43 protein-coding genes, 2 tRNA genes and 3 rRNA genes (2 of these 48 cut by a window edge) are annotated in these 57,671 nt (G+C 64.7%); 16 read left to right on the top strand and 32 right to left on the bottom strand.

Annotated features, from left to right (window positions below; translation table 11 throughout):
* The 3 genes from AC3WJB_RS04520 to AC3WJB_RS04510 all read right to left on the bottom strand — a co-directional run.
* Positions 1 to 829, bottom strand: partial view of a M20 family metallopeptidase gene (locus tag AC3WJB_RS04520; RefSeq protein ID WP_492679133.1) — the 5' portion only. It extends 383 nt beyond the left edge of the window; 829 of the gene's 1,212 nt are visible here — the first part of the coding sequence; it begins with the start codon at positions 827 to 829; the stop codon falls past the left edge of the window.
* 241 nt (positions 830 to 1,070) lie between these two features.
* Positions 1,071 to 1,817, bottom strand: coding sequence for a TSCPD domain-containing protein (locus tag AC3WJB_RS04515; protein WP_492679131.1), 747 nt, complete (start codon positions 1,815 to 1,817; stop codon positions 1,071 to 1,073).
* A 292-nt stretch (positions 1,818 to 2,109) separates the two neighbouring features.
* Entirely contained in the window at positions 2,110 to 4,284 is a 2,175-nt protein-coding gene (locus AC3WJB_RS04510) for an adenosylcobalamin-dependent ribonucleoside-diphosphate reductase (RefSeq protein ID WP_492679129.1), read from the bottom strand.
* Between the two features lie 533 nt (positions 4,285 to 4,817).
* Here AC3WJB_RS04510 and AC3WJB_RS04505 point away from each other — a divergent pair.
* Both AC3WJB_RS04505 and AC3WJB_RS04500 read left to right on the top strand, forming a co-directional pair.
* The gene (locus tag AC3WJB_RS04505) at positions 4,818 to 6,098 is read left to right on the top strand and encodes a Do family serine endopeptidase (RefSeq protein ID WP_492683066.1); all 1,281 of its coding nucleotides are present in this window, start codon (positions 4,818 to 4,820) and stop codon (positions 6,096 to 6,098) included.
* A 140-nt stretch (positions 6,099 to 6,238) separates the two neighbouring features.
* Positions 6,239 to 7,426, top strand: a complete 1,188-nt coding sequence (locus tag AC3WJB_RS04500) for a LysM peptidoglycan-binding domain-containing protein (protein ID WP_492679127.1) — start codon at positions 6,239 to 6,241, stop codon at positions 7,424 to 7,426.
* 172 nt (positions 7,427 to 7,598) lie between these two features.
* On the opposite strand, the gene AC3WJB_RS04495 is transcribed toward AC3WJB_RS04500, so the two are convergent.
* From AC3WJB_RS04495 to AC3WJB_RS04445, 11 genes are all read right to left on the bottom strand, one after another.
* Positions 7,599 to 9,851 carry a carboxy terminal-processing peptidase gene (locus AC3WJB_RS04495; protein ID WP_492679125.1) on the bottom strand — a complete coding sequence of 751 codons (2,253 nt, stop codon included), beginning with the start codon at positions 9,849 to 9,851 and terminating at the stop codon, positions 7,599 to 7,601.
* 228 nt (positions 9,852 to 10,079) lie between these two features.
* Positions 10,080 to 10,784 (bottom strand): lipoyl(octanoyl) transferase LipB, encoded by a 705-nt coding sequence (gene lipB, locus AC3WJB_RS04490; RefSeq protein ID WP_492679123.1) that lies wholly within the window; start codon positions 10,782 to 10,784, stop codon positions 10,080 to 10,082.
* An 8-nt stretch (positions 10,785 to 10,792) separates the two neighbouring features.
* A complete protein-coding gene (locus tag AC3WJB_RS04485) occupies positions 10,793 to 11,086 on the bottom strand; it encodes a DUF493 family protein (RefSeq protein WP_492679121.1) in 294 nt (97 codons plus the stop codon).
* Entirely contained in the window at positions 11,083 to 12,324 is a 1,242-nt protein-coding gene (locus AC3WJB_RS04480; RefSeq protein ID WP_492679119.1) for a D-alanyl-D-alanine carboxypeptidase family protein, read from the bottom strand. The genes AC3WJB_RS04485 and AC3WJB_RS04480 overlap by 4 nt, the downstream gene beginning before the upstream one ends.
* Before the next feature lie 78 nt (positions 12,325 to 12,402).
* Positions 12,403 to 13,296: a septal ring lytic transglycosylase RlpA family protein gene (locus tag AC3WJB_RS04475; RefSeq protein ID WP_492679117.1), complete on the bottom strand. Its 894-nt coding sequence runs from the start codon at positions 13,294 to 13,296 to the stop codon at positions 12,403 to 12,405.
* On the bottom strand, positions 13,293 to 14,249 hold the full coding sequence (mltB, locus tag AC3WJB_RS04470; protein WP_492679115.1) for a lytic murein transglycosylase B: 957 nt from the start codon (positions 14,247 to 14,249) through the stop codon (positions 13,293 to 13,295). Before mltB ends, AC3WJB_RS04475 begins: the two co-directional genes overlap by 4 nt.
* A 130-nt stretch (positions 14,250 to 14,379) precedes the next feature.
* Positions 14,380 to 15,495: a rod shape-determining protein RodA gene (rodA, locus tag AC3WJB_RS04465; RefSeq protein WP_492679113.1), complete on the bottom strand. Its 1,116-nt coding sequence runs from the start codon at positions 15,493 to 15,495 to the stop codon at positions 14,380 to 14,382.
* Positions 15,492 to 17,489: a penicillin-binding protein 2 gene (mrdA, locus tag AC3WJB_RS04460; RefSeq protein ID WP_492679111.1), complete on the bottom strand. Its 1,998-nt coding sequence runs from the start codon at positions 17,487 to 17,489 to the stop codon at positions 15,492 to 15,494. Before mrdA ends, rodA begins: the two co-directional genes overlap by 4 nt.
* Positions 17,486 to 17,971 (bottom strand): rod shape-determining protein MreD, encoded by a 486-nt coding sequence (mreD, locus tag AC3WJB_RS04455; RefSeq protein ID WP_492679109.1) that lies wholly within the window; start codon positions 17,969 to 17,971, stop codon positions 17,486 to 17,488. Before mreD ends, mrdA begins: the two co-directional genes overlap by 4 nt.
* Positions 17,968 to 18,960 carry a rod shape-determining protein MreC gene (mreC, locus tag AC3WJB_RS04450; protein ID WP_492679107.1) on the bottom strand — a complete coding sequence of 331 codons (993 nt, stop codon included), beginning with the start codon at positions 18,958 to 18,960 and terminating at the stop codon, positions 17,968 to 17,970. Before mreC ends, mreD begins: the two co-directional genes overlap by 4 nt.
* 21 nt (positions 18,961 to 18,981) lie before the next feature.
* Positions 18,982 to 20,028 carry a rod shape-determining protein gene (locus AC3WJB_RS04445; protein WP_492679105.1) on the bottom strand — a complete coding sequence of 349 codons (1,047 nt, stop codon included), beginning with the start codon at positions 20,026 to 20,028 and terminating at the stop codon, positions 18,982 to 18,984.
* A 258-nt stretch (positions 20,029 to 20,286) separates the two neighbouring features.
* Here AC3WJB_RS04445 and AC3WJB_RS04440 point away from each other — a divergent pair, with 258 nt between their 5' ends.
* Positions 20,287 to 21,222, top strand: a complete 936-nt coding sequence (locus AC3WJB_RS04440) for a carbohydrate kinase family protein (protein WP_492679103.1) — start codon at positions 20,287 to 20,289, stop codon at positions 21,220 to 21,222.
* Between the two features lie 266 nt (positions 21,223 to 21,488).
* On the opposite strand, the gene rrf is transcribed toward AC3WJB_RS04440, so the two are convergent.
* The 5 genes from rrf to AC3WJB_RS04415 all read right to left on the bottom strand — a co-directional run bounded on the left by rrf (position 21,489) and on the right by AC3WJB_RS04415 (position 26,742).
* Positions 21,489 to 21,602 (bottom strand): 5S ribosomal RNA (rrf, locus tag AC3WJB_RS04435).
* Positions 21,603 to 21,790: 188 nt separating this feature from the next.
* Positions 21,791 to 24,680: ribosomal RNA gene (locus AC3WJB_RS04430) — 23S ribosomal RNA — on the bottom strand.
* A 201-nt stretch (positions 24,681 to 24,881) separates the two neighbouring features.
* A tRNA-Ala gene (locus AC3WJB_RS04425) sits at positions 24,882 to 24,957 on the bottom strand.
* 52 nt (positions 24,958 to 25,009) lie between these two features.
* A tRNA-Ile gene (locus tag AC3WJB_RS04420) sits at positions 25,010 to 25,086 on the bottom strand.
* 110 nt (positions 25,087 to 25,196) lie between these two features.
* A 16S ribosomal RNA gene (locus AC3WJB_RS04415) occupies positions 25,197 to 26,742 on the bottom strand.
* Together the 16S, 23S and 5S rRNA genes with 2 tRNA genes alongside form the textbook arrangement of a ribosomal RNA operon.
* A 454-nt stretch (positions 26,743 to 27,196) precedes the next feature.
* Here AC3WJB_RS04415 and AC3WJB_RS04410 point away from each other — a divergent pair.
* Complete coding sequence (locus AC3WJB_RS04410) at positions 27,197 to 27,655, top strand: DUF192 domain-containing protein (protein ID WP_492679101.1); 459 nt, start codon at positions 27,197 to 27,199, stop codon at positions 27,653 to 27,655.
* 41 nt (positions 27,656 to 27,696) lie between these two features.
* Here AC3WJB_RS04410 and AC3WJB_RS04405 read toward each other — a convergent pair whose 3' ends face one another.
* Complete coding sequence (locus tag AC3WJB_RS04405) at positions 27,697 to 27,891, bottom strand: rubredoxin (protein WP_492679099.1); 195 nt, start codon at positions 27,889 to 27,891, stop codon at positions 27,697 to 27,699.
* Between the two features lie 179 nt (positions 27,892 to 28,070).
* Here AC3WJB_RS04405 and hemL point away from each other — a divergent pair, with 179 nt between their 5' ends.
* Positions 28,071 to 29,354 carry a glutamate-1-semialdehyde 2,1-aminomutase gene (gene hemL, locus AC3WJB_RS04400; protein ID WP_492679097.1) on the top strand — a complete coding sequence of 428 codons (1,284 nt, stop codon included), beginning with the start codon at positions 28,071 to 28,073 and terminating at the stop codon, positions 29,352 to 29,354.
* Positions 29,355 to 29,387: 33 nt separating this feature from the next.
* On the opposite strand, the gene AC3WJB_RS04395 is transcribed toward hemL, so the two are convergent.
* From AC3WJB_RS04395 to AC3WJB_RS04380, 4 genes are all read right to left on the bottom strand, one after another.
* Positions 29,388 to 30,206 carry an SDR family oxidoreductase gene (locus AC3WJB_RS04395; RefSeq protein ID WP_492679095.1) on the bottom strand — a complete coding sequence of 273 codons (819 nt, stop codon included), beginning with the start codon at positions 30,204 to 30,206 and terminating at the stop codon, positions 29,388 to 29,390.
* A 74-nt stretch (positions 30,207 to 30,280) separates the two neighbouring features.
* Positions 30,281 to 30,883, bottom strand: coding sequence for an LON peptidase substrate-binding domain-containing protein (locus tag AC3WJB_RS04390; protein WP_492679093.1), 603 nt, complete (start codon positions 30,881 to 30,883; stop codon positions 30,281 to 30,283).
* A gap of 80 nt (positions 30,884 to 30,963) precedes the next feature.
* Positions 30,964 to 32,337, bottom strand: coding sequence for a UDP-N-acetylmuramate:L-alanyl-gamma-D-glutamyl-meso-diaminopimelate ligase (gene mpl, locus AC3WJB_RS04385; RefSeq protein ID WP_492679091.1), 1,374 nt, complete (start codon positions 32,335 to 32,337; stop codon positions 30,964 to 30,966).
* A 40-nt stretch (positions 32,338 to 32,377) separates the two neighbouring features.
* The gene (locus tag AC3WJB_RS04380; protein WP_492679089.1) at positions 32,378 to 32,959 is read right to left on the bottom strand and encodes an adenylate kinase; all 582 of its coding nucleotides are present in this window, start codon (positions 32,957 to 32,959) and stop codon (positions 32,378 to 32,380) included.
* Positions 32,960 to 33,104: 145 nt separating this feature from the next.
* Between AC3WJB_RS04380 and AC3WJB_RS04375 the strand changes: the two genes are divergently transcribed.
* The 3 genes from AC3WJB_RS04375 (at position 33,105) to ppa (ending at position 37,375) form a co-directional block, all read left to right on the top strand.
* The gene (locus AC3WJB_RS04375; protein ID WP_492679087.1) at positions 33,105 to 34,382 is read left to right on the top strand and encodes a 6-phosphofructokinase; all 1,278 of its coding nucleotides are present in this window, start codon (positions 33,105 to 33,107) and stop codon (positions 34,380 to 34,382) included.
* A 137-nt stretch (positions 34,383 to 34,519) separates the two neighbouring features.
* A complete protein-coding gene (locus AC3WJB_RS04370) occupies positions 34,520 to 36,580 on the top strand; it encodes a sodium-translocating pyrophosphatase (RefSeq protein WP_492679085.1) in 2,061 nt (686 codons plus the stop codon).
* A gap of 246 nt (positions 36,581 to 36,826) precedes the next feature.
* Positions 36,827 to 37,375, top strand: coding sequence for an inorganic diphosphatase (ppa, locus tag AC3WJB_RS04365; RefSeq protein WP_492679083.1), 549 nt, complete (start codon positions 36,827 to 36,829; stop codon positions 37,373 to 37,375).
* 49 nt (positions 37,376 to 37,424) lie between these two features.
* Here the strand turns inward: ppa and AC3WJB_RS04360 are convergent, their stop codons facing one another.
* Together AC3WJB_RS04360 and AC3WJB_RS04355 are read right to left on the bottom strand one after the other, a co-directional pair.
* A complete protein-coding gene (locus AC3WJB_RS04360; RefSeq protein WP_492679081.1) occupies positions 37,425 to 38,033 on the bottom strand; it encodes a ferritin-like domain-containing protein in 609 nt (202 codons plus the stop codon).
* 124 nt (positions 38,034 to 38,157) lie between these two features.
* Entirely contained in the window at positions 38,158 to 38,808 is a 651-nt protein-coding gene (locus AC3WJB_RS04355) for a TetR/AcrR family transcriptional regulator (RefSeq protein ID WP_492679079.1), read from the bottom strand.
* 209 nt (positions 38,809 to 39,017) lie between these two features.
* Here AC3WJB_RS04355 and AC3WJB_RS04350 point away from each other — a divergent pair, with 209 nt between their 5' ends.
* Both AC3WJB_RS04350 and AC3WJB_RS04345 read left to right on the top strand, forming a co-directional pair.
* Positions 39,018 to 39,677, top strand: a complete 660-nt coding sequence (locus AC3WJB_RS04350; protein ID WP_492679077.1) for a protein-L-isoaspartate O-methyltransferase family protein — start codon at positions 39,018 to 39,020, stop codon at positions 39,675 to 39,677.
* A 34-nt stretch (positions 39,678 to 39,711) separates the two neighbouring features.
* Positions 39,712 to 41,055: a TolC family outer membrane protein gene (locus AC3WJB_RS04345; RefSeq protein ID WP_492679075.1), complete on the top strand. Its 1,344-nt coding sequence runs from the start codon at positions 39,712 to 39,714 to the stop codon at positions 41,053 to 41,055.
* A gap of 46 nt (positions 41,056 to 41,101) precedes the next feature.
* Here the strand turns inward: AC3WJB_RS04345 and waaA are convergent, their stop codons facing one another.
* Positions 41,102 to 42,367, bottom strand: coding sequence for a lipid IV(A) 3-deoxy-D-manno-octulosonic acid transferase (gene waaA, locus AC3WJB_RS04340; RefSeq protein ID WP_492679073.1), 1,266 nt, complete (start codon positions 42,365 to 42,367; stop codon positions 41,102 to 41,104).
* A 72-nt stretch (positions 42,368 to 42,439) separates the two neighbouring features.
* Between waaA and lpxL the strand changes: the two genes are divergently transcribed.
* The gene (gene lpxL, locus AC3WJB_RS04335; RefSeq protein ID WP_492683064.1) at positions 42,440 to 43,375 is read left to right on the top strand and encodes an LpxL/LpxP family Kdo(2)-lipid IV(A) lauroyl/palmitoleoyl acyltransferase; all 936 of its coding nucleotides are present in this window, start codon (positions 42,440 to 42,442) and stop codon (positions 43,373 to 43,375) included.
* Here the strand turns inward: lpxL and AC3WJB_RS04330 are convergent.
* From AC3WJB_RS04330 to AC3WJB_RS04315, 4 genes are all read right to left on the bottom strand, one after another.
* Entirely contained in the window at positions 43,369 to 44,130 is a 762-nt protein-coding gene (locus AC3WJB_RS04330) for a glycosyltransferase family 2 protein (RefSeq protein WP_492679071.1), read from the bottom strand. The genes lpxL and AC3WJB_RS04330 overlap by 7 nt on opposite strands.
* Positions 44,120 to 45,385, bottom strand: coding sequence for an O-antigen ligase family protein (locus AC3WJB_RS04325; protein ID WP_492679069.1), 1,266 nt, complete (start codon positions 45,383 to 45,385; stop codon positions 44,120 to 44,122). Before AC3WJB_RS04325 ends, AC3WJB_RS04330 begins: the two co-directional genes overlap by 11 nt.
* An 88-nt stretch (positions 45,386 to 45,473) precedes the next feature.
* Positions 45,474 to 46,601 (bottom strand): glycosyltransferase, encoded by a 1,128-nt coding sequence (locus tag AC3WJB_RS04320; protein WP_492679067.1) that lies wholly within the window; start codon positions 46,599 to 46,601, stop codon positions 45,474 to 45,476.
* A gap of 78 nt (positions 46,602 to 46,679) precedes the next feature.
* A complete protein-coding gene (locus AC3WJB_RS04315) occupies positions 46,680 to 46,889 on the bottom strand; it encodes a zinc-finger domain-containing protein (protein WP_492679065.1) in 210 nt (69 codons plus the stop codon).
* 166 nt (positions 46,890 to 47,055) lie between these two features.
* Between AC3WJB_RS04315 and AC3WJB_RS04310 the strand changes: the two genes are divergently transcribed.
* Together AC3WJB_RS04310 and AC3WJB_RS04305 are read left to right on the top strand one after the other, a co-directional pair.
* Positions 47,056 to 47,787: a Yip1 family protein gene (locus AC3WJB_RS04310; RefSeq protein ID WP_492679063.1), complete on the top strand. Its 732-nt coding sequence runs from the start codon at positions 47,056 to 47,058 to the stop codon at positions 47,785 to 47,787.
* Between the two features lie 75 nt (positions 47,788 to 47,862).
* Positions 47,863 to 48,846 (top strand): mitochondrial fission ELM1 family protein, encoded by a 984-nt coding sequence (locus AC3WJB_RS04305; protein WP_492679061.1) that lies wholly within the window; start codon positions 47,863 to 47,865, stop codon positions 48,844 to 48,846.
* A 79-nt stretch (positions 48,847 to 48,925) separates the two neighbouring features.
* Here the strand turns inward: AC3WJB_RS04305 and glnE are convergent, their stop codons facing one another.
* On the bottom strand, positions 48,926 to 51,802 hold the full coding sequence (gene glnE, locus AC3WJB_RS04300; protein WP_492679059.1) for a bifunctional [glutamate--ammonia ligase]-adenylyl-L-tyrosine phosphorylase/[glutamate--ammonia-ligase] adenylyltransferase: 2,877 nt from the start codon (positions 51,800 to 51,802) through the stop codon (positions 48,926 to 48,928).
* Between the two features lie 191 nt (positions 51,803 to 51,993).
* Here glnE and AC3WJB_RS04295 point away from each other — a divergent pair, with 191 nt between their 5' ends.
* The 3 genes from AC3WJB_RS04295 to AC3WJB_RS04285 form a co-directional block, all read left to right on the top strand.
* Positions 51,994 to 53,901 carry an LTA synthase family protein gene (locus AC3WJB_RS04295; protein ID WP_492679057.1) on the top strand — a complete coding sequence of 636 codons (1,908 nt, stop codon included), beginning with the start codon at positions 51,994 to 51,996 and terminating at the stop codon, positions 53,899 to 53,901.
* A gap of 153 nt (positions 53,902 to 54,054) precedes the next feature.
* The gene (locus tag AC3WJB_RS04290) at positions 54,055 to 56,937 is read left to right on the top strand and encodes a TonB-dependent receptor plug domain-containing protein (protein WP_492679055.1); all 2,883 of its coding nucleotides are present in this window, start codon (positions 54,055 to 54,057) and stop codon (positions 56,935 to 56,937) included.
* Positions 56,938 to 57,045: 108 nt separating this feature from the next.
* Positions 57,046 to 57,671, top strand: the start of a protein-coding gene (locus tag AC3WJB_RS04285) for a tetratricopeptide repeat-containing sulfotransferase family protein (RefSeq protein WP_492679053.1). 1,237 nt of this gene lie beyond the right edge of the window; only the first 626 of its 1,863 coding nucleotides appear in the window; it begins with the start codon at positions 57,046 to 57,048; the stop codon falls past the right edge of the window.

Genomic DNA, 57,671 nt, shown 5'->3' with positions numbered 1-57,671 from the left:
CGTTGACGATACGCGTGATCGCGGCGAGCACGCGCTGACGCACGCCGGCGTCGAACGTGCGCACGTTGAGCTTGATGACGGCCTCGTCCGGGATGACATTTTCCTTGGTGCCGGCCTGGAGCGCACCGACGGTGACCACCGCCGATTCGGTGGGTGCGACTTCGCGGGCCACGACGCCCTGCAGCCGCATGACCGTCGCCGCCGCCATCACCACCGGGTCGATGCTGGTCTGTGGCATCGAGCCATGCGCGCCACGACCGAACAAGCGGATCTGGAAACTGTCCGCGGCCGATGTGATCGTGCCGGTGCGTCCGCCTATGGCCCCGGCAGGTCCGACCATGACGTGCTGGCCGAGAACCACGTCGGGTTTCGGGAAGTGCAGGAATAGTCCATCGTCGATCATCGCCTGCGCGCCGGCCGCGGTTTCCTCTGCAGGCTGGAATACCGCCAGCAGCGTGCCCTTCCAGGTGTTTCGCATTTGCGCCAGCAAGGTCGTCGCACCAACCAGCCAAGCGACGTGCATGTCGTGCCCACAGGCGTGCATGACCGGCACGGTCTTGCCATCCGGGTCGATCGCGGTGGCCTTGCTCGCGTAAGCGACGCCGGTCGCTTCCGCGATCGGCAAGGCGTCCATGTCGGCCCGCAGCATCACGGTTGGCCCGTCGCCGTTCCTCAGCAGGCCGACCACACCCGTCTTGCCGACCCCGGTGGTGACATCGTATCCAGCCGCGCGCAATCGATCGGCCGCGATGCCGGCCGTGCGCGTTTCCTGCATGGACAATTCCGCGTGCGAGTGGATGCCGGTGTAGAGCTTTTCCAGGTCTGGCAAAAGGCCATCGACACCAGATGCAATGGCTCCAGCTGACCGAGCCTGTGCCGTCATGCCCGCTGCCTCCCGTTGACCCGACCGCCCATGCGCCATCTATTGCCGCGGACAACACGATCGTTAAAAGGCAGGAAGAACTACGCCTCTGAGTGTTTTGACCGCGTGAAAAGCCGCGGCGCCCCAGTGCCGAGGCATGACCGCCGGCGGGCCGCAACGATTAACCGGGGTGTCGCGCGGCGTCAGCTCAGCCGCACTTGGAATAACCGCAGTTAAGGCAGGTCTGGCAGTTGTCCATGAGTACCATGGCCAAGGTGTTGCACTTGCCGCACAGTTGCGAACCCGCAGGGAAATTGGATGCGGCGGGAGTGACCATTGCGGCGGCTTCAGCGGCGCGAGGCGTGCCTGCCTCGGTGCTGGTGCCCGCCGCCTCGTAGGCTGCGCGCTTCTCGGCCATCAGCTGGCGCCGCCCTTCGTCGAGCTCCGGGCCCTTCATCATGCCGATGTCCGTCAGGTGCTGCTCCAGCACTGCACCAATCTCGGCCACGATGGACGGCATGTATACGCCACCCGCCTTGAAGTAGCCGCCACGCGGATCGAACACGGCCTTCATCTCCTCGGCGATGAAGGCAATGTCGCCGCCCTTGCGGAATACCGCGGACATGACCCGCGTGAGGGCCACGATCCACTGGAAATGATCCATGTTCTTCGAGTTGATGAAGATCTCGAAGGGTCGGCGCTGCTCGTTCGGCGTGCCGGCGTTGAGCACGATGTCGTTCAAGGTGACGTACAGCGCGTGCTCAAACAGCGGCGACTTGATCTTGAAGGTGACGCCGAGCAAGGTCTCCGGCCGCTCCAGGCTTTCATGCATCTGGATCACTTGGGCTGTCTGCGGCGCCGCCGGCGCGCTGTCCGCCACCGCTGCGGCGGCCGACTTTTCGGCCGGGGTGACTACGCTGTAGCCAGTGATTTTCTGCTTGATCTTGGTCGTCATGGAATTTGTCTTCGACTGTTGCCGCTACCCTTCAATGTGGGGGCACAGCATGGAAAAACGCACCCGGCCCGGTCTTGTGCCGGGCCGGGTGCCAGTACCACCGGTGTTGCCGGCGGCCGGCGATGGCAGCCGTAAGGCTGTCCCGCCAATCCGCCGCCCTGCTGGCAGTGGACCACGAGAACCGCATTGCCTGCGGCTTGCTGCGGGCGGACTTGTGCCGCCTTGGTACACCGGTGGCGGGTGCCCATGGGCGCCCGGACTCCGGTTGAAACTGGTGCGGGCCACGCCGGCATCAGAACTTGCCGTAATAGCCTTCCTTCAAGGCATCGAACAGGTTCGCGGCCGTGTGGGTCTCGCCGTCATATTCCACTTCCTCGTTGCCGGGGACCTCGAGCACGCTGCCGTCGGCCAGTTCGAAGCGGTACAACGTGTTCGCCAGGTCGGATTCCTTGACCAGCACGCCCTGGAACGCGGCCGGATTGAAGCGGAACGTGGTGCAGCCCTTCAGGCCCTGCCTGTACGCGTAGAGATAAATGTCCTTGAAATCCTCATAAGGATAGTCGGTCGGCACGTTCGCAGTCTTGGAAATGGACGAGTCGATCCACTTTTGGGCAGCCGCCTGGATGTCCACGTGTTCCTTGGGGCCAATGTCGTCGGCGGCCACGAAGTAGTCGGGCAACTGGTTTTCGGCGTCGCCGCCGGTCGGCGTCGCGTCGGCGTTGATCAAGGCGCGGTAGGCGAGCAATTCATAGCTCAGCACCTCGACCTTTTCCTTGGTCTTCTTGCCTTCGCGGATCACGTTGCGCGAATAGCTGTGGGCGAAACTTGGCTCGATGCCGTTGCTGGCGTTGTTGGCCAGCGACAGCGAGATCGTGCCGGTCGGGGCGATCGAGCTGTGGTGCGTGAAGCGCGCGCCGGTTTCGGCGAGCGCCTGGACCAGCTCCGGCGCCACCGCGGCGACGCGCTGCATGTAGCGCGAGTACTTTGCATGCAGCACGCGGCCGGGGACGGCATCGCCAATCCGGTAGCCATCGGCGGCCATTTCCGGACGCTTGCGCAGCATCTCGCCAGTCACCGCGAACTCCTGCGCCAGGATCGGCGCCGGGCCCTTTTCCTGCGCCAGCTCCAGCGCCGTCTCCCAGCCGGCCAGCGCCATCTCCCGCGACACCTGCTCGGTGAAGGCGACGGCCTCCGCGCCGCCGTAGCGATGCTTGAGCATGGTCAGGGTCGAGCCCAGGCCGAGGAAGCCCATGCCATGCCGGCGCTTGGAGAGGATCTCGTCGCGCTGCTGCGCCAGCGGCAGCCCGTTGATCTCCACCACGTTGTCCAGCATGCGTGTGAACACCTTCACCACCGCGCGGTATTCGTCCCAGTCGAAACGTGCCTTCGGCCCAAACGGATCGCGCACGAACGTGGTCAGGTTGATCGAGCCCAGCAGGCAGGAGCCGTACGGCGGCAGCGGCTGCTCGCCGCAGGGGTTGGTGGCGCGGATGTGCTCGCACCACCAGTTGTTGTTCATCTCGTTGACGCGGTCGATCAGGATGAAGCCCGGTTCGGCATAGTCATAGGTGGACACCATGATCAGGTCCCACAGGTGCCGCGCGCGCACCGTGCGGTAGATCTTGCAGGCAACCAGGCCGTCCTCGCGGGCAATGTAGTTCTCGTGCGTCGGCCACTCGCGCCAGACCACCTTGGCCGGATCGGCCAGGTCGATCTCGTCGCGCTCCTTGACGTGTACCGGGAACACCAGCGGCCAGTCGGCATCGGCTTCCACCGCCTGCATGAAGCCGTCGGTGATGAGCAGGCTCAGGTTGAACTGGCGCAGTCGGCCGTCCTCGCGCTTGACACGGATGAATTCCTTGACGTCGGGATGGCTGATGTCGAACGTCCCCATCTGCGCGCCGCGCCGGCCGCCAGCCGAGGACACGGTGAAACACATCTTGTCGAAGATGTCCATGAACGAGAGGGGGCCCGAGGTATAGGCCCCGGCGCCCGAGACGTAGGCACCACGCGGGCGCAGCGTGCTGAACTCGTAACCGATGCCGCAACCGGCCTTCAAGGTCAGGCCGGCTTCGTGGACCTTGTCCAGGATGTTGTCCATCGAGTCGCGGATCGTGCCCGAGACCGTGCAGTTGATGGTGGACGTGGCCGGCTTGTGCGCCAGCGCACCCGCGTTTGAGGTGATCCGGCCGGCAGGAATCGCGCCGCGGCGCAGCGCCCAGAAAAAGCGCTGGTACCAGTGCTCGCGCAATTCCGGGGTGGCCTCCACCTCGGACAAGGCGCGCGCCACGCGCTGCCAGGTCTCCTCCACGGTGTGGTCGACCGGAACGCCAGACTTGTCCTTGAGCCGGTACTTCTTGTCCCAGATGTCGTATGACGCGGGCTGCAATGGAATTTCCACTGCCGCACCGCGCCCCGGCAGCGGTGTGACATCCGGATGGGTGATCGGCGCGCGGACTGTACTCATTGGACCTCCGGGTGCTCTGCTGGCCCCGTTGCGGTGACTGGAATGTGGTGATTTGATCTGCGGTGGTCATGGCGGACCGACCTCGCTTCCCCAGGGTCTCGCCACACCACGATCACCAGATTTTGTTGAAGAAAACCGTCACAGGCACAAGATATTGTGTGAAGCGACAGAGGTTCTAGTTAACCCTGGACAGCCGACAATGTAAAGTAGCAGCGCAACAGCCGCCACTGGCGGCCACGGAACCTGTCGCGACCGCTGCAGTCGAAACCCGTGCCCAGCGCTCCAGCAGCCTTCCGCGCGGACGAAACCCGGCACACGAGCGGCGGACGATGCCATGTCCGCGTGGCTTGGCTGTGGCGGCCGCGCACGCAAGCCAACCGTTACATCACCACTGTCATGCGGAGATTGCCATGCCCGACCGAACAGCACGCCTTGCGTTGGGCCTGATCGCAAGCCTGGGCTTGCTCCTGCTCGGCACATGGCCACCCCAATCGGTCGCCGCAGCGTTGCCGGCCGCCGTCGATGGCCAGCCCATGCCGTCCCTGGCGCCGATGCTGGAGCATGTCACTCCCGCGGTGGTGAACATCTCCACCAAGACGCGGGTGCAGGTACCCGAGCGCTATTTCGACGATCCGATGATGCGGCAGTTCTTCGGCTTGCCGCCGGCCCCGCGCGAACGCGTCGAACAAAGCCTGGGCTCGGGCGTGATCGTGGATGCCGCCAAGGGCTACGTGCTGACCAACAACCACGTCGTGGCAGGCGCCGACGACATCAGCGTGACCCTGCAGGACGGACGCAGCTTCAAGGGCAAGCTGGTCGGCACCGACCCAGACACCGACGTGGCCGTGGTGCGGATCCCGGCGGAAAGCCTGCATGCGCTGCCACTGGCCGACTCCTCCAAGCTGCGCGTGGGCGACTACGTGGTGGCCGTGGGCGAGCCGTTTGGCCTGAGCGAGACGGTCACCGCCGGCATCGTCTCGGCGTTGGGGCGTTCTGGCCTGGGGCGCGGTGCGGGAGGCTCGGGCGGCTACCAGAACTTCATCCAGACCGACGCCTCGATCAACCCTGGCAACTCCGGCGGCGCACTCGTCAACCTGCGTGGCGAGCTGGTCGGCATCAACTCGATGATCTTCTCGCCATCCGGCGGCAATGTCGGCATCGGCTTTGCCATCCCCAGCAACCTCGCGGGCGAAGTCATGGCGCAGCTCATCGCCCATGGCAAGGTCCAGCGCGGCAGCCTGGGGCTGCAGGTGCAGGCGATCACGCCACGCATCGCCCAACTGCTCAAGCTGGCCAACCGCAATGGCATCGTGGTCACCGGGGTCAGTGCGGACTCGCCGGCGGCGCGGGCAGGCCTGCAGCCGGGCGACGTGCTGACCACGCTGAACGGCAAGCCGTTGCACGGCGTCGACGAATTGCGCAATGCCGAGGGCCTGCTCCCCGTCGGCAGCACGGTGCAGCTCGGCGTGCTGCGTGACGGCAAGCTGCGCCAGGTCGGCACAAGGCTCGAGGTGGAAAAGCTCGCCACGATCGACGGCGGCCAGCTCGACCCGCGCCTGCAAGGCGTGCGCTTTGCCGAGCTCAGCCAGAGCCAACGCGGCCAAGGCATGTATGGAGTCGCGATCAGCGCCGTGCAAAACGGTAGCCGCGCCGCGAACGCCGGCCTCGCCGCCAATGACGTCCTGATCGGCATCGGGAACCAGCGCATCACCAGTTTGCGCATGCTGCGCGGCCTCGCCGGCACCCACTTGCGCCAGCTGGTGCTGGTGGTGGCCGACGCCGCCGGCAATACGCGCTACGTGTTGCTGCAATGACGACCGGCGCCGGCAGCCACGCCGGCTGCAGATGCCAGATCGGCCACCATGGCCTATCCTAATGGCGCATACCGGCATGGACGTCACGTCAGCTGCGCACGGAGCACCTTTCACTTCTTGATCGCAGGTCCGTGCCCGCCATGTCCGTTCGTTCCGCCAGCTTGATTTGCACCGCTCTCGCCGGGCTCTGCCTCGGCGCGCCGAGTCTCGCCGCCAGCAGCGCCACCAAGGCGAAGTCCCGATCCTCCACCCCGCCCAAGGCCACGCTCATCTGGCGTGGTGACGTGGCGACCGCAACGAGCGTCTTCGACAAGGTCGCCCGCGCCTGGGAACGTGCCGGACACGGCAAGATTGAACTGCAGCCATTCAACACCGCATCGGGCATCGACGCCGTGGCCAGTGGCCAGGCCGACCTCGGCGGCAGCGCACGCGCCAGCAGTGCCAGCCCCGAAGACCAGAACCTTACCTTCACCCCGGTGGCCTGGGACGCCCTGGTGATCGTCACCCAATCCGGCAACCCGGTCAGCAACCTCACGCTGCGGCAGGTGCACGACATCTACTACGGCAAGATCAGCAACTGGAGCGAGGTGGGCGGCAAACCGGCTCCGATCGACGTCTACGCCGTGGCCAGCCCGAAAGACGGCGTCGAATTCAGCTTGCGCAGCCTGCTGTTTGGACGTGGTACGCAGCCGGTGGCGGCGCCCCGCCTGTACGTCAACACGCACATGCTGGAGAAGGGCATCGAACTCAACGCGAACGGACTGGGCGTCGATACACTGGCCGACATCCGGGGCAAGCCAAAGCTGAAAGCCTTGTCGATCAACGGCGTCGCCCCGAGCGCTGAAAGCCTTGCCGACGGCAGCTATCCGTTGTTCACCCCGCTGTATGTGGTCACCAATCCACGCAGCAGCAAGGCCGCGGACGCGCAGGCCTTCATCGACTTCGTCAACTCCGCACCAGGCGCCGCAGCCTTGCGTCAGGGTGCGGTACTGCCGTACGCCGATGGCGCAGCGCTGGCGGCGGCGGACGCTGCGCGCCGCGAGCGCATCCTCGCCGCCATCGACATGCATGCGCCACGTCCCGCGGCCCCAGCCGGCACCACGTCAACACCAGCCATCGCGCCCACAGCCCTGGCGATTGCCAGCGCAGGCAGCACCGCCCAGCCGGCGCCAGTGGCCGTCGCCGCCACGTATACCGTGGGCAAGGGCGATACCTTGTCGACGATCGCCAAGAAACATGCCGTGCGCCCCGAACAGCTGCGCGAATGGAACCACCTCAAGAGTGACCGGTTGCAGCTCGGGCAATCGCTACGCATCAGCATCAAATAGCGCGCCACCGGGTTTGCGCTCGCCAGAAAGCCGGCATCGCGTGGCTGCACCACGGGTAGTAGCACCTCCACGCTGCAGCGCCCGGAGTCAGAAGGCCGCCACCGAACCGGGCATCGATTGACGTGCTCCGCTGCGACGGGCGACGGCAACCCAGGTCGCGCCCGAAACCAGCTCAACGGCCGGCCGGCGGCCTGGCCACGGAGGCGGCCGCCACGGGCCTCGTCGACGGCATGGAGAATCTGCCGCCGTAGGGCAGGGCCGCGGCCGCCAGGGCGGGATCGGCCTTGAGCAGGCCGACCGCGTCAAACAGGATGTGCGCGCTTTCGTCCAGCGGCGCGTCCTTGGCGTTCTTGGCGTCCTTTTCTTCCTTGAGCTCGCTCTTCAAGCTGCGCTCGTTCGCGTTCAGGCCGTCGTCGAGCCCATTGTCCTCGTCGATCAGCGCGGCATCGCTGCCGTCGATGGCCTTGTGCCGGGTGCGGAACTCGGCCTGGATCGCCTCGTCCTGCTTGCGCTCGGCTTCGCGTGTGGCGAAATTGAGCGAGATCGACTTCTTGCCGCGCACGATCTTGTATTGGGCGATCTCGTCCAACATCAGCTTCCACGACGGCGATGCCGCCACCCTTGCCGCGTGCAGCTCCTGCAGGCGCGGCAGGTAGGCCGAGAAATCCGCCACCGGCTGGTACGGCGCTGGCGCGATGTGCGTCCACGGCAACGCATTGTCATAGGTCGACTCGCCGAAGTCCTTGGCGTCGCCGTTCTGCGGGAACTCGATGTCCGGGGTGACGCCGCGCAACTGGGTGGACCCCCCGGTGATGCGGAAAAACTCGGCGATGGTCATCTTCAGCTCGCCAAACTGCGGCTTGCCTTCAGTGTTATGGCTAAAACGATCCAGGTCGACGAGATTCTGCACCGTTCCCTTGCCAAACGTGGGCTCGCCGATGATGAGGCCGCGGTGGTAGTCCTGCATGGCCGCGGCAAAGATCTCCGAGGCCGACGCCGTACCGCGATTGACCAGCACCGCCAGCGGCCCGCTCCAGAGCATGCCCGGCTCGTCGTCGCCCTGCACGTCGACCTGGCCGCGGGCATCGCGCACCTGCACGACCGGCCCGGTGTCGATAAACAGGCCGGCCATGGATTCGGCCTCGGCCAAGGAGCCGCCGCCGTCGTTGCGCAAGTCGACCACCACGCCCTGCACGCCCTCGGCCTTGAGCTCGACCAGCAGTTTGGCGACGTCACGCGTGGCGCTCTTGTAGTCCTTGTCGCCGCGGCTGCGCGCGCTGAAGTCCGAATAGAACGAAGGCAGATCGATGATGCCGATCTTGCGCGTCACCCCGCCATCGGTGATGTCGATGACCTTCTTCTTGGCCGCCTGCTCTTCGATGCTGACTTTCTTGCGCACCAGGGTAATGTTCTCGTGCTTGCCATCGGGACCCGCATCAGCAGGCAGGATCTCCAGCCGCACCGTGGTGTCCTTCTTGCCCCGGATCAGGTTGACCACGTCATCCAGGCGCCAGCCGATCACGTCGACCATGGTTCCATTGGCGCCTTGGCCGACACCGACGATGCGATCGCCAACCTTGATCTGACCGGACTTGACGGCTGGCCCGCCCGGCACCAGCTCGCGAATCTGCGTGTAGTCGTCGCGTGCCTGGAGCACCGCGCCGATGCCTTCCAGCGAGAGCTTCATGGCGATGTCGAAGTTCTCGGCCTGGCGTGGGCCGAGGTAATCGGTGTGCGGATCGGTGGTCTCGGCGTACGCGCTCATGAAGGTCTGGAACGCGTCCTGGCTGTCGAGCTGCTTGATGCGCTCGATGTAGCCGCTGTAGCGCTTTTCCAGCGTCTTGCGGATTTCCGCGTCGCTCTTGCCGGCCAGCTTCAGGCGCAGCCAGTCGTTCATGGTGCGCTTTCGCCACAGCGCGTCCAGCCCGGCCGCATCCTTTTCCCGAGGTGCATCCTTGCGGTTGAAGACGTAGCTTTCATCGCCGGAAAAATCAAAACCCTTCGCCAGCAGGCCGCGCGCATAAGTCATGTGCGCTACTGCGCTCTTCAAGTAGGCGTTGAAAATCGCAAATGGGGCGCTGAGGTCCTGGTTCCAGATGGCGTCGTCAAGCTTGGTCTTGATCGGCGCGAAGCGCGCCATATCGGCCTGGTCGAAAAACACCTTCTCCCCGTCGAGCAACTTGAAATAGGCGTCGTAAATGCGCGCCGACATGGCGTCGTCGAGCGGCTGCGCATCGTAGTGGAAGCGCGTCAGGAAACGCGCCGACAGCTGCGCGGCCTGGGTTTCATTTTGCGTGGGCTGCAACGGCCACACCGAAGCCTTGCGCGTGTTGTCGCCGGCACCAAGCTCGGCTGCCGATTGCGCAAATGCACTCGTCGTTACGGCCAACGCGAGCAACAGCAGCAAGGAAGGGCGAAAAGTCATGGAAATTCTCAGGCGAACCCTGGCGGGGCTGACCGCTACCGGTCAGCCGACATTAGGGAAAATACAGGGGGCACGATGTACAGATTATGGACAGCCTCGGTTTTGCCCAAGTTCCGGCGTCAAGCGACCCAGCCCGGAGCATGCCGCGTGACGCGACCATTGCCAGGTCGTGGGTCCGTGCCCCGCCAGGCGCCGGACTGTCCCAGCGACCGCAAGGCGACGCGGATCTCACCTGGCCATCTGCGCCAAAGACGTCCGCGCCGCACCGGCTTCCTTGGCGGAAAGCCTGGGCAGGCGGGGCTCGGCAAGCCGGGGGTGGAATCCGAATCGGACGCAGAATGCATCGAGCAACACATCTTCGACATCCGCCAGCACCGACGGACCGCCATAGTCTAGCATTTGCGTGACCGCCAAACCCTTGTAGCCGCATGGATCGATGCGCTGGAATGGTTCGAGGTCCATGGCCACGTTGAAGGCCAGGCCGTGCAGCGTACAACCCCGCCGAACGCGCAGGCCGAGGGCACCAATCTTGGCTGCGCCGACGTAGACCCCTGGTGCGCCCGCATGGCGCTCGCCGACGATGTCCCAGTGTGCCAGCGTGTCGATCAGCACCTGCTCGATGCCGTGCACCAGATCGCGCACGCCAAGGCCAGCGCGACGCAGGTCGAGCAAGGGATAGCCGACGATCTGCCCGGGCCCGTGATACGTCACCTGCCCACCGCGGTCCACTGGAATGAGCGGAATCGCACCCGGCGCCAGGACGTGCTCCATCCTGCCCGCCTGGCCGAGGGTGAACACCGGGTCGTGCTCGAGCAGCCAGAGCTCGTCGGGCGTATCCGTGCCGCGCCGGTCAGTGAAGGCGCTCATCGCATGCCACACCGGGACATAAGGCTGCCGCCCCAGGCGTCGCACGTTCAGCGGTCGCGGCACCATTGGCCGCGTCACAGTGTGTAGCGGACGGCCGGATGCGCCCGCAGCGCGGTATGCGCCGCCTCGTATTGAGCCCGGTCGTCGCAACGGATGGTGACCGTGACCGAGACGAAATTGCCGGCGCTGGAAAGCCGTTGGCGCACTTCCGCGCCGGCCAGCCGCACGCCGGCCTGCTCCAGCAACAACGGCAGCTGCGAGGTCAGGTCGGCATCGCTCGCCCCCACGGCCGTGATCTCGAACTGTCCCGGGAACTGGAAGCCGGTGGCGGTGCCCGTTGCCTGGCCCGGCGGCGGTGATACGCTCATTGACCGACCTTCACCGCCGTGTTGCCGGCGGCCCCGCTATGGAACCAGAGCAGGATCGAATCCCACAGGCGCGAGAAGAAACCACCCTGCGGCGCATCGGCCACCGCCACCAGCGGCACGCTCTGCAGCGGCTGGTCACCCAGACTCACGTGCAGGGTGCCGACTTTCTGGCCCTTGTGAAAAGGTGCGATCAGGGTGGCGGGGATGTCCATTGACGCCTTGAGCTTGTCGTATTGGCCGCGCTTGACGGTGATCAGCAGATCCTCGCTCACCCCCAGCGGTAGCGTATCGGCGGCACCTTTCCACAAGCGCGGTGTCGCCAGGGCCTTGCCGGCGGCAAACAGCTTGTGCGTTTCGTAGAAGCGGAAACCGTAATTCAGCAGGGCCATCGCCGAGTCGGCGCGGGCTTTCTCGGAACTGGCACCCATCACGACCGCGATCATGCGCGAGTCGCCTTGCTTGGCCGACGCCGCCAGGCAGTAGCCGGCCTCGGCGGTGTGCCCGGTCTTGATGCCGTCCACGCTGGGATCGCGCCACAGCAAGGTGTTGCGGTTGCCCTGCTTGATCCCGTTCCACTCGAATTCCTTGATGGCCGAGATGGCATAGTCGTCCGGGAATTGCCGGATCAGCGCCCGCGACAGGATGGCGAGGTCGCGCGCCGAGGCAAAGTGATCGTCGGCCGGATAGCCCGAGGCATTGGCGAAATGCGTATTGGTCATGCCCAGCTGCTTGGCGTACGCGTTCATCAGGCCAGCAAAGGCCTGCTCGGAGCCTGCCGTATGCTCGGCCAACGCGATCGCCGCATCGTTGCCGGACTGGATGATCATGCCGTACAGCAAGTCCTTCAGCGGCACCTGGCTGCCGAGCTTGAGGAAGCTGGTCGAGCCGTCGGTGCCGGCACCACCGCCACGCCAGGCATGCTCGCTGATGGCGACCGGGTCGGTCAGGTGGATGTGGCCGTTGGCAATCTCGGCCGAAACCACGTAGTCGGTCATGATCTTGGTGAGCGAGGCTGGTGCGCGGCGCGCGTCTGGGTCCTTCTCGGCGATGATCTGGCCGGAGGCGTAATCCATCAGTACCCAGCTCGCGCCGTCGACGTCCGGGGGCGGCGGTACCGGCACTTCCGGCACTGTCGGACGCGGCACCCGGGGTACCGGCGTGGGCGCTTGCGCCAAGGCCAGCCCGGCGAGGAAGGTGAACGCAGCGAGCGGAAGCAGCGTGGTGCGGAAAAACTTCATCGGATCATCAGTCCAGTTCGTGGTGCGCTGGTCGACACGCACAGGGTGGAAGGAGACGGCACTCGCGGAAAAACCTTTTCAGTTTACCGCGACGCGCGGGCGCGGCAGTCCCAAGTCCACGACCCGTGCGCTGACGGCGTCGGCTTGTGCCGCATCAGGCAATGGCCCAAGACGCACGCGATGCACAGCGCGACCGTCGACGCTCACCGCTGTGACCTGCACCGGCGCCAGGTGGGCTTGCTGCAAACGGGCCGCCACGCGCTGCGCGTTGGCGGCATCGGCAAACGCCCCGACTTGCAGGAAAATGCCAGCGGGCACCTCGGTGCTGACCACCGGCGGCGGCGGCAGTTCCGCGCCACGCCCCGGCGGGTCGATGCCGCGTACCTCGACCATGCCCGAACCCTTGGGCCAAATACCGATCTTCACCGCCGCCACATAGGACAGGTCGATGATGCGGCCTGGATGAAACGGCCCACGGTCATTGACCCGAACCACCACGCTCTTGCCATTTTCCAGGTTGGTCACCCGCGCGTAGCTGGGCAAGGGCAGTGTCTTGCTGGCGGCACTGAACTGGTACATGTCGTAAGGCTCGAGGCTCGAAGTCTTGTAGCCATGGAACTTCTCGCCGTAGTACGAGGCAACCCCGCGCTCGTCATAGCCGCTGGCCGAAGGCAACACGGTATAGGTCTGCCCGTTGACCGTGTACGGCGAACGGTTGCCGTACAGCGAGCGGGGTTCGACCATGGGTATGGGCTCGGGCAGCTTGCTGATGTCCGGCGGCTGGCTCGGCACGCTGTCGCGGCGCTGGCGGTAGCGCTCGGCCTGCGAGCGGCTCAAGTCGTCGCCGGTGGCGCGGTCCACGGATGCCGATCCGCTCGAGGGCGACTGTGCTGCCGGCCGTGCGCGATGGCCGGCGCAAGCACCCAGCAGCAAGGACAGCACACCGGGCAGCAGCAGCGCCGCCAACCTCACGACGGGCGATCCCGGGCCTGCACGCCACCCATGATCGCGTCGGCCAGCTGGCTGACCGCCAGCGCGTACATCGGACTGCGGTTGTAGCGGGTGATGACGTAGAAGTTCTGGAAGGTGAGCCAGCATTCCTCGCCGTGTTCGCCCTGCATGACTCGCAGGCTGCTCGGCAGCGCCGGATCCAGCGCCTGCACCGGTGCATAGCCCCAGGCCTCGAATTGTTCCAGCGGCCAGCGCGGCTGGCTGTCATCCACCTCGACGGCCTTGGCCGAGGGTTGCCGTTGCGCGCGCGCGGCGACCGGAGCGCCGCTGACCCAGCCATGTTGCTTGAAGTAGTTCGCGACGCTGGCGAAGATGTCCGGCAACGAGGCCTTCAGGTCGATGCGCCCGTCATCGTCGGCATCCACCGCAAAGTCGCGGATACTGTCCGGCATGAACTGTGGCCAGCCCTGGGCCCCGGCGTACGAGCCGGTCAGCGTATTCAACGGACCGGCCAGATGGCTGGCTGGCAGCTCCAACAATGCCTTCAGCTCGCCGCGGAAGAATGTCGCCCGCGGCGGGTAATACAGGCCCAGCGTCACCAACGCATCCAGCACCTTGTAGCTGCCGGTGATGCGGCCATAGAACGTCTCCACGCCAAGGATGGCAACGATGTATTGCGGCGCCACGCCATAGCGCAAGCCGATCTGTTCCAGCAACGGACGGTGCCGCTCATAGAAGGCGACGCCCTGGTCGATGCGCTCGCGGGTCAGGAAGATCGGGCGATAGTCCTTCCACGGCTTGGCCTCGGCCGGCCGGCTGATGGCATCGATGATGGCCTGCTTGAACTCCGCCGCGTCCAGCAAGGCGTTGAGCTCAGCCGGATTCTTGCCACTGGCCTGCGCCACCTCGGCCACCAGTTGCGCCTGCCCTGGGTGCTCAGCGAACGCCGGCGCGACGCAGGCAAACGCGGGCATCAGGCCCGCCAAGGCAAGGCAAACCCGCCGGCAGCAGGCCACAGCCACTGGCTCCACGGCGTCTGGACGACTCACTGACTGCATACGCAGAGCCTAACATGCCACCACCATGTGATTCGAAATATCCGGCTCACTCGTGGGCACGGCGATTGGCGTGGATCGACATCAGCATGCCGAAGCCGGTCAGCAGCGAGACAGCCGACGTGCCACCGTAGCTGACCAGCGGCAGGGGTACGCCGACCACCGGCAACATCCCTGCAATCATGCCGCCGTTGACAAATACATAGACAAAGAAGGCCATGCCGATCGCGCCGGCCAGGAGGCGCGAATACGTGCTGCGCGCCTGCATCGCGATCCACAGGCAACGGCCGATGATGAACACGTACAAAGCCAGCAGCAGCGCCACGCCAAGCAGCCCAAATTCCTCGGCAAATACGGCAAAGATGAAATCGGTGGTGTGCTCGGGCAGGAAATCCAATCGCGACTGTGTGCTGTGCAGCCAGCCCTTGCCGAAGATTCCGCCGGACCCGACCGCGATCTGCGATTGGATGATGTGCCAGCCGTTGCCCAACGGGTCGGATTCCGGATTGAGCAGAGTCAGGATGCGGTCGCGCTGATACTGGTGCAGAAAATGCCAGGCCAGTGGCACCGCACCAATCGCGGTCGTCAGCAACAAGCCGATGCGCCACCAGGCCATGCCGGACAGGAACAACGCGAACGCACCAGCCGCCGCCACCAGCAACGCCGTACCCAGATCCGGTTGTTCGGCAATGAGGATCGCCGGCAATGCAATCAGCGCGACGGTCACGGCAATGTCTTTCCATCCAGGCGGAAGGGTCCGGCCGTGCAGATACCAGGCCACCATCATCGGCATGGTGAGCTTGAGCAACTCGGCGGGCTGGAAGCGCAGGATGCCGAGGTCCAGCCAGCGGTCGGCACCGCGTCCTTCGCCAAGCACCGCCACCACCACGAGCAGGCTGCTGCTGAAGAGGTACAACCAAGGGGACCAGGCGCGCAGCACCACCGGCGGGATCCGCGAGACTGCCACCAACAGCAGCAGGCCGAGCACAAGGCGGCCCGCTTGACCGGCCACCATCGGCACATTGCCGTCACTCGCGCTGTACAAGGTCGCCAGGCCCAGCAAGCCCAGCAGCAGCAAGCTGCAGGCCAACGGCAAGTCGATACGCGGGCGGGTGAGGAGGCGTTGCGCGAAGCGCGCACTGCGGACACGCCAGGCCTCGATCACGGCTGCGCCCCGCCGGCGGCCATCTGCGGTTGCACTCTGGCGGTATCCGCGGGACGCGCAACGGGCTGCGCCGGCTGGCCCGCCGGCGCGCGGACCGGCCCACTGAGCGTTGCCGCATCCTGCAGACGCTGGGCCCCAATCAGGCTGCCACCGTGCAGGTTCAACCACACGTCCAGCATGCGCCGCACGATCGGTCCGGCGTCCGCGGCGCCCCAGGCTCCGGCTTCAAGCAGGACGGCAATCGCAATCTGCGGATTGTCCGCCGGGGCATAGGCGACGAACCACGCCCGGTGCCGGGTGGCCAGGTAGGTCGTGTTCTTGTTGGTGTCATAGGCATCGGTAGTCCGCGAATAACGCTCGGCCGTCCCGCTCTTGCCGGCAATTGCGTAGGGGAAGCCGGCGTTCAAGCCGCGGCCGGTGCCGGCCGTCATCACCGCCCGCATGCCCTCGTCGATCACGTTCCAGTCCTTGGGGTCCTTGATCAGCGACGGCCCACTGGGCGGGTTGACCAGCGGCGTGCGCCGCTCCTCCCCGGCGCTACGGGTGGCCATGACCAGTCGCGGCGCGTGAGCGACGCCGTGGTCGGCCAGGGTTGCCAGCGCGTGGGCGAGCTGCAGCGGCGTCACGGCCCAGTAACCCTGGCCGATGCCGGCAATGATGGTTTCTCCTGGAAACCAGGGATTCCTGTCGTGCGCTGCCTTCCATGCCCGCGAGGGCATGATCCCGGCGGATTCGCCCAGGGTGTCGATGCCGGTGTCGGCGCCAAAGCCGAAACGTCCCATCCAGGCGCTCAGCCGGTCGATGCCCAAATCCAGCGCCAACTTGTAGAAATAGGTATTGGTCGACAACTGGATCGCCCGCACCATGTTCACCGTGCCGTCGCCGTCGCGATGGTCGTCGCGGTAACAGCGGGGATTGCCGGGCAGGCAGAACTTGCCAGTCGAGAGCACGGTGTCCTGTGGGGTACGCAGGCCGTACTCCAGGCCACCAAGCGCCAGAAACGGCTTGATCGTGGAGCCGGGCGGGTAGCTGCCGGCGAGCGCCCGATTGAACAAGGGCTTGGCCTGGTCATCGGTGAGCGCGTGGTAATCAGCCTGGCTGATGCCGTTGACGAACAGGTTGGGGTCGAACGTGGGCACGCTGACCATGGCCAGCACCTGCCCGTTGCGCGGATCGATCGCGACGGCGGCACCCGCGCGGCCATCAAAGGCCGCCGCGGTGGCCTTCTGCAGCCGCGCATCGATGCTGAGGTACAGGTTGTTTCCTGGCGTGGGTGCATGGCTCTCGAGCACGCGTTGGGCACGCCCATCGGCGTTCACCTCGACCAGCTCGTAGCCCGGCTTGCCATGCAGGCTGTCTTCGTAGGCGCGCTCCAGGCCGATCCGACCGATGTGGCTGGTGCCCTTGTAGCGGGCCGGATCGAGATGCTTGAGGTCATCGGCATCGATGCGTCCGACGTAACCCAGCACATGCGCGAACTCCTCGCCCAGCGGGTAATGGCGGATCATGTATGGCACCACGTCCACCCCTGGAAAGCGCCAGCGATTGACGGCGAAACGGTCGATTTCATCCTCGGTGAGGTGCATCTTGAGCGGCACGCTGTCGAACCGGCGACTCTGCTTGAGCAGCGCATGAAACGCATCCAGGTCGTCCTTGCCGAGCGGCACCACCGCACCAAGCTCGCGCAGGGTGGCCGCCATATCCTTGACCTGCTCGGGCACCACTTCCAGACGGAATGCCGGCACGTTGTCCGCCAGCAGCACTCCGTTGCGGTCGTAGATCAGGCCCCGCGCGGGCGCCAGCACTACTGGCTTGACCCGGTTGTCCATCGCCCGCGTGGCAAACTCGTCGTAGCGGGCGATCTGCAAATATGCGAAGCGGCTGAGAAGTGCCACCAGGGCCAGCACAATCAGCCCGAAACCGACCAGCGCCCGGCGCCGGAAGGTGGCGCTTTCGTGTTGTGCGTCCTTGATGGAGCTGCGCCCGGTATTCACTGGATCCGCGCCCGCACGCGCAGGTCATCGAGCAGCAGGAACACGAACGGCCAAAGCGCCGCGCCAACCACGGGCGATAGCCACCAGCTCGCGGGCGGGAGCGAGCCACCCGACAACATGCGCACGATCAGCAAGAGCAGGCGGTCATTCAACAACAAGGCCAACACCGCTGCGGTGAGTTGCCACATTGGGAACAAGCGCAAGCGCGCGCGGAAGCGCGTGGCGATGAAGACCAGGGCACACAGGCGCAGTGCCTGCTCGCCAAGTACCACGCCCACCAGCACATCGGCCACGAGCCCTAGCACGAACGCCAAACCCAGCGTGACGCGGCCTTCCGACTCCAGCGTCCAATACAGCAGGACCAGGGCCGGCCAATACGGCTTGGAGGGCTCGAGCACATCGGGCAGCGGCACCAGCATGAGCACCAGCGAAAGCGCCAGCGTTCCGCCAAACCACCAGTTGCCAGCGTGTGGACGGCTCACGGCTGCGCTCCGGAAACCGGCCTCGCCGGCGTGGGTACGGTCCCTGCGCTTCCCGGCCGAACTTGGCGCACCGCGCCACTGCTGGCCGCCGGCGCGAGATCGGCAGGTGGCCCGACCGGCTTCTCCGGCGCCGGTGGCCCCTGGGGATCGGCCAGGTCATGCAGCAACAGCACGTCGTCTGCGCGATCGATGTTGGCCGCCGGCGTGGCATGCGCCAGGAGAAAGGCGCCGCCAGGCGCGGGCTGGACACTGCGGATCGTGCCAACGGGAAACCCCGAGGGGAAACGGCCGCCGATGCCCGAAGTCAACAGGCGGTCACCGGCGTGTACGTTCGCCGCCAAGGGCAGGTCTGGCAACGTCAAGGTGCTGCCATCACGCGAGCCATAGGCAATCGTGCGCACGCCGGTACGTTCCACCACGACCGGCAAGGCATGGGTCGGGTCGGTAATCAGCATGACCACCGAGGTCGTCGGCAACACCTCGCTCACCTGGCCCAGCACCCCACGCGCGTCAATGACCGGCTGGCCTGGAGTAACTCCGTCGCGCGCTCCAAGGCCCAGGGTCAGGCGATAACGGAACGCCCCCAGGTCCACGCCGATCACGTGAGCCAATTGCACCTTGAGCTCCAGGCTGTGTCGGGTATCCAGGAGCTCCTTCAAATGTGCATTCTGTTCGGCCACTGCGGCCATGCGGTTCAACTTCGCATTGGCCAGCAACAGGTCCTCGCGCAGGCGCTGGTTTTGTCCGGTCAGGGATTGACGATCGGCGAAGGCGGTGGTCAGCATGCGAATGCCTGCCGAGGGCAAGCCGGCCAGCCGGTAAACCGGCTCGACGACCAGTGACGCGCCGTAGCGTACGGTCCACAACCAGCCGTTGCGCTGATCGAGCACCATCAGCACCAGGGCCAAGGCCAGGTACAGGATCAAACGCAGCGTCCCGGCGGGGTTGCCGGCAAACAGCGGCGAGGATTCATCCCGGGCGCGTGCCATCACGCCTCCGCGCAGCGCGCACTATTCGGGTGCGAAGAAGTCGCTGCCATGCTTGTCGATCAATTCCAGCGCCTTGCCGCCACCGCGCGCCACGCAGGTCAGGGGATCATCGGCAACCTGCACATGCAGTCCGGTTTCTTCGGAGACCAGTCGATCGAGGTCACGCAACAAGGCGCCACCACCAGTCAGCACGATGCCGCGCTCAGCGACGTCCGAACACAACTCCGGCGGAGTCTGCTCCAGGGCGGACTTGACCGCCGCCACGATGCCGGCGAGCGGCTCGTGCAGCGCTTCGAGGATCTCGTTTGAGTTGATGGTGAACATGCGCGGCACGCCCTCGGCGAGGTTACGCCCCGAGATCTCCATTTCCTTGATCGCATTTTGCGGAAACGCGCAGCCAATCTGTTCCTTGATCCGCTCGGCAGTGGACTCACCGATCAGGGTACCGTGGTTGCGCCGCACGTAATTGATGATCGCTTCATCGAAGCGGTCACCACCCACCCGGGCCGACTGCGAGTAGACGATGCCGTTGAGCGAAATCACGGCCACTTCCGAAGTACCACCGCCGATATCCAGCACCATCGCCCCGCGCGCCTCGTGTACGGGGATGCCGGCGCCGATCGCGGCCGCCATCGGCTCCTCGATCAGGAACACGTCGCGGGCACCGGCGCTTTCCGCCGATTCCTTGATGGCGCGGCGCTCCACCTGGGTCGAGCCGCACGGCACGCAAACCAGCACCCGCGGGCTTGGCCGCAGGAAGCGTGATTTGTGCACCTGCTTGATGAAATGCTGAAGCATCGCCTCGGTCATGGTGAAGTCCGCGATGACCCCGTCCCGCATCGGCCGGATGGTGGCGATATTGCCTGGGGTGCGGCCCAGCATGTGCTTGGCCTCTGAGCCCACCGCCGCAATCGTGCGCGGGCCGCCAGGACCGCGGTCTTGGCGAATCGCCACTACTGACGGCTCGTTGAGCACGATGCCCTGCCCGCGCACGTAGATCAGCGTATTCGCCGTGCCGAGGTCGATGGAGATGTCGTTGGAGAAAATTCCGCGAAATTTCTTGAACATGAGTCGGCCGAGCCCGGCTGAAGGTAGCTGGCCAGTCTAGTCAGAGGCGCCGATGCGCGCAAGGACGAAACGACCAAGAATGTGTTGTACAACACACAGATATGCGCAATTAATCCGGCCAAGATCGACCTTCCGGCGCCGGCGCAGCGACCGGCGACCGGCTCTCCAGCTATGATCAGGAGCTTTGGACCGATGCCCGGCTGCAAAGCAATTCCAGCATCCCTCCCCCCTCACCACACCAGAGGCTACCTGCCAACCATGCCTGCCGTCATCTGCGGATCACTCGCCTACGACACCATCATGGTGTTCCAGGACCAGTTCAAGAACCACATCCTGCCCGATCAGACACACATCCTAAATGTGTCATTCCTGGTACCGCAGATGCGCCGCGAGTTTGGCGGCTGTGCAGGCAACATTGCCTACAACCTGAAGTTGCTCGACAGCGACCCGTTGCCCGTAGCCACCGTCGGCCAGGATTTTGCCCCTTACCGGCAACATCTGGAGCAGTGCGGCGTGCGCCTCGACCACGTGCTGCAACTGGACGACCAGTTCACGCCGCAGGCCTTCATCACCACCGACTTGGACAACAACCAGATCACTGCCTTCCATCCCGGCGCCATGTCCAGCGCACACTTGAACCACGTGAGCGACATCCCCGACGTCGACCTCGCCATCGTGGCCCCTGACGGGCGCGAGGCCATGCTCCAGCACATTGACGAGTTTGCCGCCCGTGGCGTGCCGTTCATCTTCGACCCAGGGCAGGCCATGCCGCTGTTCGACGGTGGGGAATTCCGCGCCATGGTGGACAAGGCAAGCTACGTCATCGTCAACGACTACGAATCCCAGCTGTTGCAGGCCAGGACCGGTTGGACTGCGGCTGAGATCGCCTCCCGCGTGCAGGCCTACATCGTCACCAAGGGTCCAGCTGGATCGGAAATCCACGTCGGGCACGAGCTGGTGCGCATCCCCGCCGCGCGGGAAACTGCGGCCGTCGATCCCACCGGTTGTGGCGATGCCTACCGCGCCGGTGTCATTTTCGGCCTGCTGCGCGGTGAACCCTGGCCGACGATTGGTCGCATCGCCTCGCTCATGGGCGCACTCAAGCTCGCCAGCCCAGGCACCCAGAACCAGCATTTTACCTACGCCGATTTCGCCGCAGAGTTCCACTCCCAGTTCGGCGACCGGCTGGATTGACCGGCTCTAACGCGGAGAGTCCCCCCCAACAGGGACGCCTTCTAGGATAAAGCCCCTGGCGGTGACCTGTTGCGGACCGCGACCTGCGGTCGACTGCAATACCGCGCATACCACATAAAGAAAGGCCTCCCCTGACGGGGAGGCCTTCTAGGATAAAGCCCCTGGCGGTGACCTGTTGCGGACCGCGACCTGCGGTCGACTGCAACACCGCGCACACCACATAAAGAAAGGCCTCCCCCTGACGGGGAGGCCTTCTAGGATAAAGCCCCTGGCGGTGACCTACTCTTGCATGGCAGAGCCACACTACCATCGGCGCATGCGCGTTTCACTTCTGAGTTCGGGATGGAATCAGGTGGTACCACGCCGCTATGGCCGCCAGGGAGAGGGTTGAAGCAGCGCATCGCGCCCGCTTCAATCTGGAATGAAGCCCTATCGAAGAGTCCGCCAAGGATGGCGGTTTTTGCTCTCCGCGAAAAGGACTTCGCGTAAAGTAATTGTAAACGAGTGACAAGCGTCGTGGTGAATTGAATTCAGGAAAGTGCCTGAAAACAAAGCAACTTGGGGTTATATGGTCAAGCCGCACGGCTCATTAGTATCAGTTAGCTCAACGCATTGCTGCGCTTCCACACCTGACCTATCAACCACCTGGTCTTGATGGTGCCTTGAGGAGAGTCAAGCTCTCGGGAGATCTCATCTTGGGGCGTGCTTCCCGCTTAGATGCTTTCAGCGGTTATCACTTCCGTTCATAGCTACCGGGCAATGCCATGGGCATGACAACCCGAACACCAGCGGAACGTCCACTCCGGTCCTCTCGTACTAGGAGCAGCCCCCCTCAAATCTCCAACGCCCACGACAGATAGGGACCGAACTGTCTCACGACGTTCTGAACCCAGCTCGCGTACCACTTTAAATGGCGAACAGCCATACCCTTGGGACCGGCTACAGCCCCAGGATGTGATGAGCCGACATCGAGGTGCCAAACACCGCCGTCGATATGAACTCTTGGGCGGTATCAGCCTGTTATCCCCGGAGTACCTTTTATCCGTTGAGCGATGGCCCTTCCATACAGAACCACCGGATCACTAAGACCTACTTTCGTACCTGCTTGATCCGTCGATCTCGCAGTCAAGCACGCTTATGCCTTTGCACACAGTGCGCGATGTCCGACCGCGCTGAGCGTACCTTCGTGCTCCTCCGTTACTCTTTGGGAGGAGACCGCCCCAGTCAAACTACCCACCATACACGGTCCCTGACCCGGATTACGGGCCGAGGTTAGAACGCCAAGCACTTCAGGGTGGTATTTCAAGGTTGGCTCCATGCAAGCTAGCGCCTGCACTTCAAAGCCTCCCACCTATCCTACACAGAAGAACTCAACGTTCAGTGTAAAGCTATAGTAAAGGTTCACGGGGTCTTTCCGTCTTGTCGCGGGAACGCTGCATCTTCACAGCGATTTCAATTTCACTGAGTCTCGGGTGGAGACAGCGCCGCTGTCGTTACGCCATTCGTGCAGGTCGGAACTTACCCGACAAGGAATTTCGCTACCTTAGGACCGTTATAGTTACGGCCGCCGTTTACTGGGGCTTCGATCAAGGGCTTCGCCTTGCGGCTGACCCCATCAATTAACCTTCCAGCACCGGGCAGGCGTCACACCCTATACGTCCACTTTCGTGTTTGCAGAGTGCTGTGTTTTTGGTAAACAGTCGCAGCGGCCAGGTTACTGCGACCCATCAACGCCCAGTCACGCACGTGACCACGTCGATGGGCGCACCTTCTCCCGAAGTTACGGTGCCATTTTGCCTAGTTCCTTCACCCGAGTTCTCTCAAGCGCCTTGGGATTCTCACCCTGCCCACCAGTGTCGGTTTACGGTACGGTTCTTCTACAGCTGAAGCTTAGTGGCTTTTCCTGGAAGCGGGGTATCAGTCACTTCGTCCAAAAGAGGACTCGTCTCAGTGCTCGGCATAAAGGGCCCCGGATTTGCCAAAGACCCATGCCTACCTCCTTTCCCCGGGACAACCAACGCCCGGTAGACCTAACCTTCTCCGTCCCCACATCGCACTGTAGAAAAGTGCAGGAATATTAACCTGCTTCCCATCGACTACGCATTTCTGCCTCGCCTTAGGGGCCGACTCACCCTGCGCCGATGAACGTTGCGCGAGGAAACCTTGGGCTTTCGGCGTGGGGGCTTTTCACCCCCATTATCGTTACTCATGTCAGCATTCGCACTTCCGATACCTCCAGCAGACCTTACGATCCACCTTCGACGGCTTACGGAACGCTCCTCTACCGCGCAAGCATTCCGAAGAATGCTTGCACCCCGAGCTTCGGTGCATGGCTTAGCCCCGTTAAATCTTCCGCGCAGACCGACTCGACCAGTGAGCTATTACGCTTTCTTTAAAGGATGGCTGCTTCTAAGCCAACCTCCTGGCTGTCTATGCCTTTCCACATCGTTTTCCACTTAGCCATGACTTGGGGACCTTAGCTGCGGGTCTGGGTTGTTTCCCTTTTCACGACGGACGTTAGCACCCGCCGTGTGTCTCCCGGATAGTCTGTCCTGGTATTCGGAGTTTGCCATGGTTTACTAAGTCGCGATGACCCGCTAGCCATAACAGTGCTCTACCCCCAGGAAGATTCGTCCGAGGCGCTACCTAAATAGCTTTCGAGGAGAACCAGCTATCTCCGAGTTTGTTTAGCCTTTCACTCCTATCCTCAGCTCATCCCCATCTATTGCAACAGATGTGAGTTCGGTCCTCCAGTGCGTGTTACCGCACCTTCAACCTGGCCAAGGATAGATCACTCGGTTTCGGGTCTACTGCCAGAGACTATGCGCCCTATTCAGACTCGGTTTCCCTTCGCCTCCCCTAGACGGTTAAGCTTGCCACTGACAGTAAGTCGCTGACCCATTATACAAAAGGTACGCAGTCACCCTTGCGGGCTTCCACTGCTTGTACGTATACGGTTTCAGGGTCTATTTCACTCCCCTCTCCGGGGTTCTTTTCGCCTTTCCCTCACGGTACTTGTTCGCTATCGGTCAGTCAGGAGTATTTAGCCTTGGAGGATGGTCCCCCCATGTTCAGACAAGGTTTCACGTGCCCCGCCTTACTCAATTTCACGCACTGTGCCCTTTCGCTTACCGGGCTATCACCGTCTATGGCCAGCCTTTCCAGGCTGTTCAACTAGAACACTGTGCACTTTTGGGCTAGTCCCCGTTCGCTCGTCGCTACTGAGGGAATCTCGGTTGATTTCTTTTCCTCCGGGTACTTAGATATTTCAGTTCCCCGGGTTCGCCTCGTTGAGCTATGTATTCACTCAACGATACCGCTTGCGCGGTGGGTTTCCCCATTCGGACATTGCCGGATCAAAGCTTGTTGCCAGCTCCCCGACACTTTTCGCAGGCTGCCACGTCCTTCATCGCCTCTGACTGCCAAGGCATCCGCCGTATACGCTTGGTTGCTTGACCATATAACCCCAAGTCGCCTTGGGGCAACACCGATGCGATCGGTGCGGCCAAGTACCTCGTTTTCGTGCCTCAACACTTGCCTTGATTCGGATTCGAACCAAGACGCTTGTCACTCGTTTACAAGTTTTCAAAGAACGTCATTCCGGCTTCAGTGCCGGGCGACTTCGATTCGTTCAGTGTGCTGATATTTCACGTCCGTTCTGGTGGAGCCAGGCGGGATCGAACCGCCGACCCCCTGCTTGCAAAGCAGGTGCTCTCCCAGCTGAGCTATGGCCCCATGGATCGAGATCGTCTATCCCGCTCGCCGCGGTTGGATCTGCGTGAGGCCATGGTGGGTCTGGGTGGACTCGAACCACCGGCCTCACCCTTATCAGGGGTGCGCTCTAACCACCTGAGCTACAGACCCATGGAGGTCGAACCCCAGAACCTACGCCAGCCTGCATGAAGCCTGGCCTACGTGAAATACAGGTGACTTGTGTGGACGTCTTGCGCGGAGGACTACAGCGTCCGTTTCTCGAAGGAGGTGATCCAGCCGCACCTTCCGATACGGCTACCTTGTTACGACTTCACCCCAGTCATGAACCACTCCGTGGGCGTCGTCCTCCTTGCGGTTAGACTAACGCCTTCTGGAGCAACCCACTCCCATGGTGTGACGGGCGGTGTGTACAAGGCCCGGGAACGTATTCACCGCGGCATAGCTGATCCGCGATTACTAGCGATTCCGACTTCATGGAGTCGAGTTGCAGACTCCAATCCGGACTGGGATCGGCTTTCTGGGATTGGCTCCACCTCGCGGTATTGCAACCCTCTGTACCGACCATTGTAGTACGTGTGTAGCCCTGGCCGTAAGGGCCATGAGGACTTGACGTCATCCCCACCTTCCTCCGGTTTGTCACCGGCAGTCTCCTTAGAGTTCCCACCATTACGTGCTGGCAACTAAGGATAAGGGTTGCGCTCGTTGCGGGACTTAACCCAACATCTCACGACACGAGCTGACGACAGCCATGCAGCACCTGTGTTCGCATTCCCGAAGGCACTCCCGCATCTCTGCAGGATTCGCGACATGTCAAGGCCAGGTAAGGTTCTTCGCGTTGCATCGAATTAAACCACATACTCCACCGCTTGTGCGGGCCCCCGTCAATTCCTTTGAGTTTCAGTCTTGCGACCGTACTCCCCAGGCGGCGAACTTAACGCGTTAGCTTCGACACTGATCTCCGAGTTGAGACCAACGTCCAGTTCGCATCGTTTAGGGCGTGGACTACCAGGGTATCTAATCCTGTTTGCTCCCCACGCTTTCGTGCTTCAGCGTCAGTGTTGTCCCAGATGGCCGCCTTCGCCACTGATGTTCCTCCCGATCTCTACGCATTTCACCGCTACACCGGGAATTCCACCATCCTCTGACACACTCTAGCCAGCCAGTATCCATTGCCATTCCCAGGTTGAGCCCGGGGATTTCACAACAGACTTAACTAACCGCCTACGCACCCTTTACGCCCAGTAATTCCGATTAACGCTTGCACCCTTCGTATTACCGCGGCTGCTGGCACGAAGTTAGCCGGTGCTTATTCCTCAGGTACCGTCAGACGACACGGTTATTAACCTTGCCGATTTCGTTCCTGATAAAAGTGCTTTACAACCCGAAGGCCTTCTTCACACACGCGGCATTGCTGGATCAGGCTTTCGCCCATTGTCCAATATTCCCCACTGCTGCCTCCCGTAGGAGTTTGGGCCGTGTCTCAGTCCCAATGTGGCTGATCATCCTCTCAGACCAGCTATCGATCGTCGCCTTGGTGAGCCATTACCTCACCAACAAGCTAATCGAACATCGGCCCGTCCAGACGCGCGAGGCCCGAAGGTCCCCCGCTTTCTCCCGTAGGACGTATGCGGTATTAGTCCCGGTTTCCCGAGGTTATCCCCCACGTCATGGGTAGGTCCCGATGTATTACTCACCCGTCCGCCACTCGCCATCAAGAGAGCAAGCTCTCTCATGCTGCCGTTCGACTTGCATGTGTTAGGCATGCCGCCAGCGTTCAATCTGAGCCAGGATCAAACTCTTCACTTAAGTTTTCGACAACTCGACCCTTGCGGGTTTCGTCATCTGTCCTTTCGAAGCGTATGTCCCAACCGAAAACTCATTGCTGTGTTTCCATTGGTTGGACGCTTGCATTGCTTGGGATCGACCGCAGTCGTTCCAACGCAAGGCGTCCACACAATTCACCTGCGCACACTGTCAAAGATCGCTTGCCAGCCACCGTCTTGGCGGTGAGGACCTGAAGCATTTCGCCCCAGGTGAGCCGGCTATTCTACATCGAAAAACCACCTCGTCAACACCTTGTGGAGCGCTTATCGGGGTGTCTTCGATCCCGCTGTCGATTGCCGATGCTTGAGCACCGCGAACCTCGTGACGGGCCGCAAATGATAGCGCCCGCGCCTCCGCTTGCAAAGGGCCCTGATGCCGATGAGCAGCCACAAGGGCCGCGCTACACTCGGCAACCTACATCCTCGCACTTGCAGGCATGCCGATGAATCGATGGCTCGTTCTCTTGCTGCTGATGGTGGCTACCGGCCTCCACGCCACGACGACCGCCGTGGCGAAGCCGAATGTGCAATTGCGCGGCCACACATTCTCGATCGAGTTGGCCACCACCGATGCGGAGCGGCAACACGGCCTCATGGAACGCACGACGCTGGCTGCAGATCACGGCATGCTGTTCGTGTTCGCAAGCTCGGCACCACAAGCGTTCTGGATGAAGAACACCCTGATCCCGCTGGACATCCTGTATTTCGACGATGCGCGCAAGTTGGTGGCCATGCAGCTCGACGTACCACCGTGCAAAGCCGATCCGTGCCCCATCTACCCGAGCCGGGCCGCGGCGCGCTATGTGCTGGAACTCGCTGCCGGCACCAGCCGGCGCATCGGAGCGAAACTCGGCGACCAGCTGACCATCAACGGCACGGTCGGCGCCGTGCAATAGCTCGAGCGACGGGCAAGCCGCATGCCGGCCGCGTACGCGCGTCAGTCGATCTCGATCATTTCGAAATCGTCCTTGGTCGCCCCGCAGTCAGGACAGGTCCAGGTCTCGGGGACATCGGCCCAACGCGTGCCAGGGGGTACTCCCTCTTCCGGCACACCGATTGCCTCGTCATAAATGTAGCCACATACCACGCACATCCACTTGTGCCAGGGTCCGGTCGGCAACGAATCGGTCATTACAGTTCTTCGGTCAAGTAAGCCCAACCATTGTCGCAACTTCGCGCGGAACGCGAAAGCACATGGCCGAGCCTGGCTCCGGCAGGCGCGCATGCCACGCCCTGGACTGCAGCACTCGTTCCCGTGCGTGCTGTGACAAACTGGCGCTTTGCACCAACGACGTACGCGGACCGGTCGACATGCCAAGCAACCACGAGCTGTTTCAACGCGCGCAAGCCCTGCTGCCCGGCGGGGTGAACTCGCCGGTGCGCGCCTTCAAGGCCGTCGGCGGCGAACCGTTCTTCGTGGCGCGCGCCGACGGCGCCTATCTGTGGGATGTCGAGGGCAAGCGCTACATCGATTATGTCGGCTCGTGGGGACCGATGATCGTCGGCCACAACCATCCGCGGGTGCGTGCCGCGGTGGAGCAAGCGGTGCGCAACGGCCTGTCGTTCGGCGCGCCCTGTCCTGCCGAGGTGGAGGTGGCGCAAACCGTGTGCCGGCTGGTGCCCTCCATGCACATGCTGCGCATGGTGAATTCGGGAACCGAAGCGACGATGTCGGCCATTCGCCTGGCACGCGCGGCCACCAACCGCAGCAAGATCCTGAAGTTTGAAGGTTGCTACCACGGCCACGCCGACAGCTTCCTGGTAAAGGCCGGCTCCGGCGCCTTGACTTTCGGCGTTCCCACCTCGCCCGGCGTGCCGAAGGCGCTGGCCGACCTTACGCTCACGTTGCCCTACAACGACGCCGACGCGGCAAAGGCCTTGTTTGCCGAGCAAGGCGGGGAGGTCGCCGCAGTCATCATCGAGCCGGTGGCAGGCAACATGAATTGTGTCCCGCCACTGGACGGCTACCTGCAGCTGCTGCGCGACCTCTGCACCCGGCACGGCGCGCTGTTGATCTTCGACGAGGTGATGACCGGATTCCGCGTGGCCCTGGGCGGGGCCCAGGCGCTGTATGACGTGACCCCGGATCTCAGCACATTCGGCAAGATCATTGGCGGCGGCATGCCAGTGGGCGCATTCGGCGGGCGGCGCGAGCTGATGCAGCAAATTGCGCCGTCCGGGCCGGTGTATCAGGCTGGTACGCTGAGCGGCAACCCGGTAGCCATGGCTGCCGGCCAGGCGATGTTGGATCTGATCCAGGCGCCAGGCTTCCACGACCGCCTGACGCAATGCACGCAAGCCCTGACCGAGGGCCTGCGGGCGGTGGCGGACGATGCCGGCGTGCCATTCAGCAGCACGCAAGTCGGCGGCATGTTCGGCGTGTTCTTCCGCGCCGGCGAGGTGCGCGGCCTTGCCGACGCCACGGCAACCGATACCACCTTGTTCTCACGCTTCCACCACGGCATGCGCGAACGCGGCGTGTTTCTCGCCCCTTCGGTATTTGAAGCCGGGTTCATGTCCAGCGCGCACAGCGACGAAGACATTGCCTATACCCTGCAAGCCGCACGCGATGCGCTGCGCGAAGCAAAACGCTGAGGCCGCGCCGACGCGGCAGCAGTCTACCGGCTCTCAATCCAGGAACAGGTCGGGAAGCAAGGCGGCGCCCGGCTGGACGGCATACGGTGCCAGGTCGGTGATGCCAGCCTGACGCAGCACGTCTTCGTCCACGGCAAAATGCCCGGTGTACTGCCTGGCTGGCCGCGTCAGTATCCAATGCGCCGCATCGGCCACGATCTCGGGTCGCCGGCACTGCTCAGGCCGTACTCCCTCGATCATGCCGATCGCCGCGGTGGCAATCACCGTGCGCGGCCATAACGCGTTCACGGCAATGCCGGGCGAAGCGAACTCGGCGCTCATGCCAAGCACGCACAGGCTCATGCCGTACTTGGCAATGGTGTAGGCGGTATGCCGGGCAAACCACTTGGGATCGAGGTTCGGCGGCGGCGCCAACATCAGCACGTGGGCGTTCTCCGCTTGCCGCAAATGTGGCAGGCAAGTCTGGGTCAGCAAGAAGGTGCCGCGCGTGTTGACCTGCTGCATCAGGTCGAAGCGCTTCATCGGTGTGTCAGCGGTGCCAGCCAGCCAGATGGCGCTGGCATTGTTGACCACGATGTCAATGCCGCCGAAGTGCCCGACGGCCTGTGCCACCGCAGCCTGGACCTGCGCCTCGTCACGGATGTCCATCTGCACAGCCAGCGCGTGCCCGCCGGCAGCGTCGATGGCGGCAGCGGCGGTATGGATCGTCCCCGGCAGCTTCGGGTTCGGTGTGGCGCTCTTGGCGGCCACCACGATGTTCGCCCCATCGCGTGCGGCGCGCAGGGCGATCGCCAAGCCGATGCCGCGCGAGGCTCCAGAAATGAACAAGGTCTTGCCCGCCAAGCTGGCCATCGCCACACCTCCACGCCATGGGGAGGTCCAGTCTACCCTGGCGCGGTAGGGCGGTACTGGCGAGGCGGGCCCGGTCAGGGCTTCTGGAAACGGGGGAGGATGTCGCGCAACTCGGCGAGGCGCTGCAACGGATCGGACAGTTCCAGCAAATGTTGCTGCTCGCCCGTGCCCAGCGGCAGCAGTTCGGCCAACCGGAAACCCAGCCAGCTGGCATTCTCGTAGTCCTCGCGCGGTGCACTACGCCAATGTGGCGCAATCATCTCGATCAGGCGCTCGGCAATACTTTGCAACAGGGAGAATTCCACCGGTACTTCCTGGATTGGTTCGTCACCCCAGAGCACCACGCCGCTGCGCAAGAGCCCGTCGTGGCGTGCACGGGAACGCTGGGCGGTAAAGCGCTCGGTACCGGCAACCAGGATGGTCAGCACGCCGTCAGCGTCACCATGAAAGTCGATGATGCGGGCCACCGTACCGATGGCCGCCGGCATGATCGCCGCACCGGCCTCGTGCTCGCGACCAATGAGGCACACGCCGAAGCCCTTGTCCTCGCGCGTGCATTCGCGTACCAGGTCGAGATAACGCGGCTCAAAGATGCGCAGCGACAGCCGCCCCTGCGGAAACAGCACTGCCCCGAGCGGGAACAGCGGCACCTCGACCAGCTGGGATTGCGCACCCATGTATGCAGTCTAGCCAATCACGCCCGGCACGCAGCCCTTGCCGGGATCCAGCTGGAGGCGGCGACTGGAGCGGGCGTCCGCTACCGTCCAAGCATGGCGACGAAGCGCCGCGGCGCCCCTTCGAATCCGCCGTTGGACATGAACACCACGTGGTCACCCTCGCGTACCCTTGTGCGCAAGGCCGAAAGCAAGCTGTCGACGTCGGCAACCGTCGTTTCGCGCCCGCCCAACGCAGCGGCAAGGACGTGGGCATCCCACGGCAGATCCGCGCGCTGCAGGAAGATCACCTCGTCGGCGTCGCGCAGCGCCGGCCCGAGCGCCTTGGCATGCGCGCCCTGGCGCATGGAATTGGAGCGCGGCTCGAGCGCCACCAGGATGCGCTGGCGACCCACCTTGGCACGCAGCCCTGCCAGCGTGGTGGCGATGGCGGTCGGATGATGCGCGAAATCGTCATAGACGTGCACGCCGCGCGGCGTGCCCAGCAGCTCCATACGCCGCTTGGCCCCATGAAAATCCCGCAATGCGCCAAGCATGGCTTGCAGGTCGCCGCCGGCCGCCACAGCCGCCGCCAGTCCCGCCAGCGCATTTTCCACGTTGTGCCGCCCAAGCAAGGACCAGTGCACCTCACCGAGCGGCTCGCGGCCCCGGCTCACGGCAAACGCGGAACCGTCCGCAGCCAGCAGCTGTGCCTGCCAATCGCCGCAGTCGATGCCGAAGGTCTCCACCGGTGTCCAGCAACCCATGGCCAGCACCTCGGCCAACCGGGCATCCTGGGCATTGACCACCAACCGGCCGTGACCGGGCACGGTCCGCACCAAGTGATGGAACTGGCGCTGGATCGCAGCGACGTCGGGAAAGATGTCCGCGTGGTCGTACTCGAGATTGTTCAGGATCGCGATGTCCGGGCGGTAATGTACGAACTTCGAGCGTTTGTCGAAGAAGGCCGTGTCGTACTCGTCGGCCTCGACCACGAACGGCGCCAACCCAGGCCCCAGGCGCGCCGAAATGCCGAAATCGTCGGGCACGCCGCCGATCAGGAATCCCGGCGCCAGGCCCGCCCGCTCCAGCAGGTAGGCCAGCAGGCTGGCCGTCGTTGTCTTGCCGTGCGTACCGGCCACCGCCAGCACCGGGCGCCCGGCAAGCACGGTCTCGCCCAGCCACTGCGGCCCGGATACATAGCGCAGATGCGCGTCGAGCATGTATTCGACGGCGGGGTTGCCCCGGCTGAGCGCGTTCCCGACCACGACCAGGTCAGGCGCCGCATGCCCTGGGCTGGCGCGCAAATGCTCGGCCCGGTAGCCCTGCATCAGCGTGATGCCGAGCGTCTCCAGCTGCGTGCTCATGGGCGGATAGACATGGTCATCCGAGCCTTCGACCTCATGGCCAAGCTCGCGTGCGAGCGCGGCGACGCCGCCCATGAACGTGCCGCAGATGCCAAGAATGTGCAAACGCATGAGGATCGATCCGTCGGCCGGCAAAAACTGGACGCCAGGCTCAGCCGCTGGCGGCAGCTTTTTCGCCCAGCGCCGCGCGCAAACGCGCCGTGACCTGGTCCAGCTCACCGACCCCGTCGACCACCTGCAGCTTGCCGGCCCGCTGGTAGAACTCCGCCACCGGCGCCGTCTGTTCGGCATAGACGGCCAGACGCCTGGTGACCGTAGCCGGCTCGTCATCGGCGCGCTGCTCGGCCAGGAAACGGATCCGGCAACGTTCGATGATCACCGCACTGGGCACGTCGAGCTTGACCACGGCATCGAGCGGCTGCCCGATCCGCCCAAGCAACTGATCCAGCGCCGCCGCCTGGGACAGGTTGCGCGGATAGCCATCCAGGATGAAACCCTGTGCAGTGTCAGGGCGTGCCAGGCGCTCCTCGAGCATACCCAGCAGGATGTCGTCCGAAACCAGTTGGCCGGCCGCCATGACCGCCTTGGCCTGCAGCCCCAGCGTCGTACCGGCCGCCACGGCGGCGCGCAGCATGTCCCCGGTGGAAATGTGCGGCACGCCCAATTCGGCTTTCAGCCGCGCAGCCTGGGTACCCTTGCCCGAACCGGGCGCACCAAGGAGGACAAGTCGCATAATGCTCCAAGCTGTCTGTTGGCGGCCGCCTTGACGCGCGTCGCCAGATACACATGATGGCCGCCAAATTAACGTTTGCCATCAGCGCCGTCAAACACCGCAAACGCCCATCCCGTCAAAACCTGCAACGCATCCGGAGGTTCCCATGCGCTCGCGTCAAACGTCATCCGCTCCAACCGGCAGGCTGTTGTATGCCCAATCTGGCGGTGTCACCGCCGTGATCAACGCCAGCGCAGCCGGCGTGATCGATGCCGCACGCGCCCATGGCGTGACGGTCTATGCCGCCCGCAACGGCATCCTCGGCGCGCTGCGCGAGGACCTGATCGACACCTCGAAGGAATCCGCCTCCGCGATCACCGCGCTGGCGCACACGCCAGGCGGCGCATTCGGTTCATGCCGCTACAAATTGAAGTCGCCGGACGACAACCGCGCTGAATACACGCGGCTCATCGACGTGCTGCGTGCACACGATATCCGCTGGTTCCTGTACAACGGCGGCAACGACTCCGCCGATACGGCACTGAAAATCTCGCAGCTCGGCCGAACCATGGGCTACGACATCCGCTGCATCGGCGTGCCGAAGACCGTCGACAACGACCTGGCAGTGACGGATTGCTGCCCCGGTTTCGGCTCGGTGGCGAAATACACCGCCATCTCCACCCGCGAAGCCAGTCTCGATGTCGCCTCCATGGCGGAGACGTCCACCAAGGTGTTCATCCTGGAAGTGATGGGCCGCCATGCCGGCTGGATTGCCGCGGCTGCCGGCCTGGCCGGGACGGAGCCCGACGACGCCCCACACATCATCCTGTTCCCGGAACGCGCGTTTGACGAACAGGCTTTCCTCGACAAGGTGAAGGCCACGGTCGAGCGCGTGGGTTGGTGCACCGTGGTTGCCTCCGAAGGCGTGCGCGACGCAGCCGGAAAGTTTCTCGCCGAAGCCGGCACGCGCGACGCATTCGGCCACAGCCAGCTTGGCGGCGTGGGACCCATGCTCGCCACCTTGGTGCGCGACAAACTCGGTTACAAGTACCACTGGGCGGTACCCGACTACCTGCAGCGCTCGGCCCGGCATGTCGCCTCCAAAGTGGACGCCGAGCAGGCCTACGCCGTCGGCAAGGCGGCCGTGGAATACGCGCTGGCGGGCATGAACGCGGTCATGCCGGTAATCGCGCGCACTTCCGACAGCCCGTATCGCTGGAAGATCGAGGCCGCGCCCTTGAACAAGATCGCCAACCGGGAAAAGAAAATGCCCGCGGCTTTCGTGAGCAAGGACGGCTTCGGCATCACCGCAGCAGCGCGGCGCTATCTGGCACCGCTGATCCGTGGCGAGGCACCGCTGCCTTATGGCAAGGACGGCTTGCCGGTATATGTCCAGTTGAAGAACCGGGCGGTGGCTAAAAAACTCGCCGATTTCAAGGCCTGAGGCGGCGTCCAGACCGGTGCAGCCAACGGCCGTCCAGTCGCGTTGCATTGCACAACGGTGCATACTTTGACATCCATTGTCTACCGCAGGCGCCCGCGCCAGCGGCCACATTGAACATTGACTAGAGGGGAGTTCCGATGCTGCAAGACTTCGGTTGGTGGATCATTCTGGGATGTGCGGTGCTCGCCATCCTGTACGGCGCATTCTCGGCACGCTGGGTCATGGCCCAGGCGCCGGGCAACGCACGCATGCAGGAAATCGCCGCCGCCATCCAGGAAGGCGCACGCGCCTACCTCAATCGGCAGTATTCCACGATTGCGCTGGTCGGCGTGGTCCTGCTCATCCTCATCGGCGTCTTCCTCAGCTGGCCGACGGCGATTGGTTTCCTGGTCGGCGCCGTCCTCTCAGGCGCCGCCGGTTACATCGGCATGAACGTGTCCGTGCGTGCCAACGTGCGCACGGCCGAAGCGGCTCGATCCGGCCTGGGCAGCGCCATGAACGTGGCCTTCCGCGGTGGGGCGATCACCGGCATGCTGGTGGTCGGCTTGGCCCTGCTGGGCGTGGCCGGCTATTGGCTGATCCTCACAAGTTGGATGGGCGTTGCCGGCGACCACGCCTTGCATGCCCTGGTCGGCCTGGCCTTCGGCAGCTCGTTGATCTCGATCTTTGCGCGCTTGGGCGGCGGCATCTTCACCAAGGGCGCCGACGTCGGCGCCGACCTGGTGGGCAAGGTCGAGGCCGGCATCCCCGAGGACGATCCGCGCAACCCGGCGGTCATCGCCGACAACGTCGGCGACAACGTCGGCGACTGTGCCGGCATGGCGGCGGACCTCTTCGAGACCTACGCCGTGACCGTGATTGCCACCATGCTGCTGGGCAGCCTGATGATTGCGGAAGTCGGTGCCAATGCCGTGCTGTATCCGCTCATGCTCGGCGGCGTCTCCATCGTGGCCTCGATCATCGGCACGCTGTTCGTCAAGGTGAAGGACGGCGGCGGTTCCATCATGGGTGCCCTGTACAAGGGCGTGGTGGTGTCGGCGGTGCTTGCGGCGGTGGCCTTCTACCCGATTACCATGGCCCTGATGCCGGACTTCAGCCACGGCGCGCTGAACCTCTGGGGCTGCACCTTGATCGGCCTGGTGCTCACTGGCGCGATCGTGTGGATCACAGAGTACTACACCGGCACCGACTACAAACCGGTGCAGCACATCGCCGCTGCGTCCGCCACCGGGCACGGCACGAACATCATTGCCGGCCTGGGCGTATCGATGAAGGCCACGGCCTGGCCGGTGCTCGCGGTATGCGCGGCGATCTGGGGCGCCTACGGCCTGGGCGGCCTGTACGGCATCGCCATCGCCGCCACGGCTATGCTGTCCATGGCCGGGATGATCGTGGCACTGGACGCCTATGGTCCGATCACCGACAACGCCGGCGGCATTGCCGAGATGGCGGACCTGCCCCCCGAGGTCCGCGGGGTCACCGACCCGCTTGACGCGGTCGGCAACACCACCAAGGCGGTCACCAAGGGCTATGCGATTGGCTCGGCAGCACTGGCAGCGCTGGTCTTGTTTGCCGACTACACGCACAACCTCGACGTCGCGATCCAGGCCAAGGCCGCGTTGAGCGGCATCGCCGCGCCAGTCATGGCCTTCGACCTGTCCGACCACATGGTCATCATCGGCCTGCTGATCGGCGGCCTGATCCCGTACCTGTTCGGCGCCATGGCGATGGAAGCGGTCGGCCGCGCCGCCGGTGCCGTGGTGCTGGAAGTGCGCCGGCAGTTCCGCGACATCCCCGGCATCATGACCGGTGCCGGCAAGCCGGAATACTCGCGTGCGGTCGACATGCTGACCAAGTCGGCCATCCGCGAAATGATCGTGCCTTCGCTCCTGCCCGTCGTGGTGCCCATCCTGGTCGGCTTGCTGCTCGGCCCCAAGGCCCTGGGCGGCGTGTTGATCGGCACCATCGTGACCGGCTTGTTCGTCGCCATTTCCATGACCACCGGCGGCGGTGCCTGGGACAACGCGAAGAAGTACATCGAGGACGGCCACCACGGCGGCAAGGGATCCGAGGCTCACAAGGCCGCGGTCACCGGTGACACGGTCGGCGATCCGTACAAGGACACCGCCGGTCCAGCGGTGAACCCGTTGATCAAGATCATCAACATCGTCGCCTTGCTGGTGATCCCGCTGCTGTAAGTCTGCCCGGCGATGGATTCCCCACGCAGCGGAATCCATCGCCAATTTCATCGTGCCGCGCAGCTTCCTGCGCGGCACTTCGTTATTGGGCCCCGGCCCCGTGTTTCCCGCTCCGCCCGCGGTGGAGCTGGCGGCAGCCCCAGGCGTTGCCGTAACCATCACCGCTGAACGGCCCCGCGCCGCGACAGGCCGCATGGTTTCCGCGTATGCTTCGCGGCCCATTACCCCCTGTTCTCCAGGACCGTCATGAGTTTGCACCTCGTACCCGCCGGCCAGAACGTGCCGGACGAAATCAATGTGGTCGTCGAAATCCCCAAGGACGCCGAACCGGTCAAATATGAAGTCGAGAAGCGCAGCGGGGCGATCTTCGTCGACCGCATCCTGTCCACGCCCATGCGCTATCCCTGCAACTATGGCTACGTGCCGGGCACCCTGGGCGGCGATGGCGACCCGCTGGACGCGCTCGTGGTATTGCCGCTGCCGCTGATGCCGGGGGCAGTCATCCGCTGCCACCCGGTGGGCATGTTGCACATGTCCGATGAGGCCGGCAGTGACGAGAAACTGTTGGTGATCCCGGTGGCCCAGGTGTTTCCTGGCTATGCCCACATCCATGACATCGGCGGCGTATCGGCGCACTGGCTGCAGCGCATCGGCCACTTCTTCGAGCACTACAAGGATCTGGAAAACAACAAGTGGGTGAAAATCGAGCGCTGGGTCGGCGCCGCCGAGGCGCGTGCCGAAATCCTCGCTGGCATCGCGCGTTACCAGGACGACCAGGCCAACCACGCCGCATGAGCGGGAGCGCCGCGGCGCCTCACTCATCGGATCATTCGCAGACCAGAGCTTAGCCGCGCTTGGCCGCGCTCGACTTGCCGGGCGCCGGGTGCGCCGGCTCGCCCTTCTTGCCCAATTGCTCGAGCAAGGTGTTCATGTCCTCGGCGTGCTCTTCTTCCATGGCCAGGATGCCTTCGAGCACGCGCCGCGTCGTCGGATCGTCGACTCCCACGTAGCGGATCATCTCGCGGTAGCTGTCGATCGCGATGCGCTCGGCCACGAGGTCTTCCTTGATCATGTCGACAATATCCCTGCCTTCGACGTAATCCGCGTGGCTGCGATCGAGCAGGCCCACGGGTGAAAGGTTTGGCTTGCCCTCGAGCTGGGTGATGCGCTCGGCCAGCAGGTCCGCATGGCCTTGTTCCTCGTTCGCGTGCGCCAGGAACTCGGCCTTGATCGCCTGCGAATGGATGCCCGAAGCCATGTAGTAGTGGTACTTGTAGCGCAGCACGCACACCAGCTCGGTGGCCAGCGCCTGGTTGAGCATGTCGACCACGACGGCGCGATTGGCACTGTAGCCAGCGGTCATTGCCCCGTCGTCGATGTTCTGCCGGGCGCGCTTCCGAATATTGCTGATATCGCTGACGAAAGCCTTGGACTTGGACTTGCTCATGGCCATGGTCGCATTCCTTAATATGGCAAACAGACGAAGCGGCGCTCGATCGAACGCGAGCCCCAGCGTACGCACGGCAGCGGTAAGGTCAAGTGAAGACGCCACAGCGAAACGCCGCGCGGCACGGTGCTCAACGCGGGCGATACGCGCGCAGAAAGGTGTCGACGCCCTGCATGGCCATGCGCTCGATGTCGCTGCCGGCCGATTCGGCGCACTCGTCGCAGCCAAACAAGCGGCGCAGCAGCAGGTCGCCCTTGATCAGGGAAAAAAACTGCACGCTGGCAGTGACCACGTCGGGAATATCCAGCGCACCCTGGTCAACCGCTTGCCGCAACAGACGTTCCATGAGGCGATGAGTACGCGCCGGGCCTTCTTCCCACAGCAACCTGCCATAGCGCGGATTGCCATGGCGGCAATCGCTGAGAATCGCGCGGAACGTGCCGACGTTCTCCGGCTGGCAATCGATCTGCATGTGCGCGCGCGCAATCATGCGCAACGTCTCGTCGATGCCGAGCCCGGATTTGAGCCCATAGATTTCCTCGGGCAGCAAATCCTGGATGCGCGAACGGATGACCTCGCGGAACAGGTTGTCCTTGTCGCCGAAATGGCTGTACACCGTGAGCTTGGACACGCCCGCCTCGGCGGCGATGGCATCCATGCTGGTGCCGGCAAAGGCGTTGCGGATGAACAAGGCCTTGGCAGCCACCAGGATGGCCGCGCGCTTCTCCATGTCCTTCGGGCGCCCGGGTCCCGGAGACTTGACTGGAGTGGCGCTCACCATGTGTCCCACCTTCCCAACGCAGATTCGGGCTTTTATTATACGGCTCGGTACACTTATATACTAGAGTCGTCCCCAACGCGATACATCCGGCGCAATCGCGGATTCGTCGGCAGCCCATCCAGAATCGGGCGCCCCGCGACGCCTCCAACATTGTCGACGGATCGTCGAGCTTCTACACTTCCAGCCTTTTGATCGGTGGTTCACTCACCATGGCCATGAACTTCGAACAAGCACGCTTGAACATGGTGGAGAATCAGGTCCGCCCATGGGACGTGCTGGACAACCGCGTGCTCGACATCATCGGCCGCATCCGGCGCGAGGATTTCGTGGCGACGGCTCATCGGCAGCTCGCGTTTGCCGACCTGTGCTTGCCGCTAGGACACGGCGAGGTGATGATGAAGCCCGTGGTCGAGGGCCGCGTCCTGCAAGCCATGGATTTGCGCCCCACCGACCAGGTACTCGAGATCGGCACCGGCTCCGGCTATCTGTGTGCCTGTCTGGCCGGCCTCGCTGCGCAAGTCACGAGCCTGGACATCCACGCCGACTTCACCGCCGACGCGCAGCAACGCCTGCGCAACGCCGGCATCGCCAACACCTCGCTGCTCACCGCCGACGCGGTACTCGCATGGCGGCCAATAGAGAAGTACGACGCAATCGTGGCCACCGGCGCCGTGGCGCAGCTCCCCGAACGCTGGCTGGAATGGCTCGCGCCCGGTGGGCGTCTGCTGGTGATCCGCGGCCAATCGCCGGTGCAGCAAGCGGCCTTGCTCACCCCCGCCGCCGGCGAAGGCGTGCATGAGCAGACATTGTTCGAGACCGACCTGCCCTACCTGCGACATGCCGAACCCGTGGCGTCATTCGTTTTTTGACTCTCCAAATGTTCCCCGCTCCCCGAGGCATCCCATGCGTTTGAAGCTGCTCGTTCTGGCCCTGGCGCTCAGCGCCACCGCCATGCCTGGCCATGGCGAGGATCTGCTGAGCGTCTATCGCGAAGCCCACGCCAACGACCCCGTGCTGGCGCAAGCCGACGCGACGCGCCTGGTCACCGGCGAAGGCGTAAGCCAGGCGCGTGCCCTGCTCTTGCCTCAAATCCAGGGCGGCCTGACCTTGAGCCAGACGAACGGCGGCGGCGGTACGGCCTTGGTCAATACTTCAGGGCAGCCGGTACCAACCGGTCTCAGCGGCCATACGCGTACCCGCAGCCTCAGCGGTACGCTCAGCCAGAGCGTGTTCGATTTCAGCAAGTACGCCAACCTGAAGGCCGCACACTCGGCATCCGACGCGCAGGACCAGGTATTCCGCGCGGCCGAGCAGAATCTGTTCGTGCGCGTGGCTACGGCGTATTTCAACGTGCTGACCAGCGAAGACGAACTCGCGTTCGCGAAAGCCAACGAGGATGCCTTTCACCGACAGTACGAACAGTCAGACCAGCAATACAAGGTTGGCCTGTCGGCAATCACCAACATGTACCAGGCCAAGGCGTTCTACGAGGCCGCCAAGGCGCAGACCATCACCGCCGAGAACGCCCTGAACGACGCGCGCGAAGCACTCACCCAGATCACGGGTAAGCCGACCGGGGCGCTGAAGAAGCTGCGCCAGGACCTGCCGCTGGAGCCGCCAAGCCCGAACGACCAGGACGCCTGGGTCAAGCAGGCGCTGGCGAACAACCCCAACCTGTTGGCGCAGCGCGACAACGTCGAGACCGCCGAGCACAACATCACCGCGGCACGCGCCGGCCACCTGCCGACGATTACCGCACAGGTCAGCTACAACAAGAGCGCCACGTGGTACCAGGCGGCAAACTCCGGCTTCGAGCGGCCGGCGGCAACCACCATCGGCCTGACCTTGAACGTGCCGATCTTTTCCGGCGGCCTGACCCAATCCCGGGTGCGCCAATCCATCTACCAGCGCGATGCCGCCACCGACTCGATGGAACTCGAGCGCCGCCAGGTGGTGCGCGATACGCTGAATTTCTATCGCTCGGTGATTGCCGGCATCGCCCAGGTGCAATCGGCCAAGTCCTCGGTGGAATCCGGGGAGAAGGCGGTGGAGGCGATGCGCGCGGGCTTCGACGTCGGCACGCAGACCTTGACCGACGTCTTGCTGGCAATCCAGACCTTGACGTCGTCGGAGAGCAGCTACTCCCAGGCCCGGCACCAGTTCATCCTGAACAAGTTGCTGCTGAAACAGGCGGCGGGCACGGCCGGCCTCGACGATCTGCAGGCCATCAACGCGTTGCTCGAGTAACCGCCCGCGCCCGGTCGGCACAAGCCTGCGCCTTCGCCTCCCGCGCTCACTCCTGCAATAAGACGTCGACCAGGTGCATGACCCTCGGCACGGCGCCCCGCTCGCGCTCGAACACGCTGTGTGCCGCCGCGCCCATGCGACGCTGCTGCTCGGGATCGCGCAACAAGCCGAGCACTTGTGCGGCCAGTTGGGCGGCGCCGGCGACCCGCACGGCCCCATGGTGCTGGATCAGGCTTAGCGTGATCTCCTGGAAATTGAAGGTGTAGGGGCCGACCAGCACCGGCGTGGACAGGGCCGCCGGCTCGAGTACGTTGTGGCCACCAATGCGCACCAGGCTGCCACCGATGAACGCGACGTCCGCGCAGGAAAAATACGGCATCAACTGACCCATGGCGTCGATGACGAACACCTGGTGCTGTGCCGCCGGCGCGCCGTGCGCGCTGCGCGTGGCCGCGGTGAAGCCCTGCGCCCGGGTCAGGTGCTCCACCAGCCGGAAGCGTTCCGGATGCCGTGGCGCCAACAACAACAAGGCGTCGGGGAATTCCCGCATGATCTGGCGATGGGCTTCCAGCACGGCCAACTCCTCGCCCTCGTGTGTGCTGGCCGCGATCCACACCGGACGCTTGCTGCCCCACCGCGCGCGCATCGCCGCCCCGACGGCCACCGCGTTGTCGGGGATCGGCATGTCGAACTTCATATTGCCGGTGACAATGATCTGCCGGGGGTCGGCACCGAGCAGGCGGTAACGGGCGGCGTCGCTGCGCGACTGCGCCGCAATCACCCTGACGCAGCCAAGCGCCGAACGCGCCAGCGCACGTAGCGGCCGGTAGCCGCGCAGCGAACGCCGCGACAACCGCGCATTGACGATCATCAGCGGGATTCTCCGCTCGTGGCAGGCGAAATACAGGTTCGGCCAGATCTCGGTCTCCACGATCAGCGCCAGGCGGGGGCGCACCTGACGCAGGAAGCGCTCCACCGCGAACGGCAAGTCATATGGCAGGTAGACGTGGAACACACTGTCGCCGAACAACTGGTGCACCCGCGCCGAGCCCGTCGGCGTCACCGTGGTGACAACCATGGGCGCTTGCGGATAGGCCAGAGCCAGCTCCCGGATCAGTGGCACTGCGGCATTCACTTCGCCGACGGACACCGCATGCACCCACAAGCTGCCTTGCAGTCCGGGATGGGTGAAGAATCCGAAGCGCTCCGGCCAGCGGCGGCGGTAAGGACGGGAGCGCAGCCCACGGGCCAGCAGGCGCAGGAGCATCAGCGGCGTCACCAGATACATCGCCAGGGTATAGAGAACGCGCACGTCCGATCCTTGCCGCCAGCGCCGAAGTATAGCCAGCGCACGCCCCTGACCCGCGGCGGCATGCCCCTTACAATGCGCGGCATGCCAGGTACGCCACGCCCGCAATTCAATCGCCACCTGCTCAGCCCACGCCATTGGCTGGGCTGGCTCGGGGTCGGGGTGGTGTGGCTGATCGGGCAACTGCCGTACCGCAGGCTGCTGCGCCTGGGCGGTTGGCTGGGCGCCTTGACCACGCACCTGCCGTCCCGGCGGCGGCATATCGCGCAAACCAACATCGCGCTGTGCTTCCCCGACTGGCCGCCGGCGCGCCGCGCCGCGTTGGTGGACGCCAACCTGCGCGACCTGGGGCGCATGCTGGTGGAGTTCGCCCTGGGCTGGATGGCCAGCGACCGGCACCTGGCGCGCATCCCCAACCAGATTGAAGGCTTGGGACACCTCGAGGCGGCGCGTGCCCAAGGCCGCGGCGTCCTGCTGGTCGGGGGGCATTTCTCCCACCTGGAGTTGTGCGCGCGTCTGATTTCCTCGCGCGTCCGTATCGCCGGGATGTACCGACGCATGGACTCGGCAGCGTTCGAATGGGCCGTGCTGCGCGCGCGCCTGCGCTACGCCGATGCCATGTTCGACAAGGCCGACATCCGCGGCACGGTGCGCTACCTGAAAGCCGGCGGCACCCTGTGGTACGCGCCGGACCAGGACATGCGCAGCAAGGACATCGTGTTTGCGCCGTTCTTTGGCGTGCCAGCCGCCACCATCACCGCCACCCACCACCTGGCCCGGCTGTCCGGGGCCGTGGTGATCCCGTTCTTCCATCACCGCCTGGCCGACGGCAGCGGCTATGCGCTGCGCCTGGGCAAGCCGCTACTGGACTTCCCGAGCCCTGATGTCCTGGCCGACTGCACGCGCGTCAACGCCTGCATCGAGGACATGGTGCGCGAGGCCCCGGAGCAGTATCTGTGGGTGCACAAGCGCTTCAAGACCCGCCCCCGGGGCGAAGCCTCGCCCTACTGAGAATCCTTCTTGCGGCGGCGCGCCTCGTGCAGCTTGGCGTACTTCAAGAACGCATAGAACGCGTGCACGCGCGCGGCGATGAAGCCGGCCCAGCCGGCCCGCCAGTGGCCGCGCCAGAGGTAATAGCGGACAAACGCCACGCTGGGATACAGCACCATGCGCCAGCCGAGCGTTCCCGGGCTGCGGCTCCCCGCATCGTCCAGCTGCAAGGTCGAATAACGGTTGGCCTTGGCCACGCGCCCGGCAATATCACGCTCGCCGTAGTGGTCGAGGACCACGCCCAGCACGCCTACCGGGCCATCCACCACCACCGCCTCGTGCACCGCATGGCCGCTCATGTGCGCACGCCGGCGGTCGAACAGGCGCACGTAGTGGTTGAGCCGCGTACCGGCTGCCTGCCAGCGCCAGAACAACCACTCGCGACGTGACAGCTCGTAGCCGGCATGCCGGGGCCCGAGCAGGGCACGTTGCAGCACCGGCGCGGCACGGTCGGGAACGGCTTCGTCCGAATCGAGCAGGAGCACCCAGGCATGGCTGGCCAGGTTGATCGCCGCCTGCTTTTGCGCGCTGTAACCGGCAAACGGTTGCTGGCTGATCCGGGCGCCGTAGTGCGCCGCAATGGCCAGGGTCGCGTCGGTCGAGCCGGAGTCGAGCACCACGATCTCTTCGGCCCAACGCACACCGCGCAGGCAGGCATCCAGTGTGTCGGCATTGTTGCAGGTGGTGACCACCACCGAGAGCGGCTCACGCTGCATGCCGCGCCTCTCCCGGCGTCGCCGGGTCCGGTTCGACAAACAATGCCGCACACCACAGTGCCAGCAACCAGACGAACAGCAGGCCCCACCACGCCGAATAGAAGGCCAGGTGGGTATTCAGGGGAAACAGCATCGCCGCGAGCGCCAGGCTGACCGGAAACGCGCGCGCGCGCGCGGCCGCACCCACGCCGCGCCAGCAGCGCCAGGCCAAGGCACAGCCCGCCAGCCACAGCAGCAGACCGACACCGCCGGTCTCACTCAGGATCTCCAGCAACAATTGGTGCGCATGGCAGGCGCCCTCGCCGACGCCGCAGGGCTCGGCCACGAGGAAATGGTCATTGGCCGGCACGTAGTGCGGGTAGGCATAGCGGAAGCCGCGTACGCCGACGCCATTGACGGGATGCGCGGCAATCATGCGCGTCGCCGTACGCCAGATGTCCAGCCGTCCACTAAGCGCCGTATCCAGGGCCTGCGGATGATCCTGGAGCATCAGCAGGGTGCGCTCCGCACGTTGCTGGAAACGACCCGACGTTTGCCAGGCCAGCCCCAAGGCCAGCGCCAGACAGACGGTGGCCGCGGCGCAAAACCAGGCGAAACGACGCGGAGACGCCACTGCATGCCAGGCAAAGCCCAGCGCGACCAGGCCATACATGAGCCAGGCCGCGCGCGAACCCGCGAGCAGAATGGGACCCAGCAGCAAGGCCAGCGCGAGCAGCCAGCCGGGATGCCCGAAGCGCCGACGCGCCGCCCACAGCACCAAAGGCGAGAGCACCGCCAGGGTCGGCCCGAGCTTCAGGTTGTCGGCACCGAAGATGCCGGAAATACGTTCGGCCGGAGCATGTCCGCGCAGGCTCCAGCCGGTAAGGATTTGCATCCACGCGTCCAACACCCACAGCGCCACCAGCGCGGCAACCGTCACGTACAACGCGCGCAATCCAGCCTCCCGGCGGATCATCAGGCAGGCAAACAGGCCCAGCGGCACATAGCGCAGCAGCCCAGCCACCGTTTCCCAGCTCTTGGCCGGGGCAACCGCATCGGGCGCCGAGAGCAAGGCCGCACCAATGTAGGCGGCAAGCAGGCCCAGCAGCAGGCGCGCACCTCGAGTGGCGAGCAGGGCAGGCGGATTCCCGATGCCGAGCCAGAGGACACCGACCAGGCAAAGCAAGGTGCCCACCTCCGCGCTGCGCCCAAAGGGCAGCAACACGATGACCAGCGCAAATGGCCACCACGGGTAGCGCACCCTAGCAGAAGTCATGGATCCGTCGACTCCGGGATAAACCCGCATTGTAGGCAACCCGTCACGACCGCCCCGCCGGCAGCGCGCACCCGGCCGGGCATGATGTTCAGCCCGCGGCTACCTCGGCGTACAGCGCCAAAGTGGCGCGCTGCATGTCCTCCAGGCTGTAGTTCTCCAGCGGGGCGATGGCAGGGGCCACGCGCAACAGCTCGGCGGCCCGCTCGACCAGGCGTTCGTGGTCGCCTAGCGGTACCCGCCCGGCCGGATACAGCTCGGCCAGCAGCTCGCCCACCCCGCCGTGCGCATAGCCCAGCACCGGCCGGCACAGCGACAGCGCCTCCACCACGGTGCGGCCAAACGACTCGGGCTGGTTCGACAACTGCAGGACAATGGCGGACACCGCGTAGACGTCGCGGATGTCGTCGCGCGGCGGCGACAACACCAACTGCGAGGTCACCCCGCGCGAGCGGGCCAGTTCACGCAACTCTGTCACGTAGGCCTCGCGGCCGGGTTCCACCACGCCCAGCAGCAACAAGCGCACCTCAATGCCACGCCGCTTCAGGTCGGCAAGCAGCTCGATGGCGTCACGATGCCCCTTGAGCCGGGTGCCACGGGCAGCCAGGGTCAGCAGAGGCGCTCCGGCAAGTTCCGGATACTCGGCGAAGAAAGCTTTTTTCCATGACTCGTCGGCCCGGTAACCATAAGGAAACATCGCCGGGTCGATGCCGCGCGGGATGACCCGCACCCGCGACGGTTCCAGGCCGCGATAATGGCTAAGCACATAGTCGCGAACGGTTTGTGAAACCACGATGACGCGGTCGCCGCGCACCATGATGCTGCTGTACCAGCCTGGCGAATTGAGTCCGTGCACCGTGGTCACGAAACGCGGACGCGGGTGCAGGCCCTTGAGCGCCCACCAGCCCAGCCATGCGGGCACGCGCGACCGCGCATGCACGATGTCTGGACGTATCCCGCGCAAGAGGCGGCGCAAGCTGCCGATTCGGGTCAACGCGCCCAGGGTCTTGCTGCGCAGGTCCAGGGTGATGTGTTCGCTGCCGGCAGCCGCCAATTGCGCAGTCATGCGCCCGCCGGCCGAGATCACCACCGAGCGGTGGCCACCCTGTACCAGCGCCTGAGCTACTTCCAGCGTCGCCCGCTCGGCACCGCCAGCGTGCAGTGCCGGAATCAACTGGACGACGGTCAGCGGGTTGGCGAACGGATCGGGGCTGGACATGAGTACGTTGTCGAATACAGTTCCCATCGCGGGCAAGCAAGAACAATGCCTTTGAAACGCACGAATCCAGGGCCGGCTTCAGTCACGCAAGATGTAATGCGCGCCGCAATAGGCACAGGTGGACTCTCCGCCGTCCTCGACGATGGACAAATACACCTTGGGATGTGAATTCCACACTTTCATACCGGGCATCGGGCAGGACAAGGGCAAGTCGGCACGCGTCACCTGGTAGCGCTTCTCGGTATTTGCCGGCTTCAACGGTTCGCTGGTGACAACGGGGCGGGACATGGCCACACTTCCTACTGGACTGTAGTCTTGAATGGTAGCAGGCTGCGCCAGCCTGCCGATGATCCACAGGGGGCACACACAGCTGCAGCAAGCGCCCACGCGGGCGCATCGGAACCGACAACCGCTTGCGGCCCTTGGCCGTCCTTTCTCGTTCCAGGAGCAGACCATGAACCTTGCCAAGCTCACCGATCGCGTCAAGGCAATCCTGACCACGCCGAAAACCGAGTGGCCGCTGCTCGCCGCCGAGCCTGCCAACGTCGGCGGCTTGTATACGGGCTACATCATGATCCTGGCCGCCATCCCGGCGATCGCCACGTTCATCAAAAGCAGCCTGATCGGCTACGACCTGCTCGGCGTGACCATGCGCATCCCCATGCTGTCCGGGCTGGGCCATGCGATTGCCACCTACCTGGTGAGCCTGCTCGTGGTGTATCTGGTGGCGCTGATCATCGACGCGCTGGCACCGACCTTTGGCGGCGAAAAGAACCGCGTTCAGGCGCTGAAGGCCACCGCGTACGCATGGACCGCGACCTGGGTCGCCGGGGTGGCCATCATCATTCCCTGGCTGGGCTGGCTCATCGTGCTCGCCGGTGTTGTGTATGCGATCTACCTGCTTTACCTGGGCTTGCCGCCGACCATGAAATGCCCGCCGGAGCGCGCCGGAGCGTACACCGCCGTCAGCGTGATCGTGGCGATCGTCGTCAGCTGGCTACTGGGCATGATCGTCGCCGCCGTGATCGGCAGTCCCATGGGCAACGCCGCCCTCGATGGCGCGCGCGCGATCCAGCCAACGAGCGCCACCGTGAGCGACACCGGCGCCGCCAGCTATGCTCCCGCAGTGCCCGCGCCAGTCCCGGGCGCGTTCGACGTCGCGCGGACGACGATCGGCAGCTGCTGAGCAGCCAGGCGTCCGCCATCGAGCCCGGAGTCGAACGGTGCCGCTTCTGTCTGCGCTCTTTGCGCCGGTTGCCGCGTGGTGACCCAGGCTGACGCATGCTGGGTCATTACCGACCATGCGGCAGGCAACCAGCGCCAGGCGCTGGCGCTGGCCGCAGGGCTTGGTCTGCGTGCGCGGCACCTGCAACTGCAGCCGCGGGCACCATGGTCCTGGCTGGCCCCGCGCTGCACGCTGGGCGGCTCCTACGCGTTGCCAGCCGAGCAACGCAGCCTGTTCGCCCCGCCCTGGCCGCGGGTGGCCATCGGCTGTGGCCGCAGCGCGGCGTTATGTACGCGCCTGCTGCGCAAGCTCAGCGCCGGCGCCTGCTATGTCGTGCAGATCCTCGACCCGCGCTTGGCACCCACCCACTGGGACCTAGTGATCGCACCGCGCCATGACGGCCTTCGCGGCGCCAACGTCCTCAGTCCGATCGGCTCGCTGAACCCGATTGACGACGCGTGGCTGGCCGATGCGCGCGGCCAATGGCCGCGCCTGGGTGAGCTGCCGTCGCCGCGCATCGGCGTCCTGCTGGGTGGTCCGCGGCACGGCGTGGCGCTGGACGCCGCCTACGCGGAGCAACTGGTGCGGCGACTCCGGGCAGGGCAGGAAACCCATGGTGGCAGTTTGCTCGTGGTGGCCTCGCGGCGTACGCCCGATGCCCTGATCGCGCCATTCCGGGCCGAGGTAGGGCGCGTCGGACCAGGCCTGGTCTGGCGCAATACCGAAGATGGACCCAACCCCTATGCCGGCGTGTTGGGCTGGAGCGACGCGCTGGTGGTGACCCCGGATTCGGTGAACATGCTGAGCGAAGCCTGCGCCGTGGGCTGCCCGGTACACACCTGGATCGGCGCACCACTACCGGCGAAGCTGGCCTGTTTTCATCAGGTGCTGCGCGATGGCGGCTGGCTACACGACCTCCATGCCGCAGGTCCATTTCCCGCCCTGCCACCGCTGCGGGAAACGGCCGCCATTGCCGCCGTGGTGAACAACCGGATCGCTACGCATCTGCGCCGCCGCTGAACGAGCCACGCCCGCCGCCGGCTGACGCTTCACATCGGCAGTAGCGTTTTCCGACAGCGCGCAACCGGCGCGGCACTGCTCAACCGGCCGCGGGCGCGCCGTCAGCTGGCGGCCCGTCGAACGCCAGGCCGAGTTCGGCGGTCACCCCGGCCACCTCCGCAGCCAGACTTTCCAGTTGGGCATCGCGGGAATTGATGCGCGGGCGCTGATCGAGCGTGCACGCCAGGGCCCGGCGCAGCAGCTCGGCGTGGGCCCGAGCCAGGATCTCGTGTTGGGCGTCGTCCAGGAGGCCAGCGCGATGGCAGGCCTCGACCAGCGCGGCATTGGCCGTAACCTCGAGCAATTCGGGATGCTGTGCGGCATGTGCCAGGACCAAGCCTTGCAGGACAAACTCAATGTCCAGCAAGCCGCCACGGCCCTGCTTGAGGTCCATGCGCTCGGTATTCGAGCGGTCGCGCTCCTGGCGCCATCGTCGTCGCATGCCGCTGACTTCGGCCATGACCAGCACGGGTTCGCGCGGAGCGCCCAGGATGCTGCGGCGCACGGCTCGCAGCTCGTCGCACAATGGGCGATCGCCCGCAATCGGCCGGGCACGCAACAACGCCTGATGTTCCCACGTCCAGGCCCGACTCCGCTGATAGGCGGCGAAGGCGTCCAGCGAACTCACCAGCAGGCCCTTGGAGCCATCCGGACGCAGGCGCGTGTCGACCTCATACAAGCGGCCGGCCCGGGTCAGCACCGTCAGCCAATTCATCACCCGCTGCGCCAAACGCTGGTACCAGCGCGAGCCCTCCAGGGGACGCGCTCCATCGCTCACCACGGCGGCCCGCTGGCCGTCGTAGACGAACACCAGGTCGAGATCGGAGGCAAAGCCCAGTTCCTCGCCGCCGACGCTGCCATAGCCCAGCACTGCGAACCCGGAACCTTCACCAGCCAGCCGGCCATGCGCTGCCAGCACCTCGCGCTCGGCCAAGGTTGCCACCGCGTTCACCACCGATTCCGCGAGCGCCGCGAGACGCCGGGCCGTGGCCACCGCGTCGGCACGCCCGTCGACGAAGGCAAGGCCTAGGCGAAATGCCATCGAGGCCCGAAACTCGTTGATGCGTTCGAGCTCCGCCTCCGGCTCGCGCTCGTCCAGCGTGCCGAGGACGCGGCCGATTTCCGCGGCAATATCCGCCTGCCTGATCGGCAATTGGTCGATGCGTGGATCGAGCACGTCATCGAGCAGCAGGGGCTGTGCGATCACCCGCTCGGCGAGCAGGGCGCTGTCGGCAAACAACCGGGCCAGCCGCTTGCGCGCCGGTGGCTGCTCGTCGAGCAGCACCAAATATGACGGGCGACGCACCACGGCCTGCACCAGGCGGCACAGACGCAACAGGCATGCCGCCGGTGCACCGGTCTCGCGCGCCGCACCAAACAGTTGCGGCATGACATGGTCGAGACGCTCGCGCGCCCGCGCGGACATGCTGCGCACGGCCTGGGCCTGGACCAGCTGGTTGAGCATGCCGACCAGTCCATCGCCGGGGACGAAGCCTGATGCTTCCAGCGTCGATGTCTCGAGGGTCTGCGCCATCGCGCCTTGCCACAACACGGCGTCGGCCGCGGCCACCCGCGAGGCCCGCCCGGCCTGCGGCATCAGCACGGCGGAAAATTCCTCGCTCACCAGTGCCCGGTGTCGGGCCAGCTCGTCGCCGAGCGCGTCCCAGCCAGGCATGCCCAGGCCGAGCGCAATCCGCTCGCGGCTGAGTTGGTCTCCGGGAATGTCGTGGGTCTGTACATCGCGCAGCATCTGCACGCGATTTTCCACGCGACGCAGCAGTACGTAGGCTTCACGCAGCATCTGTGCCCGCGCCGCATTGATGCGCCCGCGCGCCTGGCAGGCCACCAGAGCATCGAGCAGATTGCGCACGCGCAGGGATGGTTCCCGGCCACCGCGGATCAACTGCGTAAGCTGCACGATGAATTCAACCTCACGGATGCCCCCCGGACCAAGCTTGAGGTTGTCGGCCAGATCCCGCCTCGCCACTTCCGCGTCGATCAAGGCCTTCATCTCGCGCAGGCCGGCAAACGCGGTGTAGTCGAGGTACTTGCGGTACACGAAGGGCCGCAGCAGCTCCAACAGGCGCTTGCCTGCGGCGCGGTCCCCAGCCACCGGTCGGGCCTTGATCCAGGCATAGCGCTCCCAGTCGCGGCCCTCGTTCTGGTAGTACTGCTCCATGGCCGCAAACGACAGCGCCAGGCGTCCCGAGGCGCCAAACGGGCGCAGGCGCAGGTCGACCCGGGCACAGATGCCGTCCACCGTGGGCTCGTTCAACAGGTGCACCAGCAGACGCCCGAGGCGGACGAAGTACTCGCTGTTGTCGAGGACACGCGGACCATCGGTCTGGCCGCCGTGCGGATAGGCCAGCACCAGATCGATGTCGGAGGAAAAATTCAGCTCGCTGCCGCCGAGCTTGCCGAAGCCCATGACCAGCAGGTGCTGCACACTCCCTTCGTCGTCGCGACTCTGCCCGCAGCGTGGTTCCAGCGCCCGTTCCGCCCAGCCCAGCGCCAGTTTCAACAGGGATTCGTAGAGTACGGTGGTCGCCGACAAGGTCTCCGGCAAATCGTCCAGGCCGTTGACATCGCGGAAGACCAGGCGCAAGGCCTCGGCATGGCGAAAGCGCCGCAGCGCCTGCATGCACAAGGCTTCGTCGCTCGGCAGGTGCAGGTCGCCGATGCGTGCGCCGGCATCGCTGCCGGAACGGAGGCGTTCGATACCCTGCGGCGCCAGCAGCTGCGGCTGCCGACACCACACCTCAAAGGCGAAATCGCTGGCCAGCAGGGTGCGCCGTATGCGCTCGGCCACGCCGGCATCGTCGTGCAGGCGTACGCCAGCCGCCCGGCAGCGCGCCACCAGCTCGGCGTATCGGCTGTCGATCAGCGCGCGCAACGCCGGAGATTCCATGACAGGCATCGGCACATTGTGCCGCAGCTGTCGACAACGCACACTGGTGCCGCCCCTGTCACGGACCAAGGCCGCCAGCCCGCGCACCCTTCGTTCCTGCCGTCCGATCTGAACCTCGCCACACCCGGCTTTGTCCACACACTCGGTTCATGTCTGTTTGATTACATTCGGATTACCGATCGGCCCCACGAGCAGGATTCATGCGCCTGAACCCTCCCGCCCGCTTTTCCCGCTTCGCCCCGCTGGCAAGCCGCGGCGTGGTGGTGGTCCTGCTGGCGCTGGCGTTCATGCTGTTGACCGGAGCGCTCGATGGCGGCGTGGGCGTGGCCCCGCAAACCTTGTTGGCACAGCCACGTTTCCTGCTCGCCAATGCATGGCCGGGCTTGCTGCTGGCGAGCGTGTTGCTGATCTGGACACGTCGGGCGTTGCTCGCCTTTGCACTGGCCTTTGCGCTGCAAGGCAGCATCTACCTGGTCAACGCGCTGAAAGTTGCCGACCTCGGCATGCCCTTGCTGCCGGCCGACTTCCGCATGGTCGGACAATTGCGGCGCGGCGGCTTCCACCTGTTGGCCGGCTATCTTCCGCACAACCCGTGGCTTTACGTCGGGCTGTGCCTGGCGGTGCTGGCAATCGTTGCCCTGTGGCGATTCGAACCGCCGCTGCTGGCACGACACCCTCGCGGCAAACGCGCCGTGGCCGGCTGGGCGTCGCTGGCGATGCTGGTCAGCCTGCTGGCGGCGGCCCCGGTCTGGAAGCACGTCTACAACGGACAGGTGCTGTGGATGGAACCGTGGTCGGCGTCCGCCACCAGCAACCATTCCGGACTGATCAGTTCGCTGATGCTGTTCCGCCTGCAAGTCGATGGCGCACATGCCAAGCCCGACCGCAAGGCCGCCCGCGTGCTGATCGACGAGTATGCGTCGACCCTGCAAAGCCTGATGCAGGCGCCCCCGGCTGGCAAGCAGTTGCCGGACATCATCGTGGTGCAGAGCGAGTCGTTCTTCGATCCACGTATCCTGCAAGGGTTCCAGCGTAGCGATTTCACGCCCAACTTGAACCGGCTCGCGGCGCATGCCACCGGCGGCAAGCTGTACGTGCCGACGTTCGGCGGGGGCACCATCCGCACAGAGTTCGAAGTCCTGACCGGCTTGTCCCTGCGCTATTTCGAGGAGTTGCAGTTTCCCTATCTGCAGCTGAGCCACAAGCCGATACCCAGCCTGGTGCGTACGCTCAAGGCCCATGGCTATGACACCCTGGCGGTACACGGCAACGATCCCGCCTTCTGGAACCGCCAGGCGGCATTCAAGGCCATTGGCTTCGATCGCTTCATCGCGCGCGCGGCCTTCCCCGCCAATGCCGGCAAGGATGGCAAATACCTGGCCGACAGCGCGTTGACCGATGAGATCATGACGCAGCTGAAGGATTCCGGCCCGCCCCAATTCCTGTTTGCCATCAGCATTGAAGCGCATGGGCCCTACGACATCGATCCGGCCAACGTCGCGCAACGGGATGCCATTGCCGTTCCCGCGGGCATCACTGGCAAGGACAAGCTGGAACTGCAGAACTATCTCTATCACCTGCGGCATGCCGATGCGGAGCTTGGCCGCCTCGTGCAGTGGCTGGCCAAGCGCGACCGGCCGAGCCGCGTGTTGTTTTACGGTGACCACCTGCCGGCGTTGAGCGACGTCTATACCGAGCTGGGCTTCGTCGACGGCGAAGGCATGCTGGCCGCACCGGATACCTGGCTCCTGCTCGATCCGCATCAACCACAGGCGCCGGCGGCGCGCGCGGACACTGCGTCCTGGCTACTGCCGGCGGTGTTGCTGGACCAAATCGGCGTCCACGAGGATGCGTACTTTGCCCTGACGGGCCTGGTCGGTGGGCAATTGGCCGCGTTCACTCGCACCCCGGGCGCGGCGCCGCCGCTGCGGACTCCTTTCGACCAGGAGACCGATCAGCGTATGCGCAGCGTCAGCCTGCTGCGCATGGCCGGCAAACTGGCCTCGGTCCTGCCCGACCAGTTGCTGGAAACCTCCTCGCGCATCGCGCACGAGAGCGGCGAACGGGCTACCCATCCGTCGGATGTCATCCTGCTCCCACCGGGCTGACCCAAGAGTCACTGTGACAGGTTGACGCAGCGGGGCTAAGGTGTAATCTTCGCGTTTACACGATGTTAACACCACGTGTGCGGTAGCTGCCTGCACGGCATCCATAGGGATGCCATCAGACATCTCGACCCCAATCCACCCAAGGATCACCAGATGAAATACGACCCGAATCGACTGTCGAGGGCCATTGCCATGGCCTTGACGGCTGGCATCTTCAGCATCGTGGGTGTGGCCCAGGCGGCCGAAACGCCTGCTGCCGACGCACCGCAGGACCAGACATCATCCCAGGCGCCGACCCAATCGCAGGCGCAGACCCTCAAGGGCGTTGTGGTTACCGGCTCGCTGATCCGGCGTGTCGACATCGAGACCGCCAGCCCGGTGGTGACCTTGGATCGTGCGGCGTTGACCGCCGCCGGCACGCCAACCCTGGGTAACGTGTTGCAGCAGCTGCCCAGCGTTTCCGGTATTGCCACCAACCCGGCAAACAACAGCAATGGCGGCGGCGTGGCCAGCCCATCCTTGGAAGGCGGCAATGGTGCATCCCGCGTTTCGCTGCGCGGCCTGGGCACCAATCGTACCCTGGTGCTGGTCAATGGCCAGCGCTTGATCAATGCGGACCTCAACATGATTCCGCAGGCCATGATCGAGCGCACCGACGTGCTGGCTGAAGGCGCCTCGACCGTATACGGCTCCGACGCCGTCGGCGGCGTGGTCAACTTCATCCTGCGCCAGCATTTCAACGGCGTCGAGGCCGACGTGAACACCGGCATCTCCAGTCATGGCGACGGCCAGCGCCACGCCGTACAGCTCATGGCCGGCAAGGACGGCGACAACTACAACATCGTCGGCGGCCTGGGCTACAACAAGTACGATCCGATCAAGGCCACCCGGCGTGATTTCTCCAAGAACGCCTTGTACCTCTACAGTGGCGTGCCCACGAAGAGTGGTTCGTTCTCCATCCCGACGGGCCGCATCCAGATCCCCGCGTCGTTCAACAGCAGGTACGGAAATTGCCCGGTGACCAGCAACACCATCCGGGTAACCCGCTTCCAGGGCGACGGCTCGAGTCTGGATGACTACCGTTGCTTCAATGGCGCAACCGACGCCTACAACTACGCCGCATACAACTACGTCCAGACCGAGCAAAAGCGGTACAGCGGCTTCGTCCTGGGCAGCTACAACATCACCGACAACGTCACCGCGTACGCCAACGCGTTCTACAACCGTACGCGCTCTGCAGGTCGGGACGCGCCAATCCCGGTGGGTGTCGGCACCGTGTTCAACATCCTGGCCAGCAACCCGATCAACCCGTTTGGGGTCACGTTCAGCCAGAACCCGCTCCCCGGGCAGGAAGCCACCAGCGGTTACGCGTTCAGCACCCGCCTGACCGGTGCCGGCGCGCGCGTGCACACGTTTGCCACCGACACCGGGCAGGTGAATGCTGGATTCCGCGGCAACTTCGGCCAGAGCAGTTGGGTTTGGGATGCCTCGGTCAACTACGGCCATACCAAGCAACACATGGTCAACTTCAACGAACTGGTCATTCCCAACATCAACAAGGCCGTTGCTGACGGCGCCAACATCTTCAACCAGGCCGACCCGACCGCTACCGACAAGTTGCGCGCGGGCGTCGTCAACCCCTGGTACACCTATACCCGGGCCTTGAAGGAAGCCAAGTTCGATGCCAGCGGCAACTTGTTCGACATGCCGGCGGGTACGGTACAGCTCTCAGCGGGTGCACTGTATCGCGAGCAGTTCATGAACTACGTCGTGTCGCCGAACGCGGTCTTGAACATCAATACCCTGGAATGCGGCGTGTCCGGCGAAGCCTGCGGTTCCGATGGCCGCGGCCACGACAACGTCAAGGAAGCCTATGCCGAAGCCTTGATCCCATTGCTCGCCAACCAGCCTTGGGCCCACTCGCTCAACCTCGATCTCGGTATGCGTACATCCGACTACAGCACCGCGGGCGTCACCACCAACAAGAAGATCGCCATCGAGTGGAAGCCGGTCGCCGACCTGCTGGTGCGTGGCACGATCTCGCAGGTGTTCCGCGCCCCGAGCCTGAACGACCTCTACGATGGTCCGTCCGTGCTCGAGCCGTCGTACAACGATCCCTGCGTCGGCCTTTCCGCCGCGCAGCTGGCCCAGCATGCGAAGGCATGCCAGTTCGTGGAACCGAACTGGGACGGTGGCGGCGCACACCAGCTGACGGCGCTCTACCAGGGTGCAGCCACGCTGGGCCAGACCTTGAAGCCTGAGCAGGGCAAGTCGGTGGACATTGGCCTGGTCTACGACCCGGATTGGATGCCTGGGGTGTCCACCAGCGTCGACTTCTGGCACGTCTACCTGGTTGACACCCTGGTACCGGTCGCCGGCAACACGGTCGTGAATGCCTGCTTCAACAACAACGACAGCCCGTTCTGCCCATTCATCACCCGCCAGGGGAATGACACCAAGCAGCCAGGCGCCATCTTCAGCGTCCGCGCCCCCGCGTTCAACCTGGGCAGCCTCAGCACGACCGGTATCGACTACACGCTGCGCTACCGGATCCCGCATTTCGACCTGGGGAGCTTCGATCCAGGCCAGTTCCAGGCAAGCCTGAATACCACCTACGTCTCCACCTACAAGAACAGCGCGACGCCGGGCCAGCCAGGGGCCGAGTCGGTCAACTATGCGGGCACCTACTCCAGCCAGTTCGGCAACATCTCGCGCTGGCGCGGTACGCTTACGTTCAATTGGGTCAAGGGCAACTGGAGTGCCCAATGGCAGACGCGTTATATCAACAAGCTGACAGCTCTGAACGCCGACGCCAACACCGGTGGAAATTCGCCATTGGCTTCGGTGCTCTACCACGCGATCACGCTGGGCTACGATGTACCCAGCTGGCATACCCGTTTCGACATTGGTGTGGACAACCTGAGCGACAAGCAGCCGCCGCTGGTGTACCAGAACAGCGGCAACTACAACGTAGATACCGCCACCTACGACTCGATCGGCCGCTACTACTGGGCCCGCGCGACCATCAAGTTCTAGGATCCGGGGCTGTTGCCACGAAGGCAACTTCAGGGAACCAGGAAGGCCGCGACCAAAGTCGCGGCCTTCTTGCATAATGCACTCTCGAATACGAACCACTGGAAGGCGATGTCCCGTCCGACGACTGACATCGCGGCCGATATGGTCGCGGCCTGGAACGCGGGCGATCCCGCACGCATCCTCGACCTGGCCAGCGCGCTGACCGGTGCGGCAGCCGGGCACGAGGACATCCTGCTACTGCTGGGCATGGCGCAGCAGGAGACCGGCCGCCATGCGCAGGCGGTCGCCACCTTCCGCCGCCTGACGGAGCTGCGGCCCGGCGTCTCCGCCTACTGGAACAACCTTGGCGTGTCCTGCCGGCTGGCTGGAGACCTGACGGCATCGGAACAGGCCCTGACGACTGCCCTCGCGCTGGCGCCGCGGGATGCCGAAGTCATGTACAACCTTGGCCTTCTCCGTCTTGGCCAGCGGCACTGGTCGCAGGCACGGGAGGTGTTGCTGGACACTGTCGACCTTGCCCCGGGCTTCATCGAAGCGCGCCTGCAGGCGGCGCATGCCTGCTACGTCTGCGGCGACAACACCAACCAGCAGGCGATGTTGGACGGGGCTGCCGACTGGCCTGGTCAACCGGCTGAACAGGCGTTGGTGCTGGCCTCGATGTTGTCGGTACAAGGAGAGCTGCAGGCCGCGCTCGACGCATTGGACAAAGCGAAATTGCCCGCGGAACCCGCCGC

The organism is Rhodanobacter sp. FW510-R10 (genome assembly GCF_058781105.1).
Note: the sequence above shows the minus strand (reverse complement) of the source record. Positions and strands in the feature narration are given on the sequence as shown.

Excerpts from the sequence above, each read along its gene's own strand:
- AC3WJB_RS04375 (WP_492679087.1), top strand. The coding sequence starts at position 33,105 with ATGCGCTCGCGTCAAACGTCATCCGCTCCAACCGGCAGGCTGTTGTAT.
- AC3WJB_RS04480 (WP_492679119.1), bottom strand. The coding sequence starts at position 12,324 with ATGAAGTTTTTCCGCACCACGCTGCTTCCGCTCGCTGCGTTCACCTTC.
- mreC (WP_492679107.1), bottom strand. The coding sequence starts at position 18,960 with ATGGCACGCGCCCGGGATGAATCCTCGCCGCTGTTTGCCGGCAACCCC.
- AC3WJB_RS04390 (WP_492679093.1), bottom strand. The coding sequence starts at position 30,883 with ATGGGTGCGCAATCCCAGCTGGTCGAGGTGCCGCTGTTCCCGCTCGGG.
- AC3WJB_RS04290 (WP_492679055.1), top strand. The coding sequence starts at position 54,055 with ATGAAATACGACCCGAATCGACTGTCGAGGGCCATTGCCATGGCCTTG.
- AC3WJB_RS04380 (WP_492679089.1), bottom strand. The coding sequence starts at position 32,959 with ATGCGACTTGTCCTCCTTGGTGCGCCCGGTTCGGGCAAGGGTACCCAG.
- AC3WJB_RS04485 (WP_492679121.1), bottom strand. The coding sequence starts at position 11,086 with ATGAGCGTATCACCGCCGCCGGGCCAGGCAACGGGCACCGCCACCGGC.
- AC3WJB_RS04495 (WP_492679125.1), bottom strand. The coding sequence starts at position 9,851 with ATGACTTTTCGCCCTTCCTTGCTGCTGTTGCTCGCGTTGGCCGTAACG.
- lipB (WP_492679123.1), bottom strand. The coding sequence starts at position 10,784 with ATGGTGCCGCGACCGCTGAACGTGCGACGCCTGGGGCGGCAGCCTTAT.
- AC3WJB_RS04310 (WP_492679063.1), top strand. The coding sequence starts at position 47,056 with ATGAACCTTGCCAAGCTCACCGATCGCGTCAAGGCAATCCTGACCACG.
- AC3WJB_RS04445 (WP_492679105.1), bottom strand. The coding sequence starts at position 20,028 with ATGTTCAAGAAATTTCGCGGAATTTTCTCCAACGACATCTCCATCGAC.
- AC3WJB_RS04295 (WP_492679057.1), top strand. The coding sequence starts at position 51,994 with ATGCGCCTGAACCCTCCCGCCCGCTTTTCCCGCTTCGCCCCGCTGGCA.
- AC3WJB_RS04350 (WP_492679077.1), top strand. The coding sequence starts at position 39,018 with ATGGCCATGAACTTCGAACAAGCACGCTTGAACATGGTGGAGAATCAG.
- AC3WJB_RS04355 (WP_492679079.1), bottom strand. The coding sequence starts at position 38,808 with ATGGTGAGCGCCACTCCAGTCAAGTCTCCGGGACCCGGGCGCCCGAAG.
- AC3WJB_RS04510 (WP_492679129.1), bottom strand. The coding sequence starts at position 4,284 with ATGAGTACAGTCCGCGCGCCGATCACCCATCCGGATGTCACACCGCTG.
- AC3WJB_RS04330 (WP_492679071.1), bottom strand. The coding sequence starts at position 44,130 with ATGCAGCGTGAGCCGCTCTCGGTGGTGGTCACCACCTGCAACAATGCC.
- AC3WJB_RS04405 (WP_492679099.1), bottom strand. The coding sequence starts at position 27,891 with ATGACCGATTCGTTGCCGACCGGACCCTGGCACAAGTGGATGTGCGTG.
- hemL (WP_492679097.1), top strand. The coding sequence starts at position 28,071 with ATGCCAAGCAACCACGAGCTGTTTCAACGCGCGCAAGCCCTGCTGCCC.
- AC3WJB_RS04315 (WP_492679065.1), bottom strand. The coding sequence starts at position 46,889 with ATGTCCCGCCCCGTTGTCACCAGCGAACCGTTGAAGCCGGCAAATACC.
- AC3WJB_RS04410 (WP_492679101.1), top strand. The coding sequence starts at position 27,197 with ATGCCGATGAATCGATGGCTCGTTCTCTTGCTGCTGATGGTGGCTACC.
- lpxL (WP_492683064.1), top strand. The coding sequence starts at position 42,440 with ATGCGCGGCATGCCAGGTACGCCACGCCCGCAATTCAATCGCCACCTG.
- ppa (WP_492679083.1), top strand. The coding sequence starts at position 36,827 with ATGAGTTTGCACCTCGTACCCGCCGGCCAGAACGTGCCGGACGAAATC.
- AC3WJB_RS04505 (WP_492683066.1), top strand. The coding sequence starts at position 4,818 with ATGCCGTCCCTGGCGCCGATGCTGGAGCATGTCACTCCCGCGGTGGTG.
- AC3WJB_RS04440 (WP_492679103.1), top strand. The coding sequence starts at position 20,287 with ATGCCTGCCGTCATCTGCGGATCACTCGCCTACGACACCATCATGGTG.
- mpl (WP_492679091.1), bottom strand. The coding sequence starts at position 32,337 with ATGCGTTTGCACATTCTTGGCATCTGCGGCACGTTCATGGGCGGCGTC.
- AC3WJB_RS04345 (WP_492679075.1), top strand. The coding sequence starts at position 39,712 with ATGCGTTTGAAGCTGCTCGTTCTGGCCCTGGCGCTCAGCGCCACCGCC.
- AC3WJB_RS04395 (WP_492679095.1), bottom strand. The coding sequence starts at position 30,206 with ATGGCCAGCTTGGCGGGCAAGACCTTGTTCATTTCTGGAGCCTCGCGC.
- mltB (WP_492679115.1), bottom strand. The coding sequence starts at position 14,249 with ATGCCCGCGTTTGCCTGCGTCGCGCCGGCGTTCGCTGAGCACCCAGGG.
- AC3WJB_RS04360 (WP_492679081.1), bottom strand. The coding sequence starts at position 38,033 with ATGGCCATGAGCAAGTCCAAGTCCAAGGCTTTCGTCAGCGATATCAGC.
- AC3WJB_RS04320 (WP_492679067.1), bottom strand. The coding sequence starts at position 46,601 with ATGTCCAGCCCCGATCCGTTCGCCAACCCGCTGACCGTCGTCCAGTTG.
- AC3WJB_RS04325 (WP_492679069.1), bottom strand. The coding sequence starts at position 45,385 with ATGACTTCTGCTAGGGTGCGCTACCCGTGGTGGCCATTTGCGCTGGTC.
- AC3WJB_RS04515 (WP_492679131.1), bottom strand. The coding sequence starts at position 1,817 with ATGACGACCAAGATCAAGCAGAAAATCACTGGCTACAGCGTAGTCACC.
- AC3WJB_RS04500 (WP_492679127.1), top strand. The coding sequence starts at position 6,239 with ATGTCCGTTCGTTCCGCCAGCTTGATTTGCACCGCTCTCGCCGGGCTC.
- glnE (WP_492679059.1), bottom strand. The coding sequence starts at position 51,802 with ATGCCTGTCATGGAATCTCCGGCGTTGCGCGCGCTGATCGACAGCCGA.
- AC3WJB_RS04370 (WP_492679085.1), top strand. The coding sequence starts at position 34,520 with ATGCTGCAAGACTTCGGTTGGTGGATCATTCTGGGATGTGCGGTGCTC.